The organism is Cellulophaga sp. RHA_52 (genome assembly GCF_007827205.1).
Classification (GTDB): domain Bacteria; phylum Bacteroidota; class Bacteroidia; order Flavobacteriales; family Flavobacteriaceae; genus Cellulophaga; species Cellulophaga lytica.
In genome coordinates, this window is sequence record NZ_VIRZ01000001.1 from 1247672 (window position 1) to 1305342 (window position 57671).

Annotated in this window: 60 protein-coding genes and 2 pseudogenes (2 of these 62 running past the window's edge); 17 read left to right on the forward strand and 45 right to left on the reverse strand. The window is 30.4% G+C overall.

All coding sequences use genetic code 11. The annotated features are described in order from the left end of the window. Positions 1–610, forward strand: partial view of an NAD-dependent epimerase/dehydratase family protein gene (locus JM80_RS05455; RefSeq protein WP_144709411.1) — the 3' portion only. The gene continues 398 nt to the left of window position 1, outside the view; 610 of the gene's 1008 nt are visible here — the last part of the coding sequence; the start codon falls outside the window, past its left edge; it ends in the stop codon at positions 608–610. Here JM80_RS05455 and JM80_RS05460 read toward each other — a convergent pair. Genes JM80_RS05460 through JM80_RS05470 form a run of 3 tightly spaced genes read right to left on the reverse strand, consistent with a single transcriptional unit; the run spans position 576 to position 3104 of the window. Next, a complete protein-coding gene (locus tag JM80_RS05460) occupies positions 576–1001 on the reverse strand; it encodes a DUF4296 domain-containing protein (RefSeq protein WP_013620569.1) in 426 nt (141 codons plus the stop codon). The genes JM80_RS05455 and JM80_RS05460 overlap by 35 nt on opposite strands. Before the next feature lie 38 nt (positions 1002–1039). Next, on the reverse strand, positions 1040–2374 hold the full coding sequence (locus JM80_RS05465) for a dihydroorotase (RefSeq protein WP_013620568.1): 1335 nt from the start codon (positions 2372–2374) through the stop codon (positions 1040–1042). 1 nt (position 2375) lies between these two features. Continuing rightward, positions 2376–3104 carry a polyprenol monophosphomannose synthase gene (locus JM80_RS05470; RefSeq protein WP_034645884.1) on the reverse strand — a complete coding sequence of 243 codons (729 nt, stop codon included), beginning with the start codon at positions 3102–3104 and terminating at the stop codon, positions 2376–2378. Positions 3105–3289: 185 nt separating this feature from the next. Between JM80_RS05470 and JM80_RS05475 the strand changes: the two genes are divergently transcribed. Further along, entirely contained in the window at positions 3290–3943 is a 654-nt protein-coding gene (locus JM80_RS05475; RefSeq protein WP_013620566.1) for a DUF4271 domain-containing protein, read from the forward strand. A gap of 5 nt (positions 3944–3948) precedes the next feature. Continuing rightward, entirely contained in the window at positions 3949–4695 is a 747-nt protein-coding gene (locus JM80_RS05480; RefSeq protein WP_034645978.1) for a uroporphyrinogen-III synthase, read from the forward strand. 75 nt (positions 4696–4770) lie between these two features. Here JM80_RS05480 and JM80_RS05485 read toward each other — a convergent pair whose 3' ends face one another. The 22 genes and pseudogenes from JM80_RS05485 to JM80_RS05590 all read right to left on the reverse strand — a co-directional run bounded on the left by JM80_RS05485 (position 4771) and on the right by JM80_RS05590 (position 23943). After that, the gene (locus tag JM80_RS05485; protein ID WP_144709412.1) at positions 4771–5748 is read right to left on the reverse strand and encodes an alpha/beta fold hydrolase; all 978 of its coding nucleotides are present in this window, start codon (positions 5746–5748) and stop codon (positions 4771–4773) included. Between the two features lies 1 nt (position 5749). Next, on the reverse strand, positions 5750–6157 hold the full coding sequence (locus JM80_RS05490; RefSeq protein WP_144709413.1) for a nuclear transport factor 2 family protein: 408 nt from the start codon (positions 6155–6157) through the stop codon (positions 5750–5752). 52 nt (positions 6158–6209) lie between these two features. Beyond that, positions 6210–6773: a TetR/AcrR family transcriptional regulator gene (locus tag JM80_RS05495; protein WP_034645878.1), complete on the reverse strand. Its 564-nt coding sequence runs from the start codon at positions 6771–6773 to the stop codon at positions 6210–6212. Between the two features lie 133 nt (positions 6774–6906). Continuing rightward, positions 6907–7446, reverse strand: a complete 540-nt coding sequence (locus JM80_RS05500) for a DinB family protein (RefSeq protein WP_144709414.1) — start codon at positions 7444–7446, stop codon at positions 6907–6909. A 36-nt stretch (positions 7447–7482) separates the two neighbouring features. After that, on the reverse strand, positions 7483–8094 hold the full coding sequence (locus JM80_RS05505) for a hypothetical protein (protein ID WP_144709415.1): 612 nt from the start codon (positions 8092–8094) through the stop codon (positions 7483–7485). 18 nt (positions 8095–8112) lie between these two features. After that, entirely contained in the window at positions 8113–8475 is a 363-nt protein-coding gene (locus tag JM80_RS05510) for a hypothetical protein (RefSeq protein WP_034645870.1), read from the reverse strand. Between the two features lie 22 nt (positions 8476–8497). Beyond that, positions 8498–9025: a hypothetical protein gene (locus tag JM80_RS05515; RefSeq protein WP_144709416.1), complete on the reverse strand. Its 528-nt coding sequence runs from the start codon at positions 9023–9025 to the stop codon at positions 8498–8500. A 31-nt stretch (positions 9026–9056) separates the two neighbouring features. After that, positions 9057–9761, reverse strand: coding sequence for a hypothetical protein (locus JM80_RS05520; RefSeq protein WP_144709417.1), 705 nt, complete (start codon positions 9759–9761; stop codon positions 9057–9059). Positions 9762–9823: 62 nt separating this feature from the next. Continuing rightward, the gene (locus JM80_RS05525; RefSeq protein WP_144709418.1) at positions 9824–10672 is read right to left on the reverse strand and encodes an SH3 domain-containing protein; all 849 of its coding nucleotides are present in this window, start codon (positions 10670–10672) and stop codon (positions 9824–9826) included. Positions 10673–10674: 2 nt separating this feature from the next. Continuing rightward, positions 10675–12414 (reverse strand): WG repeat-containing protein, encoded by a 1740-nt coding sequence (locus JM80_RS05530; protein ID WP_144709419.1) that lies wholly within the window; start codon positions 12412–12414, stop codon positions 10675–10677. Next, the gene (locus JM80_RS05535; RefSeq protein ID WP_144709420.1) at positions 12414–13685 is read right to left on the reverse strand and encodes a hypothetical protein; all 1272 of its coding nucleotides are present in this window, start codon (positions 13683–13685) and stop codon (positions 12414–12416) included. The genes JM80_RS05530 and JM80_RS05535 overlap by 1 nt, the downstream gene beginning before the upstream one ends. A 13-nt stretch (positions 13686–13698) precedes the next feature. Then, positions 13699–14151 carry a hypothetical protein gene (locus JM80_RS05540; protein ID WP_144709421.1) on the reverse strand — a complete coding sequence of 151 codons (453 nt, stop codon included), beginning with the start codon at positions 14149–14151 and terminating at the stop codon, positions 13699–13701. 80 nt (positions 14152–14231) lie between these two features. Beyond that, positions 14232–14942, reverse strand: coding sequence for a DUF3592 domain-containing protein (locus tag JM80_RS05545; protein ID WP_144709422.1), 711 nt, complete (start codon positions 14940–14942; stop codon positions 14232–14234). 216 nt (positions 14943–15158) lie between these two features. Beyond that, the gene (locus JM80_RS05550; RefSeq protein ID WP_013620551.1) at positions 15159–15614 is read right to left on the reverse strand and encodes a membrane protein; all 456 of its coding nucleotides are present in this window, start codon (positions 15612–15614) and stop codon (positions 15159–15161) included. A 273-nt stretch (positions 15615–15887) separates the two neighbouring features. Then, positions 15888–16008 (reverse strand): annotated as a pseudogene (locus JM80_RS16660) (DUF1275 family protein); the annotation flags it as partial. Between the two features lie 291 nt (positions 16009–16299). After that, positions 16300–16974: a DUF4253 domain-containing protein gene (locus JM80_RS05560; RefSeq protein ID WP_144709423.1), complete on the reverse strand. Its 675-nt coding sequence runs from the start codon at positions 16972–16974 to the stop codon at positions 16300–16302. 155 nt (positions 16975–17129) lie between these two features. Continuing rightward, a complete protein-coding gene (locus JM80_RS05565) occupies positions 17130–17495 on the reverse strand; it encodes a DUF2750 domain-containing protein (protein ID WP_144709424.1) in 366 nt (121 codons plus the stop codon). Positions 17496–17577: 82 nt separating this feature from the next. Then, on the reverse strand, positions 17578–18387 hold the full coding sequence (locus tag JM80_RS05570) for a leucine-rich repeat domain-containing protein (protein ID WP_144709425.1): 810 nt from the start codon (positions 18385–18387) through the stop codon (positions 17578–17580). A 149-nt stretch (positions 18388–18536) separates the two neighbouring features. Then, positions 18537–19262, reverse strand: coding sequence for a hypothetical protein (locus JM80_RS05575; RefSeq protein WP_144709426.1), 726 nt, complete (start codon positions 19260–19262; stop codon positions 18537–18539). 209 nt (positions 19263–19471) lie between these two features. Next, positions 19472–20128 (reverse strand): hypothetical protein, encoded by a 657-nt coding sequence (locus tag JM80_RS05580; protein ID WP_144709427.1) that lies wholly within the window; start codon positions 20126–20128, stop codon positions 19472–19474. A 145-nt stretch (positions 20129–20273) separates the two neighbouring features. Beyond that, positions 20274–20675, reverse strand: coding sequence for a hypothetical protein (locus JM80_RS05585; protein WP_144709428.1), 402 nt, complete (start codon positions 20673–20675; stop codon positions 20274–20276). Between the two features lie 256 nt (positions 20676–20931). Then, positions 20932–23943 (reverse strand): cellulase family glycosylhydrolase, encoded by a 3012-nt coding sequence (locus JM80_RS05590; protein WP_144709429.1) that lies wholly within the window; start codon positions 23941–23943, stop codon positions 20932–20934. A 142-nt stretch (positions 23944–24085) separates the two neighbouring features. Between JM80_RS05590 and JM80_RS16560 the strand changes: the two are divergent. Beyond that, positions 24086–24388: pseudogene (locus JM80_RS16560) on the forward strand (transposase); the annotation flags it as partial. A gap of 47 nt (positions 24389–24435) precedes the next feature. Here JM80_RS16560 and JM80_RS05600 read toward each other — a convergent pair. From JM80_RS05600 to JM80_RS05630, 7 genes are all read right to left on the reverse strand, one after another. Then, complete coding sequence (locus JM80_RS05600) at positions 24436–25248, reverse strand: metallophosphoesterase (RefSeq protein WP_013620542.1); 813 nt, start codon at positions 25246–25248, stop codon at positions 24436–24438. A gap of 74 nt (positions 25249–25322) precedes the next feature. Next, entirely contained in the window at positions 25323–26150 is an 828-nt protein-coding gene (locus JM80_RS05605) for an AbiJ-NTD4 domain-containing protein (RefSeq protein ID WP_144709430.1), read from the reverse strand. A 336-nt stretch (positions 26151–26486) separates the two neighbouring features. Next, entirely contained in the window at positions 26487–27128 is a 642-nt protein-coding gene (locus JM80_RS05610) for an alpha/beta hydrolase (RefSeq protein ID WP_089118841.1), read from the reverse strand. A gap of 164 nt (positions 27129–27292) precedes the next feature. Next, positions 27293–28024 carry an NAD(P)-dependent oxidoreductase gene (locus tag JM80_RS05615; RefSeq protein WP_144709431.1) on the reverse strand — a complete coding sequence of 244 codons (732 nt, stop codon included), beginning with the start codon at positions 28022–28024 and terminating at the stop codon, positions 27293–27295. A 195-nt stretch (positions 28025–28219) separates the two neighbouring features. Continuing rightward, a complete protein-coding gene (locus JM80_RS05620; RefSeq protein WP_144709432.1) occupies positions 28220–28447 on the reverse strand; it encodes a hypothetical protein in 228 nt (75 codons plus the stop codon). Positions 28448–28464: 17 nt separating this feature from the next. Further along, on the reverse strand, positions 28465–28827 hold the full coding sequence (locus tag JM80_RS05625) for a DUF2185 domain-containing protein (protein ID WP_255436677.1): 363 nt from the start codon (positions 28825–28827) through the stop codon (positions 28465–28467). Positions 28828–29065: 238 nt separating this feature from the next. Continuing rightward, a complete protein-coding gene (locus JM80_RS05630) occupies positions 29066–29974 on the reverse strand; it encodes a hypothetical protein (protein ID WP_089118839.1) in 909 nt (302 codons plus the stop codon). Between the two features lie 325 nt (positions 29975–30299). Between JM80_RS05630 and JM80_RS05635 the strand changes: the two genes are divergently transcribed. From JM80_RS05635 to JM80_RS05690, 13 genes are all read left to right on the forward strand, one after another. Then, a complete protein-coding gene (locus JM80_RS05635) occupies positions 30300–31517 on the forward strand; it encodes a site-specific integrase (RefSeq protein ID WP_144709433.1) in 1218 nt (405 codons plus the stop codon). Between the two features lie 3 nt (positions 31518–31520). Continuing rightward, positions 31521–32909, forward strand: coding sequence for a hypothetical protein (locus tag JM80_RS05640; RefSeq protein ID WP_144709434.1), 1389 nt, complete (start codon positions 31521–31523; stop codon positions 32907–32909). Between the two features lie 183 nt (positions 32910–33092). Beyond that, positions 33093–33386, forward strand: coding sequence for a helix-turn-helix domain-containing protein (locus JM80_RS05645; protein WP_144709435.1), 294 nt, complete (start codon positions 33093–33095; stop codon positions 33384–33386). 18 nt (positions 33387–33404) lie between these two features. Beyond that, positions 33405–35690 carry a DUF3987 domain-containing protein gene (locus JM80_RS05650; RefSeq protein ID WP_144709436.1) on the forward strand — a complete coding sequence of 762 codons (2286 nt, stop codon included), beginning with the start codon at positions 33405–33407 and terminating at the stop codon, positions 35688–35690. Positions 35691–35780: 90 nt separating this feature from the next. Beyond that, positions 35781–37382, forward strand: coding sequence for a type I restriction-modification system subunit M (locus JM80_RS05655; protein ID WP_144709437.1), 1602 nt, complete (start codon positions 35781–35783; stop codon positions 37380–37382). 2 nt (positions 37383–37384) lie between these two features. Further along, on the forward strand, positions 37385–38656 hold the full coding sequence (locus tag JM80_RS05660) for a restriction endonuclease subunit S (protein ID WP_144709438.1): 1272 nt from the start codon (positions 37385–37387) through the stop codon (positions 38654–38656). Positions 38657–38666: 10 nt separating this feature from the next. Further along, entirely contained in the window at positions 38667–39362 is a 696-nt protein-coding gene (locus tag JM80_RS05665; RefSeq protein ID WP_144709439.1) for a DUF3800 domain-containing protein, read from the forward strand. Then, positions 39362–39826 (forward strand): hypothetical protein, encoded by a 465-nt coding sequence (locus JM80_RS05670; RefSeq protein ID WP_144709440.1) that lies wholly within the window; start codon positions 39362–39364, stop codon positions 39824–39826. Before JM80_RS05665 ends, JM80_RS05670 begins: the two co-directional genes overlap by 1 nt. 186 nt (positions 39827–40012) lie before the next feature. Next, entirely contained in the window at positions 40013–42838 is a 2826-nt protein-coding gene (locus tag JM80_RS05675; protein WP_144709441.1) for a type I restriction endonuclease subunit R, read from the forward strand. Positions 42839–42859: 21 nt separating this feature from the next. Further along, positions 42860–43279 (forward strand): hypothetical protein, encoded by a 420-nt coding sequence (locus JM80_RS05680; RefSeq protein ID WP_144709442.1) that lies wholly within the window; start codon positions 42860–42862, stop codon positions 43277–43279. A gap of 790 nt (positions 43280–44069) precedes the next feature. Continuing rightward, positions 44070–44228 carry a hypothetical protein gene (locus JM80_RS16415; protein ID WP_186439753.1) on the forward strand — a complete coding sequence of 53 codons (159 nt, stop codon included), beginning with the start codon at positions 44070–44072 and terminating at the stop codon, positions 44226–44228. 281 nt (positions 44229–44509) lie between these two features. Next, positions 44510–44950 (forward strand): hypothetical protein, encoded by a 441-nt coding sequence (locus JM80_RS05685; RefSeq protein WP_144709443.1) that lies wholly within the window; start codon positions 44510–44512, stop codon positions 44948–44950. 137 nt (positions 44951–45087) lie between these two features. Continuing rightward, positions 45088–45729 (forward strand): DUF6266 family protein, encoded by a 642-nt coding sequence (locus tag JM80_RS05690; RefSeq protein WP_144709444.1) that lies wholly within the window; start codon positions 45088–45090, stop codon positions 45727–45729. 204 nt (positions 45730–45933) lie between these two features. On the opposite strand, the gene JM80_RS05695 is transcribed toward JM80_RS05690, so the two are convergent. From JM80_RS05695 to JM80_RS05755, 13 genes are all read right to left on the reverse strand, one after another. Further along, positions 45934–46728 carry a hypothetical protein gene (locus tag JM80_RS05695; RefSeq protein WP_186439754.1) on the reverse strand — a complete coding sequence of 265 codons (795 nt, stop codon included), beginning with the start codon at positions 46726–46728 and terminating at the stop codon, positions 45934–45936. 273 nt (positions 46729–47001) lie between these two features. Further along, positions 47002–47169, reverse strand: a complete 168-nt coding sequence (locus JM80_RS05700) for a hypothetical protein (RefSeq protein WP_186439755.1) — start codon at positions 47167–47169, stop codon at positions 47002–47004. Next, positions 47144–47656 carry a hypothetical protein gene (locus JM80_RS05705; protein WP_144709445.1) on the reverse strand — a complete coding sequence of 171 codons (513 nt, stop codon included), beginning with the start codon at positions 47654–47656 and terminating at the stop codon, positions 47144–47146. The genes JM80_RS05700 and JM80_RS05705 overlap by 26 nt, the downstream gene beginning before the upstream one ends. 55 nt (positions 47657–47711) lie before the next feature. Beyond that, on the reverse strand, positions 47712–48386 hold the full coding sequence (locus JM80_RS05710) for a hypothetical protein (RefSeq protein WP_051456091.1): 675 nt from the start codon (positions 48384–48386) through the stop codon (positions 47712–47714). Positions 48387–48645: 259 nt separating this feature from the next. Next, a complete protein-coding gene (locus tag JM80_RS05715) occupies positions 48646–49860 on the reverse strand; it encodes a nuclear transport factor 2 family protein (protein WP_255436679.1) in 1215 nt (404 codons plus the stop codon). Positions 49861–49878: 18 nt separating this feature from the next. Then, positions 49879–50799 carry an AraC family transcriptional regulator gene (locus tag JM80_RS05720; protein ID WP_144709446.1) on the reverse strand — a complete coding sequence of 307 codons (921 nt, stop codon included), beginning with the start codon at positions 50797–50799 and terminating at the stop codon, positions 49879–49881. A 228-nt stretch (positions 50800–51027) separates the two neighbouring features. Further along, positions 51028–51399 carry a lipocalin family protein gene (locus tag JM80_RS05725; RefSeq protein ID WP_038505142.1) on the reverse strand — a complete coding sequence of 124 codons (372 nt, stop codon included), beginning with the start codon at positions 51397–51399 and terminating at the stop codon, positions 51028–51030. Between the two features lie 189 nt (positions 51400–51588). After that, on the reverse strand, positions 51589–53286 hold the full coding sequence (locus tag JM80_RS05730) for a gamma-glutamyltransferase (RefSeq protein ID WP_144709447.1): 1698 nt from the start codon (positions 53284–53286) through the stop codon (positions 51589–51591). 17 nt (positions 53287–53303) lie between these two features. After that, positions 53304–53870 (reverse strand): TetR/AcrR family transcriptional regulator, encoded by a 567-nt coding sequence (locus tag JM80_RS05735; RefSeq protein WP_034645822.1) that lies wholly within the window; start codon positions 53868–53870, stop codon positions 53304–53306. Positions 53871–54121: 251 nt separating this feature from the next. Continuing rightward, positions 54122–55198 carry a two-component regulator propeller domain-containing protein gene (locus JM80_RS05740; RefSeq protein ID WP_144709448.1) on the reverse strand — a complete coding sequence of 359 codons (1077 nt, stop codon included), beginning with the start codon at positions 55196–55198 and terminating at the stop codon, positions 54122–54124. A gap of 225 nt (positions 55199–55423) precedes the next feature. Continuing rightward, entirely contained in the window at positions 55424–56344 is a 921-nt protein-coding gene (locus tag JM80_RS05745; RefSeq protein ID WP_255436680.1) for a GyrI-like domain-containing protein, read from the reverse strand. A gap of 191 nt (positions 56345–56535) precedes the next feature. Further along, complete coding sequence (locus JM80_RS05750; protein WP_144709449.1) at positions 56536–57006, reverse strand: hypothetical protein; 471 nt, start codon at positions 57004–57006, stop codon at positions 56536–56538. A gap of 320 nt (positions 57007–57326) precedes the next feature. Next, positions 57327–57671, reverse strand: the 3' portion of a protein-coding gene (locus JM80_RS05755) for a hypothetical protein (RefSeq protein ID WP_144709450.1). It continues 315 nt past the right edge of the window; the window shows 345 of its 660 coding nt (coding positions 316–660); its start codon lies beyond the right edge, outside the window — the gene reads right to left on this strand; it ends in the stop codon at positions 57327–57329.

The window sequence follows — 57671 nt, forward strand, 5'->3', positions numbered from 1 at the left end:
AGCAACACCAATTGTTACTGAAGAAACAGAATGGAATGATGCAGATGTAAATGTTTATGCACTTACAAAATATGCAGCAGAAATGGAAGTTTGGCGAGGTACACAAGAAGGTTTAGATGCTGTAATTGTAAACCCAGGTGTTATTTTAGGGCCTGGATATTGGGACTCTGGAAGTGGACAATTTTTTAGTAAAATAGCAAATGGTTTAAAATACTACCCACCAAGTGGTAGCGGATTTGTAGGTGTTGCAGATGTTGCAGATATGTGTATTGAGCTAATGAAATCTGACTTAAAAAACGAACGCTATATTGCTGTAGCCAAAAATGCTACGTTTAAAGAGGTTTTAGATAAAATAGCAAAAGAAATTAACAAGCCAAAACCAACTAAGGCTTTAAAAATATGGCAGTTAAATATTTTGTGTAAGTTAGACTGGTTGGTGCATTTATTTACCAGAAGAGGTCGTAAGCTGTCTAAAATGCAAGTACACGGCTTAAAAAGTCAAGATATGTACCAAAACGCAAAAATTAAAGAAGCTATAAACTTTAAGTTTACAGATTTAGATACCGTTATTAAAACTACTTCTTCCCTGCTTTTACAGGAGCAACTTTAAGTTTTTCTGGATTCTTTTTTCTGCTAGCAGCAATACTATCTGCTTTTAATTCTCTTTTGCGGTCTAATTGAGTTCTTATGGTGTCTAATTTACGCTGTATTTCTTTATAAAAACCTTCATAAACAACAGGGTTGGCAGCGTAATAAATATCGCTATCTGCAAACTGTGTACTATCTATATTGTATTTTTTATAGATATATGGCATTGTTTTTACATTGTTTTCTACCAATACATTGGAGTTGGTATTTTTTGCAGCTGTAATAAGTGCTAAATCATACAAAATATCTACCATTTCCTCTTCACTAATAAGATTATCTGGTTTTTTAATAGCACTCTCTGCACAAGAAGCAACTGTAGCAATCACTAAAAGTAACGTTAAAAACTTTTTCATCTTTTATATGTGTTAATGGTGTAACGCTAATTCTTTAATTACCTGTTAAAGGTTAATCTATGTGCATTTTTTTGTTCAGAAACCACGCCGTTTTCATATGCTAAATGTCCATTAACAAAGGTATGAGAAATTTTAGATTTAAATGTGTAGTCTTCAAACGGAGACCAACCACATTTGTATAAAATGTTAGACTTGCTTACTTGCCAAGGACTATTGGTGTCTACAATAACTAAATCTGCAAAGTACCCTTCTTTAATATATCCTCTTTTTTCAATTTGAAATAAAATAGCAGGGTTATGACACATTTTTTCTACCATACGTTCTATAGTAATTGTGCCATCTAAAACTTTCTCTAGCATAGCAGGTAAAACGTGTTGTACTAACGGTCCTCCAGATGGTGCTTTTGTGTAAACGTTATCTTTTTCTTCAAAAGTATGTGGTGCGTGGTCTGTTGCAATAACATCAATACGGTCATCTAAAAGAGCGTCCCACAGCATAGACCTGTCTTCTGCAGTTTTAACAGCAGGATTCCATTTTATAAGTGTTCCTTTTTCTTTGTAATCTTCATCAGAAAACCACAAGTGATGAACACAAACCTCTGCTGTAATTTTTTTGTCTTTTAAAGGAATATCGTTTCTAAAAAGACTTGTTTCTTTTCCTGTAGATAAATGAAAAACGTGTAGTCTGGCACCCGTTTTTTCTGCCAGAGCAATAGCCTTAGAAGAAGACAAATAACACGCCTCTGTACTTCTAATAATTGGGTGATATTCTATAGGAATGTTGTCTCCGTACTTTTCTTTATACGTAGCCATATTTTTGCGAATAGTAGTTTCGTCTTCGCAATGAGCCGATATAACCATTTCTGTATTGCTAAATATTTTTTCAATAACCTCTTCGTTATCTACCAACATATTTCCGGTAGAAGAACCTAAAAATAGTTTAACACCAGAACAAGCGTTTTTATCTAGTTTTTTTAATTCCTCTAAATTGTCATTAGTACCACCAAACAAAAACGAATAGTTAGCGTAAGAACTCTCTTTTGCTACAGCAAATTTTTCTTCTAACTTTTCTATTGTTGTTGTCTGCGGATTTGTATTTGGTTGCTCCATAAAAGTAGTAACACCACCTGCAACAGCAGCTTTACTTTCTGTAGCAATATTTCCTTTGTGCGTAAGTCCTGGTTCTCTAAAATGTACTTGGTCATCTATAATGCCAGGTAATACGTAATTGCCTTTAGCGTCTATAACCGTAGCATTAGCATCACTAATAGAACTACTTATTTTTTCTATATAATTACCGTTTAAAAGAATATCACAATTGGTAATTGTGCCTTCATTTACAACCTTAGCGTTTTTTATTAGTGTCTTTTTCATTTTAAAATTTGTTTTTTTGAAACAAGCTTATGTATTTCATTTTTATTACTCCAAAAACAGCTTCGCCAATAATTGAAGAACTCATCTTAGATTTTCCGCGTACTCTATCTGTAAAAACAATAGGTACTTCTTGTATTTTAAAGCCTTTTAAATGTGCTCTAAATTTCATTTCTATTTGAAAAGCGTACCCGATAAAACGGACCGTATCTAAACTTAGGTTTTCTAATACTTTTCTTTTATAACAAATAAAGCCAGCGGTTGGGTCATCTACACGCATACCAGTTATCATTTTTACATAAAATGATGCGCCATAAGAAAGCAATATTCTAAACAAAGGCCAATTTACAACATTAATACCTTTTACATACCTAGAGCCAATGGCTAAGTCTGCACCAGCAATACAAGCATTGTAAAGGTTCATTAAATCTTTTGGAGAATGAGAAAAATCTGCATCCATTTCAAAAATATAGTCGTATTTATGAGCAATTGCCCATTTAAAACCGTGTATGTATGCGGTTCCTAAACCTGCTTTTTCTTTACGTACTTCTAAAAACAGTTTGTGTTTAAATTGTGCCTGTAGTTCTATTACTTTTTGTGAAGTACCGTCTGGGGAGTTATCATCTACAATAAGAATATGAAATTCTTTTTTTAATGCAAAAACGGCATTAATAATAGCCTCTATATTTTCTATCTCATTAAAAGTAGGAATTATAACTAAGCTATCTGTCATTCTTTTTTTAGTATTGAATGCACAAAAGTACTATTTAAATTTTAGTGGTAAAACCCAAAGTGCGTTTTATGATTTATTTACAATAGTATTGCGTCTTTTTTAAGTTTTAACACGTATTAATTAATAAAGTTGGTCTAAGTATTAATTTGTAGTTTTGTGCCAATTATACGTATACAAAAAGAAAAATGGAATCTATAACAAGGGTTTTTAATAATGTAGATTGGGTTACCGCCATATTTGTGGTTAGTCTTTTTGTGTTGGTTTTAAGCAAAACTTTTTTTTACCATAAGTTTATAAATTTTGTAGCGCTACCATTTAATAACAAATACATTTTTTTACATAGTAAAAAACATATTTTATTTAACTGGTTTAATGTTTTATGGAGCGTTTTTTTATGGTTAAATGTAGCTTTGTTTGTTTATTATTTGCTTAGTATTTTTAAAATAGGAGGTACGCTTACTCCTATAAATTACCTTTATATTTTTGCAATTATTAGTTTATTTGTTGTAGTAAAATTAGTATTACAATTTATTAATAGTTTTATTTTTAACGCCGAAACAGCAATAGTTCATATAGTTTTTAATAAAGTTTCTTATCAAAATTACAGCGGATTAGTGTTGTTTGTCGCTAATATTTTTCTTACATATATTACACCATATTCTGAGCTAGTTGCTTATTTGGCGCTGGTTTTGTTTATCGTTGTACTGTGCATTGGTTGGGTTAATCTGCTAAGAATTCATCGAAATTTCATTACAGTTAATTTTTTCTATTTTATTTTGTACCTTTGCGCACTCGAAATTTCACCTTTTGTGATAATAGGTAGTTACCTAAAATATTGATGTCTATGAAGATAAAAACGATTTTGGTTTCTCAACCAGAACCTAAAATGGAGAACTCTCCCTATTCAAGACTTATTGAAAAGGAGAAGTTAAAAGTAGATTTTAGACCGTTTATACATGTAGAGGGAGTTGATGCTAAAACAGTGCGTCAGCAAAAAATTGATTTAAATAACTTTACAGCAATAGTGCTAACGAGTAGAAATTCTGTAGATCACTTTTTTAGAATAGCAGAAGAAATGCGTTTTAAAGTGCCAGATTCTATGAAGTACTTTTGCCAGTCTGAGGCTGTGGCTTACTATCTTCAGAAATATGTAGTTTACCGTAAACGTAAAATATATGTTGGTAAAAGAATGTTTGCAGATTTAGCCCCGTTGTTAAAAAAGTATAAAACAGAAAAATTTCTTTTACCTTCTTCAGATGTATTAAAGCCAATTGTTCCTGAAACATTGGATGGTCTTGGTTTGGATTGGAAGAGAGCTATTTTTTACAAAACAGTAATTAGTGATTTGTCTGACTTAAGAGATGTGTATTATGATATACTTGTTTTCTTTAGTCCGTCTGGAATTGAATCTTTATTAAAGAATTTTCCTGACTTTGAACAGAATGATACTAAAATAGCTGTTTACGGAAATACAACAGTTAATGCTGCTACAGATGCTGGTTTACGTATAGATATACTTGCGCCAACACCAGAAACGCCATCTATGACAATGGCTTTACAGAAGTACATTACTACTGCAAATAAAAAATAAAAACAATACGTTATACGCAAAAGCCTCATTTTTTAATGAGGCTTTTTTTATTGCAATTTATACAATACTAAAATGTTATTTTTTTAAACTATGTAAAAAAGATCTCATTTTTGGTATAATTTTATCTGCATCTTCTTCTAGAGCAAAGTGACCGGTATTGTAGATATTGTAATCTATATTTTTTACATCTTTTTTAAATGCTTCTGCTCCACTTTCAGGAAAGAATGCGTCATTTTTACCCCAAACAATTAATAATGGAGGTTGGTTGTCTCTTAAATATTGTTGCCATTTAGGGTATAGTTTTATATTATTTTGATAATCATAAAACAAATCTAAATTTACAGTATGCGCATTTTGTCTAGATAATCTAAGGTAGTCTAAATGCCAAGTATCTGGATTTATATTTTCTGAATTTCTGGTGCCGTGCGTGTATTGCCATTCTAAACCTTCTAAGGAAAATGATGGTAGTAATGCATTTTCTGTAGTTTCATTTCTGTTAGCCCAAAACTCTTTTGTAGTTTTCCAAGCTTCACCTAAACCTTCTTCATAAGCATTACCATTTTGGTTAATTATGGCGGTTATTCTATCTGGGTTTGCTGTTGCTATTCTAAATCCTATAGGTGCGCCATAATCTTGTATCATAATAGCGTAATTTGTTATAGATTTTTGCTCTAAAAATGAATTTATTGTTTTAGCAATATTGTCAAAAGTATACTCATATTCTTTTTGTGAAGGAAAATCACTATTTCCAAAACCAGGATAGTCTGGAGCTATTAAATAGTACTCATTTGATAGCTGGTTTAATACTTTTCTGTATTGATGAGAAGAAGACGGAAACCCGTGTAATAGTACTATTGTTGGGTTGTTACTGTCTCCTGCTTCTCTATAAGCAATTTTCACACCATTTACATTTTCCGTTTTGTATTTTACATTATTCATTTTTTTATTTTTTATAGTTTCTACATTTTTTTTACTGCTTGTTGTTTCTGTTTTATCCTTGCAGGCAGTTATTAACATTAATAATAACAAGGGCACTAGTTGTAATTTTCTCATTTTATATTATTCTTTCGTTTTTATTTATTTGCAAATCATTAATACTTGCATAGCGTTTTTGCATTAATCCGTTTTCGTCAAATTCCCAATTTTCATTTCCGTAAGCTCTGTACCATTGTCCATTATTACTTTGATACTCGTAAATAAACCTAACGGCAATTTTATTTTCATTAAAGCTCCAGAGCTCTTTTTTTAATTTATAGTTATGCTCTTTTATCCATTTGTTTTTTAAAAACTCTTGCACCTCTTTTCTACCATTAATAAAACTGGTTCTATTACGCCATTCTGTATTAAGGGTATATGCCATAGATACTTTAATGGGGTCTTTACTGTTCCAAGCATCTTCTGCTAATTGTACCTTTTGTATGGCTGTTTCTTGGGTAAAGGGAGGTAATGGGTTTTTTTTCATAATTATTTATTTAAATTACCGAACATTCGGTAAAATATTAATTTAAATTTTTTTATCTTTTTAAGTAACTATTTTCTATGTTTTGCATTGTGTTTTCAAAAACTGACAAATCACCTAAGCCCTTTGTTACAATTAGGCAACCTTGTATTTGTATTAGTACTTGCATAGCTTTTTTTTCAGCTTCTTCTGATGTAAAGCTTAGGGCAATACCTATTTCTTTAAAAGCAGACAACCACTGTGTCATCCCTTTATTTATTTGCGCTTCAAACAACTCTATACCAGCTTGCATAGATAGTGCTCTAAATATACAAATGGCATCTCCACCATCATACAATTCACGTATGGCCAATAATCCTTTTTTTAAACGGACTGTAGGTGTTAAGTTGGTGTCTAAAAGCGTATGAAAAACATTGGTGTTAATCCACTCTTCTAAATGTACTAAAACAGCGTCTGCCATCTCTTGTTTGCCGTTAGGAAACCTATGGTAAAGACTTGCTTTTTTTAAACCAGTAGCATCAGATAATTCTTTTAAACTAGCACCTTCATATCCTCTAGATCTAAAAATTTTAGTTAAGCCGTTTAATATTTCTTTGTCTAATACTTTTTGTGGTCTCATAGGGCAAATGTAATATATTTTTTTAATTACCGAACGATTGGTAAAATATTTAACATAATTTTAAATGTTATCATTGTATTTTTTTGTCTTTCTATTAATGTACTGTCACAAATGTTAAGAACTAAAATTAATTTTATTGGTACAATACATACCTTGGAGGCTTTAATCCGTTTAAACGCATATAAACTAGCATTTGAGCTCTATGGTGCGTAATATGATCTGTGAGTAGTAATAAAATTTGTCTTTTGGTTCTGTTGGCTCCAAAATAGTCAAGTCTTTCATCTAGCTTTTTTGTATCAAATTCAGAAATAAAAGCACTAGTAACGTCAAAAGTATTGCTAATTGTGGTAATCATTTCTTCTTTAGATTTGTTACCTATTTTAAGCTCTGTATCTGTTTCCCAATTTCTAGCATCTCTACCACCCATTAAAGATTGGCTATGCCAATCCATAGCCCAAGCAATGTGCATTAAATGCTCTGCAAAACTCATAGAATCTGGTGTTGGTTTAAAAATATATTTATCGTTAGGCATTGTTTCTGCAACAAGAATTAAATACTTTTTAGAAGTTTCTAAACGTTCTAAATATTCTTTTATAAAAGTCTTGTTGGTTTGTGCAAATAAAGGTTTTACAAAACAAGAAATTAGAAGAACAAGAGTGAGAGTTTTTCTCATATTATATAGTTTTTTGATATGCAACAAGTTACTAAATTAATCGGTGTCTGTATATGCTAATATCCAAATTGTTCTTGTTTCCATACAAACTATCAAATACGTATAATCTATAATAAAATCTATAAACCACGTATTCCACGCAGTGCTAGAGGTGTAATACCTAACATAATCATAACTGTATTTTTCATAAAACAACTGCGAGCAAAATAACCGTGCTTTTTCTTTAATTTGCTTAGGTTCTTTTTTGTATTGAGAGCCGTATGCGCCTCCATGAAATAGTAACGCAGCAAGTTCTCCATCAATTACAAAACCATCTTTAGTATCAAAATTTGGTTCTTTATCAATTTTAAAAGCCCTTTTTTCAGAATTATTTTCATTATTAAAGGTTTTAAGAACTTTATCAGAAAGTAAAAAATTATTATAAAAGTCAATTTCGTCTAATCTTCCGCGAGAGCAAAACCAATCAAATATTTCATTTTCATGAAACTTAAATCCCTTAAAATAAACATCGCCGCCAACGTTATCTTTTACTAAGTTTATAAACTCAAATTCTTCGTCAATAACATCAAAAACCAACTCTTGCCACATTTTCTGTATTTGGCTTTCATTAGGCAAATTTATTGTCCAGTTAACTGTAATTGGTTTCATTTTAAATAAGTAAGATATTTACTTAAAACAATAATAGCTATAATCTAACAAATTTATATAGCTAAACTTGGTAAAGTATAGTTTGTTGTTTTCTACAAATGGATTTATTTCTTCTATTAGAACCTCACACCTATTAAATAGGCTTTGTTTAGCTAAAGTATTTCCGTCTAAATTTTGTAGTTCTATGTAGGCTAATTTATGACCGTTTTGACTAGAAAAACCAAAGTGACTAAAGTTGTTTTGTACATAAATAACCACCTGTAAGTCTTTACCTTTTATTATTTCTGTTTTGTAATATGTATAATTTGGTTTTAGAAGAAACCAAATTACTACAACCGTAATTGAAATTGAAAGTAATATATGTATAGTTTTTGATTTCATTTTAACATTATGACTTTCTGTTTTATCCAGGCAATAAAAATCGTTTTAATTCCTTACTATGCATTCTAATAATCTCCTTTTCAATATACTTTAGAAGCTCAGGGCATTCCCTATCAAAATCTTCAGAAACTACTTTTTTTAATTGGTTGTTAAATTTAACCGTAACCGTTAAGTGGCTATTGCAAGTTGTGTTGCTAGCGTAGAAGTTTTTAAGTTTAAAAAAATCATCATTAAGAATCTTTTTCACAAAATTATTTCTGGTCTGTACGCTAATGATTTTTTTAGAAATTTGATTGTAATTACTGTTATCTACTCCTATATTTTCTTTAGATGGATAAAAAGTGATTAAAGTGTCTTTAAGTACAAACTTATCATAATGAAAAGCGCCACGTTCTACTGTAATTTCTATGCTTGATGAATCTATTTTAGATTTTTGCTCTAACGCTGCATCAATATTACCATTGCTTTGGGCAGTATTTTTTTTGCTAGATAAGTTACAAGCAAAAAAGCAAAATGGTAGTATGTAAAAAAGTAATTTAAACGATTTCATTTTTAACAGTTTATGCAATTTTTTAAGTGTGTTATTTTTTTATCCAGCCAACAGCGTAGGATCCATTCTGTTTAATAAAAACCAAAAGCCAATTTTTTTCTTGGTTTACAACTATTGCAGACTCATTTTCTACAATTCCTATTCTATTTCCAGTTTTTTCTTCAGCTGTACAAGGATCTTTTTTTGTAACATCATCTACTACTGGTGTACTTCTTAAAATTCCGGATACTGTTTTAGCATATAATTTGTTTGATGCTGTAATAGTTGTTTTGTCATGAAATGATATTGTACTTTCCTTAATAGCAGATGTATTGTTAATAGTTACTTTAATTAAGTTAGAATAATACTCACAACAGCAACTGGGATTGTAACTATTTATTTCTGTACCATTTGTAGTACTTGTTATTGATAGTATTTTACCAGGAGCATCATATACTAACTGAAATCCTTTTTTACTATTTAAAAATATTGCTGTTTGATGATATGGTTGACACGTTCCTGAAAATATAAGGTCTTTTAAGCCATCATTATTTAGGTCTTGTACGTGCCAATTGTTTTCTGTGTCATTAGTGTTGCAATAATATGTTGGTATTGGTATTTTAGAAATACCTGTAGAGTCTACCTTAAAATTAGCAGTAGTTTTTAATAAGCCAATTCTAGTTTTAATGTCACTAAAATCTTGACTAAATAAACTTAGAGACGTTAATAAAAATACAATTCTAATTACACATTTCATAAAACTAAAATTATTAAAAGTAGTTAATAGGTAGTAGTACTTTGGTTTAATTGATGATAGTTTTATAAGTCTATCTCATACAACTTTGGAAACTTAGGGTAATAAGATAGCCATTGTATTGTAATTGTTCTTCCTTCAAAGGATTTATAAATTCCTATTACAGTTAAATCTTTACCATTTATTGTTTTTTCTTCTATACTGTAGGCTAACTGTTCTTTGTCTTCTATTATTTTTATAATCAATTCATTTTTAGAATTGACTATATAATTTTCAACCTCAAGATAAAGCTTATCTAAATAATCTTGCGTGTAGTTATTTGTATAAGTGTATTTTATTTCTTTTTTATAAGCCTCTCTAAAGTCAGCAATTTTACCATTTTTAATTTTTTTAGTAGTAACAATAAAATCAGCTAGTTGTTTTCTGTCACCGTCACCAGCAATATAAACAACACCAGTTTCCCATTCAATTTCAATACTATCTCCTTTTAAATAGCTGCGACCTTCTTCGGTATTAATAAAGCCGTAGAAAGATTTTCCTTTTGAGGCTCCTATAACAGGGTAATCAAAATTGTCGTTATAATGAAGAAAATTAAACGTATCCTTTTGTTTTGGCAGGGATAAAAAACCACTAAAAACATAGCCGGTAAGCTCTTTGTTACTGTCAGACTTACCGGTTACTTTGTACCATTGTCCTTTTATTTTTTTTCCGTCGTCAGTTACTTCAAAAAATAGGTCTGTTTTATGTAATACCGCTACTTTTTCGGCATAATTAAATTTTCCTATTTTTTTAGCGTCCAAACTAGAATTTTCCCTAACGTTTAAGCCACTCTTGGCAGTAACAAACAAATTGTTTTGAGCACAAAGAGGTATAATTTGAATAAAAATTATAAAGGTTAATGCAAATTTTTTCATATTTATTCCTCTATTACTTCTCCTTTGTAGTTGTATTTTACTTTACCGTAATTAAAACTATAAATTCTTTTTTTGTTTTCGTCTTCTTTTAAAAAGTCTAAATCATCTTCTTTAGTATCTACTAATACTTTTCCATTTGTGTCAATAAATTTATATGTATTATTAAATTCTACTACAGTAATACCGTCTTCAAAGTCTTTAGCATCAGCATACTTAAAAGGAATTACTAACTTTCCCTTGTTATTTATAAACCCTATTTTAGAGTTGGTGTTACTAACCATAATTCTGTCATCAGCTAAGTTATTATATATTTTATGTATGCCAGGTAGTAGGGTGGCGTTAGCATTTTCATCTAATAGGTAGTATTTGTTGTCATAAGTAATTCCAAATAACAAATTGCCAACTTCTTTAATTTGCCAGTATAAATTAGACCCTATTGGTTTGTTATTTTGAGTAACAAGCGTATAATTATCACTTTCTTGTTCTGGTAGTATACCAATAAGGCCGTTACTAAAAGCCTCTACACTGTAAACTAAAAGTGTATCTAATTTTTCTTCAGCTTTATTTAAGTGATAAAAGTGATTGTAATCTTCATAAAAATTACCTCCTATATTTTCTAAACCTCCAACCCCTTGTATTGTTATTTTTGGTTCTCCATTACTGTCTATAAATACAATTGCATTCTCTGTTTGCATAGCAACTAGTGCATCATTTTCTTTAATTGGTTGGTAGTTGTATGCTGTAAATGTTGTTTCCTCGGTTTTTGTATCTTTTTTAAAAAATAACTTTACGCTTTTTACAGTACCATAGTAGTAATATTGCTTATGAAAAATACCATCATTATCGTTAAAAAAATCTATACTAGATAGGTTGTCTTTTAAATACTCTTGTAATTCTGCAGTATCTTTAAAATCATCATCATTTAATTTTTTTTGTAGTTTTTTAAAGTACCCTAACATTTCTGTAAGTATATCTTCTTGTTCGTCAGGAGCTACACCGTTGTTAGAGTATCCGCTGCGGTCTAAGACTTTACCTTCTTCATTATGGCCTTGTACTTTTATAGGAGAAGCAATAGTATCACTCAATGTAAAATAAATATAATTGCCTTCTGCTTTTACAAAGTTAATTTCTCCGCCTTTATATTGCACTGTTGGGTTGTCTGATGAAATTTCAACTACATCATAATCTTTAATATAATCTACTTTAAATGTAATATCTATGCTGTCTATAGCTTTGGCTTTTCCCCATTTTTCAGTAAAATGAAAATCTAACCCATAATCTTCAATACTATCTGTGCGAACCTCGCCATCATGGTAGTATATTTTTTTAGGTATGAATGTTTGTGTAACACCTTGGCCAAGCTTTATAGGGTTTTTATTATCATTATTAGTACCTACAAATTGCAAATCACTTTTATAATCGCTATACGTTTGTGAAAACGTCACATTTTTAAACTGATTAAGAGCTTTGTGTACCCCTGTAGTATCTACTTTAAAAGGTTCTTCATACTTTTCGTCTTCTTTGTCAATTGTTTTAATATCATTAGAAAAAGAGCCACTAAATAATTTAGCCATAGACTCAAATTGTTTAATATTTGAGTTTACTTCTTCTTTAATTTCATCTAAGGGTTTATTGTCTAAAGCAGATATAAACTCATTTAACTCGGTATTGTTTTTTGGTTGAGTTTTGTTACAACTAACAATAGCTAAAAGTGCCGTAATTATATATAGTATTTTTTTCATTATCGTATTATTTTTAGCTCGTTAGTACCTTTAGGTTGGTATAAAAAATGATTAAAGGCATCATCGTAATTTTTGCCGGTTAAAATGATCATATCAGATTTGTCTTTAGCGTAAGTATAAATTAATTTACCACCAGCATTAAATTCAATATCAAAATCCTTTGCTAACGTGTACTTATACGTATTTAGTAACATAGTTAAGTAGGCTTCCCACTTGGTACGTGCGGTTTCAAAATTAGTATCAAAATCTAGCTGTTGTATTTCAAAATCTTTTTGATAAAACAAGTCGTTAATAGCTTGCTCATCATTTGCTAAAATGGCATTTCCTAATTTGGTGTATAATGCAATTACTTTTTCTTTTAAATCCTTGCTGTTTCTTAAATCTGTACCATTTGTCCAAGCTTCTGGGTAGTATGGTAATGTGGAGTTAAAGTCTATTTTAAGGTTTACTGGAATATTATTTCTAATACTTGTTTTTTCTATACTTTTAACAACTTCATTTGTACTGTTATCTATAATTTGTATTGAAAAACTAGGATCTTCATAATATGTATTTGGTTCTTTTTTTATGGTTTTATCTTCTGTTTTAGCAGTTAATTTTATTGAAGAATTTGGACCAGTAATGTAGTTGTTTAAATTAAAAGTATCTGAGTCTGTATCTGTGGCAATACTAACATCATTTATACTAATATCAAAAACACTGTTGTACGACTTAATATTTAGTACGTATTTAGGCGCTGTGTTAAAAACCTTAACCTTACTGTGTATTTTTGCTAACGGTATGGTGTATACAGGGTTGTAAGTAATAGTTAACTTGCCATAATCTTTATTACCAAAAGCAGCTAAATGTTTGCCATTTACAAAATTAACTTCTAGTTTTTTAGTTTCAATTTCATCTTTCCATTCAAATTCAACATCATCACTATAGCTGTTAGTTTGGTTTGTTAACCCTTTTTCGGCTTCCAAAACTTCAAGTATTTTCTTTCCAGAAAAATTAACAGTGTCAGTAGTAAGTAAAGTGTAACTGTTTGTGATTAAGGCACTTTTTATAGGAACATCTGCGTAGTGCATCCCTTTTAAGGTAAGGTCTATAAAGCTAGATGTGCTATCTATATTTTCTTCTTTGTTTTCTAATATCATTTTAGCAATTAACGCCTTTGTTTGTGAGCTAGATTTAACTTCTGCAAAGTCATATCTAGGAGTAGCAACACTATCACAAGAAACAAGTGTTGTATAAATTGATAAAACTAGAACTGTTATTATGTTTTTCATTACGTGTAATTTTTTAATGGAATAATGTTACTACCAGTTCATCAAATTCTGTAAATAAGCCATCTTCGGTATTAACTCTTAGCATTAGGCTTTTGTTATCTGTTTTCCACTCGTAATAAGCAGAACTACTACTTTGGTTAGTATTAGGATTACCATACAATTCTGTTAGTTTAGTTTTAAGTTTATTGAAATTAGATATTTCATCAAAAAAATGCATAGTTATTCTTTTGCCTCCATAGCTCGCATTTATTTTTACTTTATCTACAAAAACTCCATAAAAACGTAAAAAACGTTCATCACTAAATTTAATTTCACCATATTCTTCAGTAAACGGTAAGCCTTTAAAATGAGCTTTTATATCAGTCTCTAAAGTAATATCCTCTATATTCTTTACAAGTCCTTTATAGTCTACTTGTGCGTGTCCAAATAGGCTAACAAGCAGCAGAAGTACGGTTAGTTTTTTCATAATTATATCTGTTAATTTTTTTCTTTTGTAAGCTAATTTTAATCAGTGTTATTTTTAAGAGAAAAAGCCTGAAGACTTTTTTACTCAGCTACTTTTGGTAAAAATGATAAGTCTACTACATACTTTTTAGGATTATCGCGGTCTATTAAAACATTTATTTTTTCTGTTTTAATAAAGTCTGTAGGGTCAAACCAAATATTATCACTAGTAAAAATATGAAGTTCAGATGTTTTAGGGTTTAACCATTGTGATACCACAACAAAAGGGTTTTTACCATTAACAGCAATAGAAGTATTTAGAGTTACATTCTGAAAGTCTGACTCTACTTTAGTACCGTGTAGTTTTAGGTGGTTGTGCATTTTCTTTTTCTTAATGCCAGATATTATAATACCAAAACCAATTAATGCAAAAACTAAACCCATACCGCCAAGTATAGTGCTTAAACCCCAAAGAGAGAAAAATCCTTTTATTTTAGCTTTGTTGGGGGCATCTGGACTGTAAATTACATCTACTTTTTCATTAACACTGTAACTAGGAGGGTTGCTGCTTACAGTAGACGTAAACTGAAACTGTTCTCCATTTTTATCTGTAAATTCTACTACAGGTTTGTATGTTATAGAATTGTCTGAAGAACTACTAGAACTAGACTCTAGCATTTGTATTACTATGCCTTGTGTTTCTGTAGCATTTTGTAAAAAACTGTTGGTACTTTGGAACGCAAAAAATGCTCCTACAAGCATACCAATACCTATTATTGTAAATACATACTTAACAATGTTTATTGCTTTCATTTTTTGTGGTTTAGTTATTTATTACTGTTTAGTTGCAGCAAGTGTTATTGCAACAACAAATTACTGCTAACTAAAGCAAACTTAGTACTTAATATGAGTGCTTTACTATGTAAATATATATTCGTGTGGGTTTAGTATATATTTGATAAAGTGGAAAGTATTGTCAGCTGGCTGTGAAGCTTTTAGTGTGCAACACAAGTCTTAGTTCTGTATTTTTTAATTGTATTTAACAGTGCTAATATATGTCCAGATGATAAATAAAAATTGTAATGGAACTCTAAACCATAAATAACTAATACCATTTCCATCAAATGTTCCTTTTTGATAGTTTACCTTGTTTAAAGAAGCGTAAATATTAGCAGGCAACATTAACAAAAGAAAAATAATTAATATCCATCCAGAAATATATTTATATCGGGGAATAAGAAGGCTTATGGCCAGTATAACTTCAAATACTCCTGTTAAATAAACAAATGTTTCTTTATAGGGAATATATTTGGGTATCATTAAAGACATTCCTTTGGTAAATGCAAAATGCCCAAGAGCAGTAAATAGTAACATTACAGACATTGCTATGTTAGCTGATAATGCAAAATCATATTTATTATATATAATTTTTATAACCAACAAAATTATTGTAAAACTAGATAAAAGTACAATTAAAGGTTTCATATTTTTTGCATTTTCTTCAAACACAAAGATCAGAAAAGAGCTAATAAAAATACTGAACTTAAGTTAAGTAATACGTTTTCTTATTCTACATTTAAAATCATCGTAAAATAAACTCATTAAGAACACAATTGCTGGAAAAAATAAAGTATTAAGTTTAAACTCCATTTTAGAGTACAAAAAGCCGCCAAATATACCACCTAAAAAGAAAAAGGAAATAATATAAATATGTAGTTTAATAGTTTCTTTTATTCTGATGCGGATATGATTTAGAAAAAAACAATTGAGACAATTCAATTCCTAAATCGGTGAATAAGCCTGTAAGGTGAGTAGTTCTTACAACAGCGTTAGAAATTTTAGTTACAAATGAGTTTTGAAGTCCCATTGCAAAAAACAAACCCTCTTGTATTTGGGTAAATTATGTGTTACAAAGTTTGCTTAAATCTATTAATTAAGTACTCTATGTTCCCTTTCCATTTAGGGGTAAAGTAGTTCATATTTCAAATAATCAAATTTAATTGTATTTTAAAAATCAAGATTTAAAAATGTTTTCGTACCTGTTATTATTTCATCGATAAAATCATATGTAGTATCGTCATCAAATACTCCATAGCCCTAAGCTGCCATATTCTGTTTTTAGTGTAGTTAAATTTTTTACAATGTATAAAAAAATATGTTCTCTATTGTTTTAATCCCACCACAAAAAAAGTTGTTTTTCATCTCTAATTATTCTTTCAAGTTCACTTAATTCCCCAACTCCTTGGTCTACAGAATCCGGACAAAAATCATAAACTTCTGCAGCAAAGGCAGCAGCATCATTAATGTTATTATTAAAAGTTAAAGCAACCCAATCATAATCGGCTCCTAATATTTCAATGCCATAATTCTTGTCCCAAACCTTAAGTTTTTCTACAACATCATTGTTATCTATGTCAAAGTTAATTCCATCTGTTTTCTGAACTCTAAGAATATCAAATTTGTCTGTAGATTTAATTACAGATACAGTTGAAGGACTTTGATATCCGCTTTCTGATAAAAACAGTTGATACCCTTTGCTTTTTAATATTGCTTTATTTTCTAGTATAATTTGGTACGCTCTATTTTCTGATATTTTAAATGAAATTCCGTTTAACTGTTCAATTCCAGTTTTGCTTTCTGTTCCATTTTTGTTTATAACATAACCAGGTTCAGATATTTCAAACCGAAAAAAATCTTCAGTAGTTGCTTTTTTCAAATCAATAAAAACCTCTTTGTTAAACCCTATATTTTTAAACAATAATAGCTCAGGTTCAGAAAAAACTGTTGAATTTTGTTTGCAACCAATCAAGGAGAATACGAGTAATGCGTATATAAATTGTTTCATAATTTTATAAATACTGCTTTGTAATGGTATAAAAGTGGTAAGGCCCTATAAATTAAAGCTATTATTGATGCTTTTGTTTTTGCAATTAGCAATTACTAAAAGTAACATAATATACGCTATTTTAATTTGTACTTGGGTTAAAATTAATACACAAATTAAATGTTTTTAGTATCTCTAATCTTATCAATCCAATTTATTATGTGTTCTGGCGGTATGTCATAACCAAGAGCTTTTTTTCCGCTCCAATTTATGCCTACTAGTTGTTTATGAGATTTTAATATTTTTAACCAGTAATTGTAAAACGTATTTAAATCTAGCTCTACGGGCTCAAAACCTTCATAAGCCTTAACTGTTTTAATAATTATTTCTGCTCTAGATTTGCTAGACCAAAATGGCATAGCTCTAATACCGTCTCTGTTTTTTGGCGCAGGAAAACCTCCGCTATCTTTTATAGTCCATACTTTTTTAGATGACTCAACATCTCTATAAAATATTGCGGCTTGTGAAGCAGATTGTGACATATTTAATTTTTTAGGGTGCTTTAAGGAGAAACGGAATGAAACTTTAACGATTAATGACTATTATGTGGCCGAAAATCAGTTCTTATTTTTCTATCCACCATTCAATTCCATTTTTAAATTCATTTTTAACAAAATCATAAGCAACAAAGAACCCAGATTGTAGTGATGGATGCTCACTTTGCAGGAGTTCCCTTTCCTGGTTTTTCATTCTCCAGTGTGCATCAAGTCTTTTTAGTTTTTTGAGTTCTAAAATTGGTTTGTAATTTTTGTCTCTTATTGATGCACAGGACATATCAAGTTCAATTAATTCATTTAAGTTTGTAAAAGGTTCAAGACTATGTAGTATTAAATTTTTTGGAGCAAATGTGTCCCCGCCAAGCTCCAAGGATTTTAACCATTTCATTTTTCCAATTAATTCATAATTAGCAACTTTAAAAGACGCGAGAATTGAAAGACTCTCTAATGATTTTAATTCAATTAATGGTGAAACATCTTCTAGTCTTGAAAAATTACTTAGATACAAGGCTTTCAGTTTCGTTAGTTTTTTAATTGATCCGATGTCTGTAACGGTAGAAGACCAAATGTTTAAAACTTCTAAATTCTTCATTTTGCATATAACATCAAAGTAGTCTTGGTCTACTTTATGTCTAAGGTTTAGTCTTTTTATATGGCTAAGTTGCGGTAGTTTTTCTTTCCATTGTTCATCAATTTCCTTTCTTCTTTTTAAAGAAGTGCCTGAAGGAAAATCCATAGCCAAAGTGGAGATAAAAATGTTGTTTGTTTCCAAGACTCTATCTCCGCACTCCTTAAAAGTTTGCTCTTCATCCAATTCCGCTATGGTGGGGTAATAGGTGTCAGCTATCTGGTCTTTTCCAACAATTAGTGCCTTCATTTAAAGTTTTCTGTAATTGAGTTCAACGTTGATGTATATGATTAGTTGCGTGTTTTAGCAACTAATTTAGTAAACAAAAACGAACGAGAGAAAATTCCGAAGGAATTTCCCAAATAAGCACTTGCCAAAGCAATTAATTATACAGGTTGTTACCCAACGTTTTTATTTCCTATTATTATTTCAACTGCTTTTACAGCTTCTTTTTGATATTTAGATTTATTATTCAAAATTTCGTTCAATTCCGTTTCAGATTTTGTTTTAAATTTTTCCACAAACTTTTCCGTTAGACTTTTTTCTTTTTGCTTTTCCAATTCTTGTTTTAAAGTTAAAGCTTCTTTAGAATCAGATTTGTTAATGTATTGAAACATTCTAAATCTATATTTTGTATTCTCCACAATTGGTTCGTCGTGCAGAAAGTCCACAATTAAGTTTGAAATATAATATCTGTCTCCATTATTAAATTCTAAATCCCAGTATGCAAGGTCAGAGTTTATCATTTTCCAACGCATTGCGTTGTCAATCCGATTTTTGTAATAAATTCCTAAATGATAAATTGAAGATTTTATTTCCGTTATTTCATATTGTTTTGATACTCCGTTTTTGACAATTTCGATGCTGTTGTTTTCTGTATCAATCTTAATTTTCGTATTCTTATTTTCTTTGTAATAGTTAAAATAAATAATGAAATTCGGTAGATTGTAGATTAAGAAAAACACAGACATTATTTTGACAAACAAAAAGTCCAAAACAAATTGCTCTCCTTTTTTCAGATAATAATAAATAGGTGCTATAATTGTCAAACCAATAACAAAATAAATATTCTCCCTCAAGAGGATTTTTAGAAGTTTGTTGTTATGTTCAAAGGTCTTTTTCAAATGTTGGGTAACGGCTCGGCTAAGGTTAGTGCGGAAGTAAGGAAACCTTTCGTTTCCGTTTGCGCACGAAGCTAAAGCTTATTGTTTAGTTTTATTTTTTCTTGTTCCAAAGCTAAATCCATAAGATTTGGCGACCTCATAAATATACACAGACCTTTCGGTTTTGCCCTAAAGTTCGCATTACGTTTAGGTATTGTTGTAGTGCGTATTTATTCCGTCCGAGTTGCAATAACTTCTCCAGTTTCATTTGGAACGCAATAAAACTTTAAGAACTGTTCACTTACTTCGATGATAGGCAATGTAACGCCTTTTCTACCACGATTGAAAATGGTTATTAAATAAGTTTCATCTAACTTTTCTAAAATCCATTTCGAACCTTCTTTAATTTCCAACTCTTGCAATCTTTTCTTATCCCAGAGTTCTTTATTAAAAGCTATTTTGGTTTTTGATTTTCCTTTTTCCTGAAATTCAAAACTTAAGGACTCTATTTCGTCTTGACTTAACTCCGTTTTAGTAGGTGAAAGTTTGACGAAGTCCTTTTCCATTTGAACACGGTCTGCGTTAAAAGTTCCATTGACATAAAGCCTCAATAAGTTTTTATTGATTAATTTTAAATCTGCATACTTTTCTCCATTTTCAAGAATTAGAGAACTGTCTTTTACAGTTAAATTCAAGTCGGATTTTTCTAATTGCAAATTGGTAAAAACTTTAGCAGTGTCATTCTTAAAATTTAGAATTTGTAGCCCGGTATTTTTTTTGAATTCCTTATATCCAACTTCTTTCAGTATCCATTTTCCGTTCAATTTTTGTCCATAATTTGGGCTAGAAATCATAATTATTAATATTAGTATAAATGTTTTTTTCATATGCACTACAACGTGATTGTGTATGGTTAGTTGCGTGGTTAAGCAACTAATTTAGCAAATAAATCACAGATAGAATATTCCGCAGGAATGTTCGTAAGTCGGCAGTGACCAAGCAATTAATTATACACGGTGTTACCATACGTTTTTATTCCTTTTTTTTATTTCTAGTTAGAATTTTATCTATTTCAGCGTATAGTGATTCAGATTCTTTTTTATTCGTAGGCCAAGTTCCTATTCTCCTCTTTTTTTCTCCACTGAATAAAACTAATGAATTTTTCGTTTTTTCCACATCACTAAATTCAGACAGATTTATTTTTCTATAACCGAATATTTTTTGAACAGATAACAAATTATTTTTCAAAATCAGATAAGGTTTTACTCGTTCTCTATAATTTCGATACAAAGTGAATATTCCAATCATTAACCAACCATATTGAAAGAATGCATTAATAGAGTCAGCTAAAAGAGCAACAATTCCTATTCCGATTTGCAATAATCCGAAAATTAAGTTTTGTTTTAAATATTTATTTGAATGGTCGAAAGTCATTTTCTCAAATGTATGGTAACTATATATAAACTCAATTAATTGCGTTTATTCCGCCAATATGGGTGAGTAAACGCACATTTGGCATTCTAGTTGTTTTATTTTCTTACAATATATTAATTTTTAGGTTCTGAGTAATGTGGTTGGTTTAAATATTTGTATGACGTAAATAATAAAAAAGCGGAATACCTAGAAATAGATATTCCGCTTTTTATTGTTATTAATTTTTAATCTAAAAATAAATAGCCTTTTGCAAGCACTATTTTTTAACAAATAAAGAACGTTTTTTAGAAGTTGTACCTGTAATTTCTATAACATATGTTCCAGGTAAAATTTCAGAAATATTTAATTTTAGCAACGCACTATTATCTTGTTTGTCAATTAATAGTTTTCCTTGTAAATCATAAATTTTAACGGATACTAGTTTTTCATCTTCAGCGCTCACAAAAATAGTTTCGTCTAAAGCAGGATTAGGGTAAAGCTTAAAATTAATACTAGAATCATCAGTAATTTTACTTATTTGGTTACTAGGCGTAACATTACAAATAGGAGCAGTAGCGTCATTACTAAAGTATATCGTAAAATTATTAGTTTTAGATACCATCACAAAATTACCGTTATCTGATGTTACCCAGTAATCACCATCAAAATTAGGAATTAAGCTATTGCTAATAGACATTTCTGGATTTGCATTTTTAAACTGAAAGGTAATTTTTGGTTTTAAATTTATATAATAATCAGGTACACCGTTTTTTGTGTTTATTGAAAATTGATATAACCCATTGTATTGCGAATTCCAATTAATAGTAAATGTTTTTAAATTACTTAAAGATGGTCCGCCAGATCCTAACACAAAAACGTTAGAAAACTTTTTAATGTCAAAATCTTCTAAACCAGTTGAAGAAGGTGTATTAAAGTCACAATTCTCAGACGGACTTTGTTCTGTTATTACAGTTAACGTAAATTGCGTTTCTGTAGAAGCCCCGTCGTTATCAGTTGCAATTGCTTTTAAGGTATAAGTTCCTTCTAATAGACCATTAAGTTCATCTGTATTTGGAGAATCAGAATGTCCCCATTTATATGAAGTAGAATTTATTTGCCTAACTAAATTGTTATCTATATAAAGTTTTACATTATCAATAGTTCCATCTGCATCAGTAGCATTAACTTCAACTTGTAAATTATAACCTTCAACTAAAGTAATATTGTTAACATGAGATAGGAAGCTTATTGTAGGTGCTTGGTTGGTTTCATCTACAGGATTACATGGTTCTATATTCCAATCAGGGCAGAAATTATTTACTAGATTTTCTGTACCATCACTTATTGGAAAATCAACAGAATTAGGGTTTCTAATATTATCCCAAACGTGAGTTTGTTCAGGAGAACCTTGTTTTTTACGAGCAGTTGAAATTTCTGAAGCTCTACTGCCAAGGTTATATGTATTTTCAAATATTGCATTTCTAAAACCTGTATTAAATCCTGTACCTCTATCTAAAAAGTCTACTCCAGTATTTATTACTTCAGAACCATCAACATTAAACGTGTTTCTGTATACAAAACCATAGGCTCCTTTTAAATCAATAAAAGCATCTGAGCTATTTTCTCCTGAAATTCCTTCTGCAGAAAACACGCAATTTCTTATAATAGTGTTCATTGTACCTTCCTTAACATCTACGCCTTCTGCTGTTACATTGGGTCCAACGGTACAGTTTTCAATAGTGTTATTGTTACAAGCTCTTTCATAAGTGTCATGTTGTCCTTTATCTGAGCCTACATATAAACCTTCACCAAAACCAGGTTTAGTTCTACCTGTATTGTATATAGTGCAACCATCTATACTATTATTGCTAGATCCATCACGCAAGTGTATAGCTTCTTCTCCAATATCATAAACAACAAGGTTTTTTAATTTACTACCATTAGAATTGTCAAGAACAATACCTTTAGACCCTGTTTTAAACTCTATATCTTTAATATTCCAATAATCTCCTTCAATACTTAATAGGTAGCCATTGTTATAATCTAATCCTGAGAAAACAGGAGGGTTTGTAGCGCTTTCGCCTCTTAATATAATAGGATTTGTACTGTTTCCGTTAGCACTACCATAAAGGTAAACACTACGGTTAAAGGCACCTTGTATCTTGTCTTGAAAATTGTAGTTTCCAGGGGCAATTATAATTTCATCTCCTGCTTGTGCTGTTTCCATTGCAGCTCTAATACATTCTATAGTACTACATTGTGTTGTTTTAGGTCCTGTAGAGGTCTCTGTATCCCAGTTTTGGATGATGTTTTTTACAATTTCACCAGAGGTTGTAAGTTTATTGCTAATTAAACCAGATACACCTTGTCCTGCTTGAACTACAGACCCTGTTTCAGGAAAAGCTTTGTCACTCAAAGACCAATTAGCGTGACTTATACCTTTTTCTTTCAAAAAGGCCATCCAAGTATTAGTGCTTTCTTGGTCTGGTTCTCCTTGTCCGGTATTTAAAATTGTACCCCATTCTGTAACAAACAAAGCAACATTATTATCTAATGCTGTCTGTGCTACATTTCTTAAGTTATCATGCGGGTTAAATGCTGCATAAAAATGTAAAGTATATGCCACATTAGTATCAGATATTGGGTCTGCTGATGCTACATCAACTTGCTGAGAATAATTGCTAGTACCTACAATTATTAAATTATCTGGGTCTTTAGAACGTATACCAGCAATTACTTGCTCTGCATAATTCTTAATAACAGGCCAACTTTGGTATATAGGCTCGTTATAAATTTCATACATAACATTGGGAGTATCTCCGTATAGGTCTGCCATTCTGGTAAAAAAGTCAACAGCCTCATCTGTGTATAACTCTGCTTCGTGAGTGTGCCAGTCTATTATTACATATATGCCGTTAGCAATAGCTGCATCAATAACTTTTCTAATTTTAGCTTCTTGCTCCTGCGGACTATCAATATAGCCATTTCCGCCATCCCAATTTTCTTTTACGCCCATAGCTATTCTAATAAGAGAGCTATTCCAGTTTTCTGCTAAAAAATCAACAGTTTCTGCATTATAAAAATCGGAGGTGTCTCCAGCATTACTCCAAAAGAGGCTGTTACCAGCTAAGCTTGTAATTTCTCCAGACGCATTAAGAATGCGGTTTCCGTCAACTTGTAAACGGCCATGTTTTTCTACAGGAGATTGAGCTACTGAACTTAGTGAGAGCAGCATTAAAAACAAAGGTAGATACGTAAGCCTTTTAAACATTAGTAGATTTTTTTTCATAATTTTTGTATTTGGGTTAAAGTATAATATTACAAATTTATAAGATTTTAATTGTTAAATTTTTGTTTTTTTTGATTTAACTAGTGTTACTAGAATGTTATAAAGTCCTAAAGCTTGATAATTTTTTTACTTAGAATGATTTTTTAAGCATTTTAGTAGTGGTAGTGAATTATGTAGTTATGCTGGGTTAACACCAGTCTTCACCAAAGTAGGAGTAGGGTAAAAAGAGACCCGCGAATTAGTAAAATAAGAAATTAAAAATTACAAAACTTATTATTTATGTGCAGCTTTAATGCCTGTAAATATAATAAGGCCTGTAAAGCTATTTATGACCGAATAGTAGCCAAAGGAAAGAGTAAAAAGTTAGCGTTAATAGCCTTTGCTATCGCAAAATCAGGGCTTATCCTATGATAATAATTATAGAAGTGCTTTATTGGAAAGTTAATGAGTTTTTACTTGTTTTTTACCACAGTACTTTGCTGCCAGTAGTTTTTATATTTCCATTTCTACCATTTCCGCTCTTGCTCCAAATCGGATTGGTAAAATACTTGTTCCAATTCCTTTTGATATATACATTTTTGGTTCCGATTCTTTATACCAACCTTTTAAATACTTTCCACTCCCTTGAGGTTTAAAAGGAACGATTCCTAAAAATGTAATCTGTCCTCCGTGAGTATGACCAGAAAGTACTAAATCAATATTTAAATTCTCTTTTTGTTTTGTGATTATATCTCTATATTCAGGACAATGTGATAAAACGATATTGGTTTCGGTTTGTTTTAGATTTTCAATTGCTTTTCCGAAATCAGCATTTCCACCAACTAAATCGTCAATTCCGATTATTGAGATTTTACGATTTTTAATTGAAATAGTTCTGTTCTCGTTTATTAATAATTCGCAATTATTTTTAGAATAAGTATTTTTAAGTTTTGTCAAATCCACTTTTCCCCAATATTCCCAATTTCCGGTAATCGCATATTTTTTTATAGAATTATCTATTAATTGCAAAAAATCATTCAGTGAATCTATTTTTTCAGTTTTGTCAACAGAATCTCCAGTTATAAATACTAAATCAGGTTTAATTAAATTTATTTTTTTCGCAATAGATTTATGAAAATATCTTAATTGGTCAAAGTGTAAATCCGAAATTTGAATGATTTTTATTTTGTCTTTTTGCGATTTTGAGATGTCAAAGTAATTCCAGTCAATTACATATTTCTCAAACCAAAGTGAGTCTAGAAGTACTAATCCAATTGAGGCTAAAATTCCTCGTTTTATAAATTTTCTTCTGTTTAAGTTCGTCATTTCTTAAATTACTTGCAACTACCTTTGGTTAAGCGCAAAATTGAGCAATTATTTTTATACATTGTTGGCAGTAGTTATTCTATTTTATTCATTAAATAATTTACAAAAGCAGAGCAAGTAACAAGCATAAATCTTGCTTCTTCTAAATCAACTTTAACATCTGATTCGAGTAAACTATGTCTTATTCCTCCTGTATCTGATGTATAACCATACAAAGAACTGAATGCACTCTTAAGGCTTTTAGGGATGTTATGTTTCTTCTCAATTTCTTTTAACGCTTGCCCTAAAGTCGTTTTGCTATTATCCGTGATTATTTTGGCTAACGATTCTACAGAAGAAATCGATTCTTTAATTGAATTTCTAAAATCTGGATTTTTACGGTCAGACAATAATTCGATAGCTGTTTTCAAATGAGTTTTTACTGATTTAAATTTATCTGAATTATTTAACGCTCTTTCTATTTCAATTACTTCCTCTTTAGAATTAATTTCAGTTATTTTTCCATCAACAAATCTGTAAGCTGACATTTCTTTTTTTAAGAATAAGTTACAGATTTTGCAGAATTCTGGATGATAATCAGATGCAAATTCGATAAAATCTAAAACTAAATCCCAGTCGGACTTAAAAAACCATTTTCGAACAGTAGGTGTTGCTTCATAGTCTGTAACTGTGCCATAACTCATAGGTAAATTATCAATTGGCCATTTATAAAAATAAATCCATAATTCTCTGAAAAACACTGTTAAATCAGAATGTTTTTCATACCTTTTTTCATTACTTCTTTCTTCAATAATTAATTCAAGTACTAGAGTCCACAATGAATTCTTTAATTCAGGACTTAAGCCTTCTTTTTCAAGTTCAGTTTTATATTCTCTTTTTCCTATTCTTTGTGAAAATCGCATTTACTATTTCTATGTTTTTCTAATTACTGCCAACTATATATAAACTCAATTAATTGCGTTTATTCTGCCAATATGGGTGAGTAAACGCACATTTGGCTCTCTATTTGTTTTATTTTCTTACAATATATATTAATTTTTTATACTGTAATAATGGAAATGTGTAATTGGTATATTTTTTAGTACAATTGGTAATTATGCATAAAAAATTCTAGAGATGTAAGTTCCCTATACTTTACTTATGTAGTGGTTTTTTATAAGAATAGTTACGGGTTTGTAACGCCTTTTGGTTAAGTACTAAGTAGCAATTATTTTATATGGTATTGGGCACAGTTTTTATTACTGGTTGTAATTTCCTTTTGCCCATTTTATTGTCGGTTCAATCCATTCCTTTAATGGTTTAAATAAAAATCCGTGTCCCATTCCAGAATTCAGTTCTATTTCTTTAAAGTGTTTTATTTCACAATTCGAGATTTTCTTTCGTTCCAATGCGGAAACTCCAAATGGGTCGGACTTTTCATAAATAGTTAAAATATTTCCGCAAAAATTAATTTCAGGTATATTTTGAATATCGCTATTCCTAAAACTTGCAATAAATACAAAATTTAAATCCTGATTATTTGCTAAAGTCGAAACATATTGAGCTATATAACCACCTTTTGAGGTTCCAACAACAGTTATTTTTCTTGGTTCTACTCCATTTTTTATTAAACTGTCAATTTGGGTTACAATTCCAATTGCGTATTCTCTTGCGTTAACATTTCCACTCCGTTTTTCGCTTATTACTTTAAGTCCCCCTTTTTTAAGTTCAGCAATAATTTCGCTGTATTCAGTTCGTCCAAATTCGGGATGCAATTCATTCAGTTCGTGTTCTTCTAAAAATCGGTTATGAAGGAAGAAAACAAATCGGTCATCATTCTTGTTTTCGCATACAAACAAAATTGAGCAAAAAAGAATTCCAATTAATGTGCTTGTTTTCATCTTTTTTTTTCGTTTCCTGAGGTTGCTTACAACGTTCTTGTAATTGGTTTGTTACGCCGTTTGTGCACCTAATTTAGCAAATATAAACCTAATAGAATATTCCGCATAAAGATTCTAATGTAGGTTAAAACTAGTAATTAATTTTATACGGGTTGTAGCCAGTTTTACTCCGCTGCGAGCTTGAACAGGGTAAATGCGTCTGCTTTGGGTCTATACCCAACTTTTTCTTTCGATTCAGTAATATCCAATCGTTTATACCTGTTATCGGAAATAGCGTTCAGAACCTCATATTTAATATTTTCTGTTTCGATACATCCAATCAATAATTGATTAAAATCATCAGGATGCAGAAATGCACTTAAATCCCTCGCATTCATTTCAGTAAAGTCTTTTGGGAATTCGTACGCACCAATTCGCAGGCAAATGGCAGAAATTCCATTGTTATATGCATGGTAAGCCGCTAAAGCTTCTCCAAAACATTTTGATACTCCATAAATATTTTTCGGCTTAACGAGCATATTCTTGTTAACTTGGATATCCGTCGGATAGCTTTCTATGGTCTGGGCACTACTCGCAAAAATCAGTTTTTTGCATTTTGCTTTTACTGCTGCTTTAAAAATATTCTGTGTGGTTTTTAAGTTAGTTTCTAAAATCTCGTCCGATTCAGAAATCGGGTCTACTATTCCGGCCAAATGAATTACGGTATCGATTCCTACGCATAGTTTTGAGCAAATTGAAAAGTCCATCAAGTCTGCTTTTTCAATTCGCACATGGTTCGAAAAAGTACTGCTGTCCGTTACAATGTCTGCAACGGTTATTTCATATTTGTTGCTGAAGTTATGAACGAAATGTTTGGCTATTTTTCCAAATCCGCCGGTTATCAAGATTTTTTTCATTGAATGTATGGTGTTTCTTTAAATGTCTAGTCCTGAAATATGGCTATAACGTTCTTGTAATTGGTTTTTTACGCCGTTTATGCACCTAATTTAGCAAATATAAACCGAATAGAAAGCCCGATAGTTCACAAGCTTCGGGATACGTAAGTAGTCTAGAACCTAGCAATAAAATATATGCATTGTTGCCAGTAGTTTTTATTTTCGCAAATCTTTATCGGTCATTTCAGAATTGTATTTCTTTCCGTCTTTATCAAAACTCCAAACATTTGAGATTTCACGAACTTTAGGTAATTCAGACTCGTTAGATTTAACTTTCTGTTTTACTATCCTGCGATATTTTCTATTAGCATCTTGCTTATTTTCTTTCTCCGATTTCGCAGTTGTGATTCCACGAATTTTAGTTTTCTTTTCCGATTTGCTCATAAAAATCTATTTTCTGATTAGAGTCTAAAAGGATTCCATTTTTCACCAATTCCATTGCGTTCCGCTCCAACTCCAATCGGCATTTCAAATAATTCATTCAGAGTATTATCTAATTCAACCGCATTTTTCAAAGAAATGATTTTTGCGTTTTCCTCCGCGTGGTCATTTTGTCCGCATAAGAATTGCCAATCTCCGTCGCTGTCGTGTGTCGCATACAAAATCGGACTTTTCTCATCAGTTACGTGATTACAAGTAAAAACAGCTTTATTTTCAGGATCACTAAATTTAAATTCAGTTTTATTTTTGTCGTTTTTCCCTTGTCCAAATACATTAAATATGCTCATAAGAGTTATTGAAGTTATTAAAATTAGTTTTGTCATTCTTTCATAGATTGCGGTTTGTCAAATGCACGCCAACGGTTAGTATAAGAAACGTAGGGAAATTGATAAGCACTTTCGTTTCGGTTTATTACTTAGCTAAATATAAATATTTTGCTTTTATCTTTTTGTTCTAAATGCCAAATTTTATATTTAGCGAAATAACAGAAAAGCCCAAACTTTTGAAGCAAACACTTAACCCGCCCTATGTTTTTTATATGGTGTTACAAAAGTTTTATTATCAACTCATCATCTTCCATTTTTTTCCATCATATAGAGCTAGATGTTTATCAGATACAGACCAGAGTCCACTGGGACCTGTAAATAGTTTGGATGTCGAAAATTCTGGCGTGCTTTCTATAAAAACTTCAAGTTCACCGTCTTTTAACCGAAGAATATTAAAGTTATTAGAGAAGTAAATAGCATCATTGTAAGTGCATACAGAATCTATATCATCTTCTGAGACTTCACTTTCCAATTCCGTCCACTGATTTCCTCGACCTTCTAAAATTATCCCCATTTGACCAGCAATATAAACTTTGTCATCAAAAACATCTCCATCTAATAAAATGTCATCAGTAGGCGTTTCTATTTCAGTCCATTTACCGTCTTTATTTGTCCAAATTACTCCTTCCCATCCAAAAGCGTATAATTCTTGAGAATTAAATCCTGTAATATTTTCGAAACTACTAGGCATAGGTTCACCTTTCATAGCTTCAATACTAATCTCCTCCCAATTTGTATTTACTTGTTTAAATATAAATCGATTTGTTCCTCCAACATATAATTCACCCGCAACTAGTTTAGAAAATCGAATTTCACTGGGAGGGTCATTTTTATCATCTTCAGTTTTATAAACACTAGAGAAAGTATTATCAGTTTTATTAAACTCCAAACAAGATCCTCCCCAGTGTATTAAAAATATTTTATCTTCACTGATATTACTTGAAATTCCTTCAGGAAGCCAACTTATACTACCAGCGTTAGACCAGTTTCCTTTGGTGTCTCTAATTAAAAAAACACTTTTAGGTTTTTTTTCAGGATCCATTCCAAAAGGATGAGAAATCATTATCACTTCTCCATTAGATAATTCAGCTCCGGAAGAAAAGGTGAATTTTGATAAGTCAATTTTATTATCTGATTCTACCATAATTTGTTTTTATTGTTACTAACGGTAGGTATAACCGAAGTTACGGGATTAAAGTTAATGTTTTTCGGCTTATCACAGACATTAGCAATTGGGAGTGGATTCAGACGTAGTCGAATCCGCCGTAATTGCGGTTATACATTGTTATATAGTATTATCACTCATTTTCATTAAATTGCTTTTAAACTCTTTATTTATAAGGGTTTTTTGTTTTTAGCAAATGCATAATAATGCATTAAAATGCTACTAAAAGTTAGGTTTGTTGTACCTAATGTTGTACCTTCGTATTGCGTTGCACTCATTTGCACCGCCTATTAATCAGGGTTTTATGTCTTCAATTAAAGTAGTTTTAAGAAAAAACAAGATAGATAAAGCTGGACTTGCACCTCTTTATTTACGAGTAATCAAAAACAGAAAAACAAAATTCATTTCATTAAGCGTAAAATTACAGCCAAATGAATGGGATGAAGATAAACAAAAAGTAAAGAAGAATCACAAAACTTCAACAAGGTTAAACGCATACATATCAAGAAAGATAGCAGATGCAGAAGGCGAGATTGCAGACCTTGAAAGAAGAAATCAATCTACATCGGCAAGAAGAATAAAAGAGGCCATTAAGGGTAAACCCTTAATTAACTTTTTTGAGTTTGCATATGATAGATGTGAGAAGCTTAAAGATACTGTTACGCTATCCACTTATAGAAGCTATAAAAACAACATCGAAAAGTTTGAAAGGTTTATAGGGCATCGTGAAATAATGTTTGATGATATTACAGCTACTACCTTAAAAGATTATGCCTCACATTGCAGTTCTAAATTAGGCAACAATAACACGACTATAAATTATGCGTTTAGAATCCTAAACCTAATGTTTAGAGAAGCGAAGAAAGAAGATTTAATATCCAATGAGCTTGTACCCTTTACCAAGTTTAAAGTAAAGAAAAACAAGACTACAAAGCGTTACTTAAACGAAGAACAATTTGAAGCCTTTATCAATTTAGAAGTACCACAAGAACACAAAGCACAGGTTATTAAAGATATGTTTATTTTTTCTGTTTTTTCTGGAGGGTTACGTTTTGGAGATGTTATCGAATTACAATGGAAACATTACGATAACAAAAATCATAGAATTACAAAGACGATAAGAAAAACGAAAAGACAGCACAGTATTAGAATAGGTCAAAAAGCGGTTGATATTATAGAGAAATACAAAACCAAAGACCAAAAGCAAAATGATATAATTTTTCCATTTGCTAAAGTTGACGAGTTATATTTTAAAGATAGAGAACACAGAAGTTTAATAACCAATAGAGCAATTTCATTGAGTAATATGTATTTGAGTAGAATGGGAGAAGAATTAGAATTACCCTTTAATTTATCCTTTCATATTAGCCGGCATACATTTGCTACAAGGGCATTAAACAATGGTATGCGTATAGAACACGTTTCTAAACTTATGGACCATTCAGATATTGGTATTACACAAGTGTATGCAAAAATTATTAGTAGTGAGTTAGATAATGCAGTAGATAAATACATCAATTAAAGTATGAAAGTTAAAGAACTGATAGATTCTATTTTAAAAAATGAAATGTCATTTTTTGAAATTGTTCAATATATAGAAACAAATTCAACAGATAGTTCTAGAGATCTACTGTTAAATGAAATTTATTCAGCATTTAAAATGAAATCTTTGGATTTTATGTTTGAAGTAAAAGACGAGGACATAAAAGATGCTATTAATCAATTTGACCACAAGTTGGAATACTTCTATTTAAGTGAAGAGGATAAACTAAAAGTACAACATTTTATAAAAGAGATAGACAATAAGCTAACTATATTCAATGTAGGCGGACTTTCTAAAGTGGCAGACCCAAAAAAGTTAAAAGTTATCTACTTAAATAATTTAATGATTGAGTATCACGATGGTTTTTTTCAGCACGAAATAAAAGGCTTTGAAAATTTAAGACATTTTAAATCAATATGTGAATCTCTAAAAGAACATTTCGAAAAAACAAAAGAGAAAATAAAGGTTCAACCTATTCAAATTGACAACGCTAACTACCAAAAAGACAACTTCAAAGATTTATTGTTAGTAGAAGAATTAGAAAAACGTTTAGCAATAGAAGCAGTAGAGTATAAAACAAAAATTGATGAACTATGGCAAACCTACACTTTTGACCCAACCTATTTTGATACATTTATCTCTGGTGACTTATATAATGTATTTTTAAACGCTATATATGAAAGAATAAAGCCTTTAAATGACTTTGAAATTAATAAATATCTAACACTATCAGTAAATCAATTTAAGACACACACGCCAACCAAAAGAGCTGAAACATTTAAAAGAATTTATCAAGCTACATATTGGTATCCAAATCAAATAGAATACAAAGAAAATAAACACGATGATGAATACGCAATGCACGTATGGAAACACTATAAATCACATTTTAACAAATACAAGGAAGCAACAGAAAACGTATTGCAGGATTTTAAAAATGGTTTAATTGGCAGTGGTAAAAAAGAAATAATTGAGAAACCGAAATCGGTATCAAAATCAAAATACAACTCATTTACCTACATAAATAATCTTACAGGGCAATCAAACTTAACAGCCTTAAAAGAATCTTTAATTAATAAAGGTTTTATAGCAAAAGATACAGACCTAAAAGACTTTAGAAAGGTATTTAGTGGTGAAGCTATTGAGAAACCTATCGTTTGGACTGGTAAGATTAGCGAACTTTCATATTTCATAAAACAATTGCATAATGAATTAAGACTTGTTGAAGATTTAAAACAACAGCAGTGGTTTGTAGCTATAAACTGTTTTGTTCAAGAAAATGGTGAGCCATATATCCGTACTCGATTAAAAAATCAAAAAGTTCCTACTACTTCAAAAAACATCGATTCAGCATTAAATACACTAAAATAACACTCTACACATAAAGCGCAGTATTAAAATATTTTATTCAAAAACGACAGTTAATCTCTTTTAGGTTAACTGTTTTCACTGATACTCTACACTCTACACCTTACTCTAAACCTTTGTTTGTAAAATGTTTTAAGGCTTCTTTTCGAGCAAAATTTGTTTCCAGAAACATAAAATTTTATTCAAATGGAAGCAATTATTTTAAGCACCCAACAGTACAAAGATTTAGTTAATCGTTTAGACGATTTAAACAAGCAATTAGAGGAAAAACAAAAGAAGCCTCAAGACACTTTTTTAGACAATCAAGAATTTCTTCAGCTAATGAATATTAGCAAACGTACCGCGCAAACTTGGCGTGACGAAGGCGTTATTTCATTTTCACAAATAGGTTCTAAAATCTATTATCGTATGAGTGATGTGCAAAAGTTATTAGACAATAACTATCGTAAAGCATTCACAACAAAAAGAAATAATTACTAATCCTTAAATCTTAAAGTTATGCAAGTAGCCGTATCAGTATTTAACGACTTCATTTATAAGGTTGAGGATAAGCCTTTAGAAAAAATCCTAAACGATATTAAAATAGGTACTTATAAAGCTAAAATAAGAGATATAAGAAACCTAATGTCTAATGATGAAGAAAAGGAAGCAGACCATTTAAAAAAGCAATTACAAGCGTTTACAGTATCAGGTACTTTTAGTAATGGCAGAAGTATAGACAAAATTGATACTTACAGTCAATATCTAATTTTGGATATTGATAAACTTTCAGAATTACAATTGAAAGAGATTAAACAAGTCACACGTTTAGCACCTTACACTTATGCATCATTTATTAGTCCTAGAGGTAAAGGCTTAAAAATTATTGTAAAAGTTAGCTCTACTAAAGAGCATCACAAAGAAGCCTACAAACAAGTTGTAGCCTATTATGAACAAGCCTTAAATAAAGACATAGATACCTCTGGAAGTGATATTTGTCGATTATGTTTTATGTCTTATGATGAAGATTGTTTTATCAATCCAAATGCAGATGTTTTTGAAGTCAATATAAAACTAGAACAAGAAAAACCAATTCCCATAAAAAACAATAATTCAATAAGTAATGACATAGAAGCCTATATATCCGAAATAGAGAAAACAGCAACAGATATTACAGGTAATTATGAAACTTGGCGAAATTTAGGTTTTGCAATTTCAGAAGAATATGGAGAAGCTGGAAGAGATTACTATCACAGAATAAGCAGATTTTATATAAACTACAACTATCAAGAGTGCGATAAACAATACACAAACTGTCTAAAAGCAAAAGGCACAGGTATAAGTATTTCTACGTTTTACTATATGGCACATCAAAATAATATAAAGCCATACAAAGAACCTATTGAAGAAGAAATATTAATACGAAAAGAAGAAACCAATTCAGAAGATTATTCAGATAGTCCAACATTCTCAAATTCCTTAATTCCTCAACTTCCGCAATTCCTTCAACAAGTAGTTAAGTATACAAAAACAGACCAGGAAAAGGATATAATGATATTAGGTGCAATAACAGCTATAAGTGCTTGTTTACCTAAAATATACGGTATCTATGATGGCGATAAAGTATATTCTAATTTGTACTTGTTTGTAACAGCGGCAGCAGCTTCGGGAAAAGGTAAGTTAAAATTTTGTAAAAGATTGGTTTATAAAATTCACAAAACAATGCGTGAAGAAGCTAAACTAATGGAAGCAGAATATGATTCAGAATTAGCGCAATACAACAAGAACAAGGCGAAAGATGAAAACTTAAAGAAACCTCAAAAACCACCTATTAGAATGTTATTTATACCTGCAAATAATAGTTCAACAGGTATGTTTCAATTATTGTATGATAGTAAAGGTAGAGGTCTAATTTTTGAAACCGAAGCAGATACATTAGCAAAAAACTTTAAAACAGATTATGGTGATTATTCCGATGGTTTTAGAAATGCCTTTCATCACGAAACAATAAAATATTTTCGTAGAACAGATAGAGAATATGTAGAGATTGAAGAGCCTTGTTTATCGTGTGCATTAACAGGAACACCAAAACAAGTTTTGGCATTAATGCCAAATGCTGAAAATGGTTTGTTTAGTCGCTTTATGTTTTATCAAATGCCAACAAGTACGACTTGGAAGAACGTTTTTGCTATTAACACTAAAAAAGGCTTAAATGAGTACTACGATCAATTGGGTAACGTATTTTATGAGTTATACAGACAACTAATCACAAATACTGAAATTCAGTTTTCATATACAGAGGAACAGCAAGAAGTATTTAATCAATTTTTTTCAAAAATTAATTTATACTATCTAAATGTAAATCCTTTAGAATACAATTCTTCGATTAAAAGAATGGGTATTATTGCGTTTAGAATTAGTATGATTTTAACTGTTTTAAGAATATTAGAAACAGGCGATGTTTCAAATCCTTTGTACTGTTCTGATGAAGATTTTCAATCTACATTAACTATCGTAAAAGCCTTAATTAAACATAGTAGCAAAGTGTATTCTAGTTTACCGGTTGATAAAACAGCTATAAACTACAAAAACAAAAAAGAACAATTTATTGATAGTTTACCATTACGCTTTACTACACAGCAATATTGTAAGAATGCAAAAAAGTTTAATATCTCTCAAAAAACAGCAGAACGATATATAACTAATCTATGTAAGGATAATATTTTATTAAGAGAATCACAAGGTAATTACTACAACCCTTCAAAAGAAGAAAGTGAGGAAAACGAGGGAACTGCGGAGGTTTAGTATTATTTCCCTCACTTTCCTCATTTCCCTTGCGGTTTATCTTTAAAAGATTTATATTTTTAACATTTTTAAAATACACCATACCAATCAATGTCAGAAGAACAAAAAAAGTTACTCGAAAAACAATTATGGGCTATTGCTAACCTCTTACGAGGTAAAATGGATGCAGACGATTATAGAAACTATATATTAGGTTTTATATTCTTTAAATACCTTTCAGAAAAGCTACACATCTACGCTAACAAAATATTAGCGCCAGACAATTTGACTTACGAGCAATTAGATGAAAATTCAGATAATGGTAAGTTATATATCGAAGCGGTTAAAAAAGCCTGTATTAAAGAATTAGGTTATTTTTTAAAGCCGAGTGAATTATTTACCTCTATTGCTCAAAAAGGAAATAACCTATCAGAAGCTCAAACTAATGAAATTGGTGAAGCTCAACAGTTTTTCATAATTGAAGATTTAGAGCGTATCTTAACGAACATTGAACAGAGTACAATGGGTACAGAATCAGAAGATGATTTTGTAAAACTTTTCGAAGATTTAGATTTAACTTCTGGAAAGTTAGGTAGAACTGTGAAAGCCCAAAATGAAACTATTGCAAAAATTATCACGCATTTAGATGTAATAGATTTTAAATTAGAAGATACAGAAAGCGATTTATTGGGTGATGCTTATGAATTTTTAATAGGTAAATTTGCTGCCAGTGCAGGTAAAAAAGCAGGAGAATTTTATACCCCTCAAGAAGTTTCTACCATATTAGCAAAAATTGTTACAACTCGTAAAAAACGTTTAAAATCAGTTTATGATCCTACTTGTGGTTCTGGTTCATTACTATTGCGTGTAGCCAAAGAAGTAGATGATGTAGGTATGTTTTATGGTCAAGAATTAAACCGAACAACTTACAACTTGGCACGTATGAATATGATTCTACACGGTGTAAATTATCGTCAGTTTGATATTAAACAAGAAGATACTTTAGAAGAGCCACAACATATGGCAATCGACCTAAAAGCAGAAGCTATTGTAGCAAATCCACCGTTTTCTGCTAAATGGAGTGCAAAAGGTATTTTTAGTACAGATGATAGGTTTAGTCAGTATGGTAAGTTAGCACCTAAAACAAAAGCAGATTTTGCTTTTGTACAGCATATGATTCATCATTTAGATGAAAACGGTATAATGGCAACCGTTTTACCTCACGGTGTATTATTTAGAGGTAGTTCAGAAGCACATATTAGACGTTATTTAATAGAAGATAGAAACTACATTGATGCAGTTATTGGCTTACCTGCAAACATCTTTTTCGGTACAGGGATTCCAACCTGTATTTTAGTGATTAAAAAATGTAGAGAAGTTAATGAAGATGTATTATTTATTGATGCTTCACAAGGGTTTGAAAAACAGGGTAAAGACAATAAATTATTACCAAACCATATTGACGATATTGTAGATACATATACCAATAGAGAGGTTATAGATAAATACAGTTATAGAGCAACATTACAGGAAATAAAAGATAACGATTACAACCTAAACATACCACGTTATGTAGATACTTTTGAAGAAGAAGAGCCTATTGATATTAATGCAGTAGCAGAAGAGATACAGGCTTTAGATAGAGAAATTGCAGAAACCGATAAACGTATTGCTTCTTATTGTAAAGAGTTAAATATAAAAACGCCTTTTTAATTATGGAAAAGCAATTAGTACCACAGTTGAGGTTTTCAGAGTTTGAGGGTAATTGGTTTGTAAAAAAGTATAATAAGATTTTTTCATTTTATTCCACAAATTCACTTTCAAGAGAATACCTTAACTATGAAAATGGGGTAGTAAAGAATATTCATTATGGTGACATTCATACAAAATTTTCAACTCTTTTTGATATTGAAAAAGAAAAAGTACCTTTTGTAAATACAGATGTTGACTTGTCTAAAATTAAAGATGAAAACTTTTGTCAAGAAGGTGATTTACTTATTGCTGATGCTTCTGAAGATTACAATGACATAGGAAAAACTACTGAAATTATTAACTTAAACAATGAAAAGCTAATTTCGGGTTTGCATACTTTTCACGCAAGACCAAACAAATTTAAAATGGCGATTGGTTTTTCTGGATATTTATTACAAAGTTGGAAAGTTAGAAAACAAGTAATGACTATTGCACAAGGAACAAAAGTTCTTGGTTTAGCAACCAGTAGATTAGGTGAAATTAATCTATTTATAACTTCCATTCCAGAACAACAAAAAATAGCATCATTTTTATCAGATGTAGATGCTAAAATTACCCAACTAACCAAAAAGAAAGACCTTTTAGAGCAATACAAAAAAGGTATTATGCAAAAAATCTTTAATCAAGAACTACGGTTTAAAGATGATAATGGTAATGAGTTTCCTAAATGGCAAGAGAAGAAGTTGGGCGAAGTTTGTAAATTACAGGGAGGTTATGCTTTTAAAAGTAATCAATTTAAAAAACAAGGCATTCCAATAATCCGAATATCAAATATTTCAAACAATAACAATTTTATTGACAGTAATAATCTTGTGTATTATGACGATTTTGATATTAATGAAAATTTTATTCTAAAAAAAGATGATTTAATTGTAGCAATGTCAGGTGCTACAACTGGTAAATCAAGCATATATAATCTTGAAGTAAAAGGCTTTGTTAATCAGCGTGTGGGTGTTTTTAGACCTCAAAATAATTTGCTCAATAAATTTTTAATACAATTCGTTTTTTCAAATGAGTTTATAAAACAATTAGACAAGGTATTAGTAGCAGGTGCTCAACCAAACATCAGTTCTAAAGATATTGAAACTTTTATCATACCTATACCTTGCTTAAAAGAGCAAACCAAAATAGCCAATTTCTTATCAGATATAGATATAAAAATAGAAGCTTTAAAAACCAAAATAGAAAATAGTAAGACCTTTAAAAAAGGATTATTACAACAAATGTTTGTTTAAAATTAAAGATATGGATTTCGAGGTATATTGCGATGAAAGTGGTTTAGAAGCCTTAACTCATAAAGATGCTCATTTATATACAGCTATTGGTGGTATATGGATGCCAGCAAATTATAGACCTATATTTAAAGAAAAGTTTAATGAGATACGAAAAAAATATAATGTATCTCGTGAATTGAAATGGAATAAAATTTCCCCTAAATTTTTTGATTTACACAAGGAGATCATTGACTACTTTTTTCAAACTGAACAATTAAGATTTAGAGTTATTCTTATTGAAGCTAATAAGGTTGATAATTACACTTTTAATGATAAAGACGGCGAGTTGGGTTTTTATAAATTTTACTACCAATTACTTCATCATTGGATTTATGATTATAACAGTTATAATATCTTTCTTGATTTAAAAGAAAATAGAGATAAAGGCAGATTAAAAGTTCTCGATAGATGTTTAGATTATGCTAACTTAACATCTGATATTAAACAAGTTCAAGGGTTGCCATCAGATGAATCTTTAGGTATACAATTGGCAGACATTTTAACAGGTTTAACTAATGCGAAATTTAACAATAGGATTACAAGTTCTGCAAAATTGGGTTTAATTGAATATGTTGAAAACACTTATTTAGGTAAAGCAATTAAGCCAACACCTAAATGGGAAGAGAAATTTAATGTTTTTAAGATTAATCTTCAAGGTGGTTGGTAATGGCTTATAAAAAAATAAAACCTCATTTAATTCCAGAAGAGGAAAGAGAAGAAAAAATGAGAGCTTTATGGTATGAGGAATATTGTAAAGCAGATATAGAGACTTTTGATGGTGTAAAAGTTAGATTTTATGAAGATATGTTTGAACATTGTTTTTTTGAAAGTTATAATAGAAAGGAAAAGGACAAGTCTATCTTATCTCTCAACAGACTTGAAAAAATGCTTTGGATAAAAGAAACGTTAATGGATAACGATGCTATATTAAAGAAAGGATGGAATAATACCGATAAAGTTTATTATACTGATAGACGTGTAGCAATAGTAAAAGAAAACTACGTTGTGGTAATAAGATTTACAGGTTATTTAAAGGCTAAATTAGTAACAGCTTATGAGAAAAACGATATAGAGAATATTTTAGAAGGTCCAGATTTTGAAAAGACAGTTGAGTTTTTCGGTGAAAATTAAGCATAAAAAAAACGTTGATTCGGGTTCAACGTTCAAGACCTTTGTAGATTCCCTACCATCGGTAAAGAACAGCGCAAAAATACAAAATTTGTTTCACTTATGCAACAATTATTATTGAATATGTATTGTATAAATTAAGAATAGCAACTAATATGCCATTTTAATTATAAATAAAAAATTAAGAGTTTGACAACACAACCAGAACAAGTATTAGAAAATAATTTAATAAGCCAACTCGTTAGTTTAGGCCATAAATCAGTTGTTATAAAAACAGAAGATGATTTAATAAGCAATCTAAAAACGCAATTAGAAAAGCATAATAAAACAACCTTTACAGCATCAGAGTTTGAAAGAATAGTTATCCACTTATCTAAAGGTAACATTTTCGATAAAGCCAAAACCTTACGAGATAAATATGTGCTTCAAAAAGATAATGGAGATAAAGCATATATCGAGTTTATTAATCAAGATTTCTGGTGTCAAAATCAATTCCAAGTAACCAATCAGATTACAATTAACGGTAAACGTGAAAATCGTTACGATGTTACTATTCTTATTAATGGCTTACCATTGGTACAAATAGAATTAAAACGCAGAGGTATAGAGCTTAAAGAAGCCTTTAATCAAATTCAACGCTATCAAAAAGAATCGTTTGCTTTTAATAATGCACTATTCAATTATGTCCAGATTTTTGTTATTAGTAATGGTGTAGATACCAAGTATTATGCAAATAGCCAAAAACAGAGTTTTAAATTTACTTCCTTCTGGAGTGATGAAAAGAATAAAAAAATAACCCAATTAGAGCCTTTTGCTAATATCTTTTTAGAGCCTTGTCATATTGCTAAAATGATTACCAAATATATAGTGTTGCACGAAAGTGATAAGACACTTATGGTATTAAGACCTTATCAGTTTTTTGCAGTAGAATCAATAATCGATAGAATAAAGAATAGTGACAAAAATGGCTATATATGGCATACTACAGGTTCAGGTAAAACACTAACATCATTTAAAGCAAGTCAAATAATAACACAAAATCCTAAAATTAAAAAAGTAGTATTTGTAGTTGATAGGCAAGATTTAGACGACCAAACAGTTAGAGAATTTAGAGCATTTGATAAAGATAGTATTGATGGTACAGAAAATACCAAAATGCTAATCAGTCAATTTTTAGATAATAACAGACCTCTATTAGTTACTACTATTCAAAAGCTAAATAGTGCTATATCAAAGGCTAAATTTAGAAAGCAAATAGAAGTTTTAAAAGATGAAAAAATAGTATTCATTTTCGATGAATGTCACCGTTCACAATTTGGAGATACACATAAGCGTATTGTAAATTTCTTTACCAATCATCAATTATTTGGTTTTACAGGTACACCAATATTTGTTAAAAATGCTATTAGTAAAAAGAGTATAAAACAAACAACTGCAAATCTTTTTCACGAGTGTTTACATCAGTACGTAATTACAGATGCTATTAGAGATGAAAATGTATTAAAGTTTTCTATTGAATATTATAATGTGTTTAAGTCAAAAGAGGGGATTGATGATACAAAAGTAGAAGATATAAACAAGCAAGAAGTATATGCAAGTGATGATTATCTAAATATTATTGCCAACTACATAATAGCAAATCACAATCGTAAAACACATCACAGAACGTTTACAGCAATGTTTTGTGTAAGTAGTGTAGATATTCTAATAAAATATTATGAGCTTTTTAAAGCCAAAAAAGAAGCAGGAGAACATAACTTAAATATAGCAACTATATTTTCATATAATGTAAATGAAGAAGATAAAGATGCTAACGGTCAAATTCAAGAAGAAGATGTAAATGATGATAAACCTGTAAACAAGCATTCCAGAGATAAGTTAGACGAGTTTATTGCAGATTATAACAAACAATTTGGCTCTAAACATTCTACTAAAGATGGTAATGCATTTCTCAACTACAAAAAGGATATTTCAAAACGAGTTAAGAACAAACAGATTGATTTATTATTAGTAGTAAATATGTTCCTTACAGGTTTTGATAGTAAGTCTTTAAATACGCTTTATGTAGATAAAAATTTAAACTATCACGGTTTAATACAAGCTTATTCACGTACCAACAGAATATTAAACGAAAAAAAATCACAAGGTAATATTTTAGCGTTCCGTAATCTAAAGCAAAACACAGATGATGCTATTGCTTTATTTTCAGATAAAAATGCACAAGAGACCATTATAATAGCACCTTATGAAGAACAAGTAAAGAAATTTAATGAAGCTTATAAGGTATTAATGGGTATTGCACCAACGGTAGATAGTGTAAATGATTTGGTTACTGAAGAAGACGAATTAGAATTCGCAAAAGCCTTTAGAGAAATAATGCGACTTAAAAATATACTATCATCATTTATTGAATTTAGTTTTGATGATACCTATATGAAAGAGCAGGAGTTTGCAGATTACACAAGTAAATATTTAGACTTACACGATAAGATTAAAACGAATAATCAAAAAGAATCAGTATCTATTTTAGATGAAATTGATTTTGAATTAGAGTTAATACATCGTGATGAAATTAATGTAGCTTACATAATGCGATTATTAGCACAATTAAAAGAGGCTAAACCAAAAGACCAGGCAAAACAGAAAAAACAGATTATAGATTTAATTGCTGGAGAATCTGTATTAAGAAGCAAAAGAGTTTTAATAGAAAAGTTCATTCAAAATAATCTTCCAAAAATAAACGATAGTGAAACTATTGAAGATGAATTTAAAAACTATTGGCAAGAGGAAACTAAAAAAGCTTTACAAGAATTAAGTACAGCAGAAGACTTAAAACAAGATAAAGTAGAAGACATCATAAACGATTATTTGTTTACAGGCAGAATGGCAACCGAAGATGAGGTTATTGAAGCATTAGAAAAACAACCAAGTGTCTTACAACGTGAATCTATAAGCAACAGAATAACAGAAAAAATAAAAGACTTTGTAAAGACTTTTATTAACGGTGTAGAGTAAAATAAATTAAAACTATAAGTTATGAAAAAGTTTAAGGCAAATAAAGAATTAGCTTCTATTCTATTTAAACAAGGCTTCGTAGATACTACCTCTCAAAGAGATAAAATAAAAGGAAAGCAATCTTTTAAAATGTCAGTCAGAGCAAGAAAAAGTATTTATTTCGATTATGACACTATAAAAATAATTAAAGGATATCATATTACTGAAAGTACTATGTCATTAACCGAAGAGCAATTAAAAATTATTCTTCTTTATTTTAAATTACCAACTTCTGATTCAAATATTTTTGAATCTACTGATGGCTTTAAAATAAATTATGCTATTGATAAATTAAAATCACTTCAAAAAGAGTTGTTGCTATTATCTGATATTGAGAGTAAATCAAAGAAATTTAAAAAAAAATATCGTATTGCAGACCTATATAATTCCATTGTTTTCTAAATAATGTCCCCACAACACAAAACCCAGTTTTTTGCGGAAAAGCAAAAACCCTCTGTCTTTTGTGTTGTTCCGCTCGCCAACGCGCTTGTAGTTTTTGGTTGCCAACCCTCACACAGCACATTACTTGTTTTATTTAAACGTTTATATTTTAATAAATAGGTACAATAAAAAAGTAAAAAGCTGTTGCCAACGCTAACACCAAAAACTACCCAAAGCTATGTTTACATAATACAAGTTATAGTAGCAAACGGCACTTTTCAAAGGTTTGCTATCGCAGTGTTTATGCATTTTGTAGCTATAACTGGTATTATGTAAAATATCCGCTCTTCCAACGCTCAATTCCGAACATTAAACCACATTTTGAACAAATATTAAACATCTGCACATTTTAAGGATTACGTTAATTGTTAATAATATTCGTTATCTCATTCAAGCTGCACAAAACCATCGTTAAGTCCAAGTTTTCCTTACCTCAAGTCTTTGTTTGTTTCATTTCGTTAACAAATATCATAGTCCACTTTTCCCCACCACCCAAGTTAGCGGTTATAAAAAAATAGGTTTATAAAGTGTAGTAATACGCCATAGCACATTACTTTTTATCGTACCTCAAAAAAGCAATAAGCTATTGTCTAAAAGTCCTGTATAAGTAGCTTGTTTAAATGCTGTTTTATCAAACAACTATTTAAAACGCTACCCATACAAACGCTTCATCCAACGCTCAATACGGTACTAAAACCTATTTTTTTAAGTGTTAATTCCCCAGAAAAGTTATATTTAGAGTATGAAACAAATGATTGAAGATTTATTTGATTTATTCTTTCCTCACGATTTAGATGAAAACGGTAATAAAATCGAAAATCCTGAAGGTGATGATTCTTTCGGTACTAAACTTTTCGTTATTATTATGCTTGTTATAATTGTAGTATTGGCAGGTATAACATTAAATTAATAAAAGATAGCAAATATATGTGGCTTCCTACAGCCCACGCTTTAAGGCTATAAAGCTCAAGCCTACGGTTTTTTAAAAAACTTTTTATTACTACTTCAAAGCAACTTTTCGTTTTACTTATAGCTTTTTCCATTTAATTAAAATTCCTAAAAAACTTTTTTAAAAAAAGCTTGACAGCCTTACCCACGCCACAAAGCGGAAGGCTTTCTTTTTTTAATTTTTTTCTTTTTCATTTTCAAAAAAAATATGTGTGAGCGTAGCGAACTTTTAATTGGATAGCTATGTCTTATTTTGAAATGAAAACCCATCAAATCGGAAGAACCTACTCGGAACCTCATTTTTTTATCTTAAACAAAGGGCTTAACAGCGGAAAACCGCTCTCAAATCCTTGTCCTAACTGTTTTGTAGTAATCACAAAAACCGAAGCAGATAAAAACACGCTTTTTCATTTGTCTATGATGTTGCAAATTGGCGGTTTTTACGCTTATTATTTAAAAGGTAGTGTTATTCCGTTTATTTCTGTAGATGATTGCAGAAATACGCTTAAAAATGGCTTCAAATCCTCTCATAATGTCAGCGACCAGATACAAAGACACATAAAAGCGGTTGAGGTTATCAGTAAAAAGGAAAAAGAGCTACAAAATGTCATTGATAAAATAGCAGTTTTAAAGGTCGCATACATCCGTAATTGTTTCAAACTAATGCAAAGTAAAGAAGCCTAATGCAAAGGCGTCTAACAAGGCTAAAACAGTAACAAAATGGCATTATTTTCGTTATATTAATAGTGAAATAAAGGTTTTAAAGCTATATAAAGTCCGTACCAAATCCGAACGTGTATTAATTTAAAATTGTTTATAAAATGGGTAAAATAGCTCAAGGAATTTTAGGCGGATTATCTGGAAAAGTAGGTAACGTAATTGGTGGTAGTTGGAAAGGTATTGACTACATCAGAATTAAGCCATCAAGTGTGGCGAATCCTCGAACAGAGGGGCAAGTAAACCAACGTAATAAATTTACGGTTACATTGGAATATTTACAACCAAACAAAGAGTTTTTAAAAGTTGGTTACAAGTCTTTTGCGACAAAGAAAACCGAATTTAATGCTGCAATGTCTTATGTATTAAATAATGCAGTAGGAGGGATTGCACCTAACTTCACAATCGATTATTCTTTAGCTTTATTGAGTAGAGGTTCTTTATCTGGAGTGTTAAACGGAACTACTGACTTAACAACACCAGGACAAGTTGATTTTGGTTGGGGAGATAACTCGGCAGACGGTAACGCAAATGTAACGGATAAAGCGATGTTGTTAGTTTACAATCCAAGTAAAAAAGAATCTGTTTATATTTTAGATGGTGCAGACAGAACAGCAGGTTCTCAATCGGTAACAATTCCAAACACCTATGCAGGAGACACAGTAGAGCTATTTATGGCGTTTGTTTCTGCTGATGGTAGTCAAGTATCAAATAGTGTGTATTTAGGCTCTGGTACGGCTGCTTAATAACTTTAAGTTTAAATACATATTGAAAACCGTTTCTATTAATTTAGAAGCGGTTTTTTTATACTTTTAGATCACTTCTACTTATAGGTTAAAATGTTGTACCTATGTTGTACCTTTTTTTAATTTATCTTTTAAAACTCTTTATTTATAAGGGTTGTTTGAGTTAATTAATATAATACATTGTTACCCATAGGCATTTTTTAATTATTTCAGTTGGAAATGTATGTGGTCATCGTGTCTAACTGCTTGACATCCGTGAAATCGTACTTTTCCATTGTTCAAATTCAATCGAGTTTTTAAATGTGGCTCGATGAACAATTTACCAATATTTTTTTGTTTTAAAATCAATTCTGCTAATTGTCGAGTTCCTTTTTCGGATAACTCAATGTCTTTGTTTATTGTGCCTAAAGTCAGATATTTTGGAAAATCATATTGCCAATTTCCATTTTTCTTACAAACAGCGTTTTGGTCATATTCTTTTTCGGTCGGCATTTCATAAACACCATATCCGCTAACTGATGGTTTTTTATTAGTCAATTGTCCGTTGTCATTCTCGTAAATCAGAGAAACGTCAATTTTCTTTCCGTCGTTATGGCTCAAATGTGGCAGAAGTGGAAATTTGTCGATAAATGGGAAGTTAGCATCAAGGTAAACCATTTTTATTCCACTATTTCGTTTTTCAAATTCGGTTGCTATTTTTCCGATTGTTTGGTTCAATTCAGTTCTTACATAGTTTCTATTTGCAAGCTTGTAAAAAATAGAATGTGCTTTTAACAAATCCGTTTCCTTTATTTTTTCACGTCCGAAAATTGGTGCTACATTTGGAACGATTAAAAATGTTGCGAGTAAATATAGAACTGCGAAAATTCCAATCCGTTTCAATCGTTTCTTTTCCGCACTTTTCTTAATCAACAAAATTGCAATCAAATATATTATTCCACCTATTTGAGTTACAACAGTCAAAAAAGTGATAATTATTATGTGAAGCAGTATTTTCAATGGTTGGTTCAGCTTATGGGTAACTATATATAAACTCAATTAATTGCGTTTATTCCGCCAATAGCGGTAAATAAATGCACATTTAGCTTACTAGTTGGTTTTTATTGGTTGTTTAATTTTCCTACAATGTATAACTATTTTTTATACTACAATTAAAGAAATGTGTAATTGGTATATTTTTTTAGTATAAATGGTAATTATAAGCACAAAAAAAATCTAGAGAAACAAGCTCCCCTAGATTCTTAACTACTATAAAAATGTTTTAAATGTGTGTTACATATTGTATACGCCGCCATTTATGTCTAGTGTAGCGCCTGTGTTTATAAAATGTTTGGTTATAGCTTCTCCTATACCTTGTGCACCTGCAGTTGTAAGTATGTTTCTACTTGTATTTTTGGTTGTACGTATATTTAAATTAATATACTTTACCGCTTTCTTCAATAATTGTATGTAAAGAAGGACTGTTAAGCTTATGAAGATCTATATGGTTATTATCTAAAAAATTTGTTAAATGAGTTAGTACATCTGCTTGTAAAACACCTATTGCAGCGGTTTTGTTTTCCTCAATGGCTTTTTCTTTAGCACCTCCAAAAAACTGACTAAATTTTGAAGTTGGTACTATTTTACACGCCCTAAATTCTACAACTAGTTTAATTTCTTCTGGTTGTACACGTGTGCTTGGGTAAAGGTGCGGGTGAATATGAAGAATATCTTCTTTTTTATCATTTTTAAATGTAACCGAAAAATTCCAAGAATTGTCATCAACTATATCAGAATCGTTTTGGTTTTCTGGTGTAGCTTTGGTTAGTAAATTAAACCAGTTTATACTTTTGTATTGTTCTATTACCTCTTTGGTAGAAGAAACTGTAGTGTCTATTCTCTTTTCGTTAGACATATAATTTTCTAAAGAAATTATGTATTTTTCCATAGTAACTTACTTCATTTTTTATTAGTTAATGTACTAAATGATTATAGCTTTTATATTATTTCCCTATTACTAGTTTTCCTTGGTTAAACCAACAGTAATAGCCCATTTCCCATATTTTAAAGTATGGCTCAAAAACATCAAAATTTATTTTTTCTTTGTAAGACGGATATTGAAAATAATACGATAAGTTATAATCACAATTTATAGCGTAGTATGCCTCGCTTAACACTTCAATAGTTGCTTCGTAATCTGTATTGTCTATAAACCAATCAGAAATTGACTCATAAACTATAGCGTTGGTATCGTTTTTATTTGTTCTAACATCTAGATCTGAAATTTCTACAGTTTTAATTTGAGTCATAGTGTCTATAAACTCCTGGTCGGCTGTAATTTTAGAGAACAATGTTAAGTTTTCAATGTATTTTTCTCCATACAACAGTAATAACTCTTTGTTTTTTGTAGGAGCCGGACAAAAATACGCGGGAGTTTTTCCTTCTGCAGCTAATTCATTAAAGATGCCTTTAGTAGCGTTAAAAATTTGTAGCAATCGTTTGTGATAAAGGTTTCCTTCTTTAATAGGTTTAAACACCTTTTCAATATTAGTTCCGTTGGGCATAAATGCTTGGAAATACTCATAAAATTGATGTCTTAAATCATCAGACTCAACATCTAAATCTATAACTTCATCTATAATATCTCCTAAATACTTAGCGTATTCTCTTTTTGTCATTTTAAGGTAGTTTGTGTTGCATAAATTTTATATCTAATAAATTTACATCTACGCTATAATTTTTTATAAAATTAAATGAATTGCTGTGATTTTGTGCCAGTAAATGTTTTTTTGCCTAAAAACAGTTTATATCTGTAAGGTTTAATCTTACTTATTATAAAAAAAAGGTTTTGCTTGCTATACTCTCCGTTAGGAAAAATACAAACAAGCAAACCCCAGTTACTTTTATTATGCGCTAAGTAATACTACTTGCTTAGTTTTAGTTGGTTTTAGATTTTAAACGCTCAATTATTTGTAAGGCAACATCTTTAGATGATAAATAATTTTGTCCAGTTATTAAGTTTCCTTGTACTTCTACTTGAGACGTATTTCTTTTTGAAAACTGAAAAATACCGCCTCTTTCTTCTATGGTTTTTTGAATTAAAAAAGGCCAATGTTTAAAATATTCCGCATCTTTTTTCTCAAAAGAATCTGGATACCCATTAACAATTTTACCTTCATAAACATAGCGGCCATCTTTAGTTTTAAGGTTTACAATACCAGCTGTACCGTGGCAAACGGAAGATATAATTCCGTTATGCTCCTCGTAAATTTCCATAGCAATTTTTTGGATATCCTTGTTTTCTGGCACGCCATACATAGCACTACCACCACCAATATAGTGTACAGCTTTGTAATTTTTAGCAATAATTTCTATTGGTTTTTTAGTGTGTTTTAGTGCGTACATAAAGTCTTTGTTGTACACAAGGTTTTTTTGTAACGGGTCTGATGTGTCTATATACGTTAACGGAATGCTTCCGCCGTTAGGACTAACAAAATCTACAGTATAACCAGCATTTTTAAAAGTAGTATAGGCATTGGTTATTTCAGAAAAACTATTGCCTGTAGCAATATCAGAACCTCCATAAAATGATGCGTTAGATACTATAAATAAAATTTTATCTCCTTGTTGGTTGCTGTTTTCACTAGCTGCAGATTTGCTAATAATTTCCCATTGGTTTTTAATTTTTTTAAGGAGAAACATATCTATGTACCTAGAGTTGATCTCAGGAAAAAGAATTTCTGCCTTAGCGGTAGCTATACCTTCAAAATTATCTATAGATATTATGTTGCCAATTCTCCCATTAAATTCTCCTTGTTTTTTGTTTTTATACCAGCCAATATATTCTTTTGCAGGAACTACCCATAACGTTTTTTCTTTGTTTTCTAAATATAAATTGGCATTAGCATAAAATGCTTTTTCTATTAATTTTGGTTGGTTGTAAGATGTGCCGTTTATGTAATTTAAAATGGTGGTTTCTATTTTAGACCTGTCTGTTTGTGCAATAGTTATATTGCTTACTATTAAAAAACCAATGGTTAAAAAAAAATGTTTCATAAGTGCATTATTGTTTATAATTAATGCAGCAATAATAATAGCTATCTTCTTTTTGGTTGTTACAGATTTATACCATAAAACTCCTAAAGTATACATTAGGAATTTTGTAACACATTAATTTTTAGTGTATTTGGTTGGTGTTGTGTTGGTTACTTTTTTAAAGGCGGTGTAGAACGTGCTTTTAGAATTAAAGCCACTTTGCTCTGCAATTACCTCAATTTTTAAGTTTGTTTTAGATTTTAAAAGCTGTTTAGCTTCTTCAATTCTATACTCATTAATAAATTGTGTAAAGCTTTTGTTTAAATCGTTATTTAAAACTTGCGAAAGTAATTGTGGTCTAATATTTATTTTTTTGGCCAATATTGGTAACGTTAAATTTGGGTTTTTGTATAATTCTTCTTCTTTAAAAGCAAATTTTATTTTGTTTACAATTTGTTGCACTTCATCTTTTTGCAATTGTATAGCGCTGTATTTTTCTTTCTTTTCTGATGTAATAAAATCTTTTTTTCTTTTATAAAATAAAAGTAATCCAGACAAGTAAAAGGCAAACGTAAATGAAAAAGCACCCAAAATGTACGATGTGTAATTAGCGGTATAGTAAGCAATCCAAATAATAAAAACGCCAAAAAATACGCTTAGCATCCAAACATCATCATAGTTTAGTTTTTCTTTTTTGTTTGTTATTTTTTTAAAGGCACTTTTTAATAAAAAAGCAGAAACTACTATATATGCCAACCATTGATAGTTAATTACGGTATAAAAATAAGTAGTCCAAACCTTTACGTTAGTAGTATAAGGGTATAGCAAGCCCACACCAAAAATAAGTAGTATTAAAAGCGATATTTGAAAAACTAATGATGTACTATACTGCTTGTAGGCAGTTGTTTTAGATTTAATATAAAAATATAAAAAGGGCCCTATAAGAAAACAGGCCGATAGGCCAATTTGCAAGTAATTTTTAGATAAATCTGGATTGTAATAAAAGAATAAAGATTTCCAAACTCTAATACTTAAAGCAGCTAATAACAAGCCCAAAAAGTAATTAGAATTATTTATTGGTTTACAAAAAAATAAAAAATATAGACTTAAAACTAAGCTATTAAAAGCCCCCAGTGCACTAAAGAAAAATATTAAATTATTATCTAAGTTCAATTTATTGTTCTGGTTTTACAACAAGTAAATATAACATTCTGTTTTAACTTTTTTAGCTGTTGGCACTAAATTTTATACTTGGCGCGTAGCAAATGTCTTTATAACTAAATATTAATTTTCTAAATAAAATTTAAATCTTCCGGATGCTAAAACTAGTTCGTTATCAGTTAATTTTAAAATATTTAATTCTTTTTTCTCTTTTTTAGTATAGATGCTTATGGTACTATCATTAATATGCCATGTACCTTGCATACTAGATCCCATTTGTGTTATTAATTTAACCTTATTTTGGGGCAGAAAGTTGTAACACATTTTAGAGTTTATATCAATCTTTATAGGAACGTACTTATTTAAAGTTAAGGGTGTCATTTTTTCCATTTTTTGTACTCTCCAATTTTTGGTAATTTTTTCTTCCAATTTGTTGGTACAAGAATAAAATAGAGTAATACTAGTTACAGTAAGTATTTTTAATATATTTCTCATTTAGTTTATTTACTAATGGCTCTTGTTAGATTATATTAATTGCAAGGTTCTTGTAATTGGTTTGTTACGCCGTTTATGCACCTAATTTAGCAAATATAAACCGAATAGAAATTTGCTAGTCCACAAGCTTCGGGATTTGTAAGTATACAGGAATAAGCAATTGCCCATAGCCATTATAACCAGTTATTTTTAATAGCCAACAGCCCTTCCTCCTTTGTTTAATTTACGAACTGTTGAGCCGTGTAAATTGCCAGCATCATCTCTCTTAATTCCTATCCAATACCCTGGCATAGTGGTATTATGTTCAAAACCACCATCACTAAGTTCATTTGCTTTATCAATGACGTTTAGTTTAAACTCTGTTGAATCAATAGTACGTGGAAATCCATTTTGTGGTTTTGCGAAATTAACAAATCCTAAATTGGGTATTTCTATTGCTTCTTGCGGTGTCATTTGATAATCCATTACTGCTAATAAACTGGTAATGGTTTTGGCATGAAGTCCAGCTCCTATTGAGGCAAATCCTAATATTGGTTTGCCATCTTTGAATATAATTCCTGGATTAGTTGGGTCAGGTAATCTTTTACCAGCCCCAGCTTTTGCTACTTCTTGTTGTTGAAAAGAAGCAGGGTCGGGTATAGAAACACCGTCAATAAAAATTCCTGTTCCTCCCCAACTAACTGCATTAATACTATGTGTCATAGCACAGATGTTTCCTTTTTCGTCTATAACAACAACAGCGTCAGAGTGTTTAGGTGTGTTTTTTGTTTCTGGTGATGCTCCAAATAATTGTCCTTGTTTAATAATTTCGTAAATAACTGTAGCATTTTCTTTTTTCAATCTACCTTCTGATGAAATATCAAGATTGGGGATAGCATTAAGTGCGTTTTTTACATACGGAAAAAGTTCACCGAATTTGATAATATCAGATAACTCTTTGAGCACTTTAGGGTCTTCGTAATATCTTGGTTTTTTAGAAAATTGAGCTTTTTCTATTAAGTTTAGCGCTTCAATAGTATTTACTCCTCCAACAGCTGGAAGACCGTGAACAAATAATTCATGATTGTTGTAGTTCTGATTAAGTGGTTCGTTCCATTCTACTTGATAATTTTTCATATCATCTAGTGTTAGTTTTCCTCCTTCAGATTGTACCACACTTACCATTTTTTTTGCCCAATGGCCATTATACATATAATTGCTACCTAATTTTACAACCTTTTTTAGAGTTTTAGCCAACTCTGGCTGGGTAAAAGTATCGCCTATTTTGTAAAATGTTCCGTCACTTTTAGTAAACACAGCTTTTGTTTCTGGTAATCTTGATAGAATTTCCTTACGGTAATTAAACTGTTTTTGTAGACCTGAATTCCATTCGATTCCATTTTCTGCAAGACCAATAGCGTTTTCAAAAATATAAGCAAAAGGTAGGTTGCCAAATTTTTGGTGTGCGGATTCAACTCCAGCCATAAATCCGGGAACTAATACCGAGCGTCCATCTGAACTGGGCGCCTTTTTGGTTAAATCAAGACTAACACTACCAGGAATACTTAATGGGTCTTTTTCGTTTTTAACGGTGTTAAAAGAGGCATTCATATTATAAACTTTTCCTGTTTCACTGTCGTAATAGACGATATTCATAAGTCCTGCATAACTTACCCAAGAACCAGCAGCAAGCGTTATTTGTGATAGCGCTGTGCTCAAGGCTGCATCCATAGCACTACCGCCTTTTTTTAATATTGTAACACCTCCGTTTAATGCTTCTGCACCTGTAGTGCCACAAACCATTGCTTTATTAGACGGAATTGCTTTTTTTTCTGTTTTCACCACTTTGTTTTTTGAAGAACAACAGCACATTAAAAAAAATGTTGATAAAATGATAACGTATTTCATATTTTTAAATATTAATTTTAATTAGTGGTATCTAATTCATACCTTTTTAGGAACATTTCTTTGGTAGTTTTATAGAAATAATCTCCTACCTCTTGCGTGTGTATGCAGTAAGACATTTCAGCACCCATAAGTGTGGTATTAAATAAAATTAATTCACTCTCTGCATTTTCTACATTTCTACTTTCATAAATTGAATGCAAACACGCAAGCATTTTTTTGTAAACCTCATTATTTTCTAAATTCAGTTTAGATATAAAATTTGGTTCGTTTAGCATAATACTGAAATACAGTTTATATTGTGACTTTTGCTTGTCTAGTCCAGTTTTTGAGAGTTCAAAAATCTTTTCAATACACTTCTTTAATGGCAAATTCTTCAGGTCAAGTGCAATCATTAATTCCCACTTAGGAATTAACCAATCAAGCATTATTTCACTTATTAGGCCTTCCATATTTTTATAATGGAAAAATAGCAAGCCCTTAGAAACCTTTGCTTCATTTACAATCATATCTGCAGTAACTGATTTATAACCGTATTGTTGAAATAGGGCTATGGCACACTTTTTTATATTCTCTTTTTTAGACATTTAGTACTATTTAAACAAAATGACTGACTAGTTAGTCAGTTTGCAAAACTATATATTTTATACATCATTACCAAATAGAAATTTGCTAGTCCAGATATTTTAGAGTTCTTAAGCAGAGATATACAAAACTCTTCTATGGTAAAATCAGGACTAATATATGATGATTCTTACAGAAGCACTCTAGCTAAAAATTAATGAGTTTTTACTTGGTTTTTACCATAGTTCTTTGTTGTGCGTTCGTATTTTATTTTTCAGAACATTTTCTCAAATGATTTTCCGTTTAATCTATAAACTCTTCCATTCGCCATTCCAAAAAGTAAATTATTACTATTGTCATTATAGATAGTCCAAATCATTGATTTAGATAATGCGCTATCAATGGTAAAGTTTGTCAAAGTCTTGCCGTCATATTTCCAAGCTCCTGAATCCCTATCTCCAAACCAAATGTTTCCTTCTGAATCTTCTTCAATAGCAAAAACTGATTGTAATCCTGTATTTTTATCTAATTGTTGTGATTTAATGTTCGCTTCAAACTCATTCAATGGTATTAATTTTCCTTGTTCTTTTGAGAAATGGGTTATTCTTTCTCCATTTATTAGAATTAAGCCAATTCCATTGTTTCCTATCCAAATTCTTCCTTTTGAATCTGCTAAGACACTTCTTATGTGTATTAACTCATCATTTTTTAGGTTTAACTTTTTTCCTTCATAAATATCTACCTTTTTACCGTCATAGCTAAATAGTGCAGAGTAGGTTGCAATCCATAACTTTTCGTTTTTGTCTTTTGATATGCCTGTTACGCCAAAAGAGTTGTTAGGATTAATGTTTTTTGGTTTCGGAAATATCAGGTAATACATTTCCTTTCCGTCAAAACGATTGATACCATCTTCTTCACCTGCATAAAACCATAAGTTTCCTTTTGTTAAATTCCAATCTAGTTCTGGATTGCCAATTTCAGTTGGGTAATTTGTAATTTTTAGCCCATCATAACTACACACTCCATTAGCAGTTACAATCCAAATTATTCCATTTTCATCTTCTTGAATAGAACGGATTTGATTGTTTGGTAGCCCGTCATTTGTTGTTATATATTTAAACAATTTCCCATCATAAACACTTACACCTTCGTTATGACTACCAAGCCAATAATTGCCTTTACTGTCTTGTAAAATAGCACGGATTCCAGAGGTTAATTTTAAGGTGTCATTTTCTGAAATCCTTACAAATTCAGAATTATCAGTTTCCTTATCTGATTTCTTATTTTCAGCACAAGAAAGGTTCAGAGTCAATATAAATAGTAAATAAATTAATTCTATTTTTATGTTCATTCGGGTTTTTCTTACAAGACGAACAACGTTAAGTATAAGAAACGTAGGGCAGTTAAAAAGCACTTTAGTTTCGATTTATTACTTAGCTAAATATAAATATTTTGCTTTTATATTTTGTTCTATAAACGCTAAATTTTATATATAGCGGACTTTATTAATATGCACAGACCTTTCGGTTAAGCACAAACGCCCTATGTTTTTTATACCGTGTTGTACAGCGTTTTTTTATTCGATTGGTATATTCAAATCAACTATAAATTTATTCTCGGGATGTTCCCTGTAATCATTGTGATAAATTTCAAATGGATTTTCAGGACTCTTTTTATATCCATTCTCATTCATCCAAATAAAAAGACTAGTCCAAGATTTTTCAAATTCATTTGGTGTGATTTCAAAACGCCCCACAATACATTTTCCTTTATCAATCGTCAATTTATTAATCTCGCCTTCTGTTTCAAAAGGTTCATTAGTTGTCAAAAAGATACTCATACGAACCTTATCAGACGCAGTAACCTTGAAACTGTCATAGAAAATTCTACCCATTTTAGTTTCTGAATTTTTTAATAAACCTTTTGGTATTGCCCACTTTGTAAGTTTTTCAAAAGCGTTTTCAATTCCGTTTATTCCAACGTGAGTTACTCCCGCAAGAGTCAATTCAGGTGTTTCTTTAATTTCAATTTTTGCATTCATTTCTGTCCATTTTTTTAGATTATCAATGATGCAAATGTATTTTTCATATTCAGGATATTCTTGTCCGTTCTTGCTTTTTAGTTGACGAATCTTGCTATGTCTATTTGGGTTTTCTTTTATAAATCCGGTTGGACTTATTCCAAAATATTTTTTAAAAGTTCTTGAATATGATGAATTATCACTAAAACCGTATTTGTGCGCTATTTCTGTTGTCGTGATGTTTTTATGCAGTAAATCCAAAGCTGATTTTTCAATTCTTCGTCTTGTCACATATTCATTTAGCGTTTCTTCAGTAACAAATTTGAAAACTCTATGGAAATGAAATGGTGAGAAAAAAGCAACTTCAGAAACAGTGTTCAAAGATAGATCCGATTCCAAGTTTTGGTCAATAAATTCAAAAACTCGGTTAATTCTATTTTTGTAATCGGTTTCTATTTCTTTATCGAAAATTTTCATCTGTGTTCAAATGCTGTACGTCTAGGCTAAGCGTAGTGCGGTAGTAAGGAAACTTTTCGTTTCCGTCTGCGCACGAAGCTAAAGCTTATTGTTTGGTTTTATTTTTTTATTCTAAAGCTAAATCCATAAGATTTAGCGACTTTATAAATATAAACAGACCTTTCGATTTAGCCCTAAAGTCCGCATTACGTTTAGATATTGTTAGCATTAGTTTTATTTACGAGTTGCCGAAATCTTTCATCATTTTTCAGTACTTTATTTAAACGAGTTTCAAGTACTTCACTTCTCCTTTCACTTAAGATATCTCTTAATAAAAAATGCACCGAAATAGAGCCACTATATTTTGTAAAAATACAAGGGAGGTTATAATAAATATTCGATTTATCACGAGCATAAATCCCCCATTTCGATTCAGGAATTATGCCAATAAAACTTTCTCCGATATACGATGCGATTGCATCAAGGGCAAGATTGTTTTTTTGATTTTTTAAATCCACTTCACTATATTTTGAAAGGATATATTTTTCTAATTCAGAAAGTGACTTTATTGAATAGTCTAGTTTGATTTTCATATCACTCACATCGACAGTTTTTTTCCAATTATCAATTCTTGTGAATGTATTTTTCTTCCAGATTTCGAAAGTCTCTTCCTTCTGATTCATTCTAGTAGAGTTTATTTAAATTAATGCTAACTATATATAAACTCAATTAATTGCGTTTATTCCGCCAATATGGGTGAGTAAACGCACATTTAGCTTACTAGTTTATTTTTTGTTGTTTAATTTTCCTACAATGTAAAACTATTTTTTTGCTTTACAAACAGTAGTATTACCGTACAACTAGTTTTCCTAGGTTAAACCAACAGTAATATCTCATTTCCCATATTTTAAAGTATGGTTCAAAAACATAAAACTATTACTAATCCAGAAATATTAAAACCCGTATATTTTATTTATTTAAGTATGTTGTATACTTTTTTAAACTAATTAATATGTACACCTTTTAATTCAGTTGGTGGTGGTGGGGCAGGTATATCTAAGTGGCTAAAATCTTCAAACAATATATTGTAATTAAAAAGAGTTGTATCTTTTTTAAATCTGGTAACAATTTGTTTTAGCACTTCTTTAGTTTTGGCTATTGGGTAGTTATCCTGTATGTGTAAATGTATTAGGGCTGGTTTAAGAGTGTCTGTATTGTAGTAATAATTGTGATCTTTAGCCTTTATTTTTAAAATTTCTGAATCTAGGTTTTTAATATGTACCAGTTTACTTAAATCTCCCGATATATTTTTTAAGGAATCGTTTTTTACAATAAGTACATTTCTTCT

What these genes read in the sequence shown, in the direction of transcription:
- JM80_RS05460 (WP_013620569.1), bottom strand. Translation starts at nt 1,001, where the DNA reads ATGAAAAAGTTTTTAACGTTACTTTTAGTGATTGCTACAGTTGCTTCT.
- JM80_RS05465 (WP_013620568.1), bottom strand. Translation starts at nt 2,374, where the DNA reads ATGAAAAAGACACTAATAAAAAACGCTAAGGTTGTAAATGAAGGCACA.
- JM80_RS05470 (WP_034645884.1), bottom strand. Translation starts at nt 3,104, where the DNA reads ATGACAGATAGCTTAGTTATAATTCCTACTTTTAATGAGATAGAAAAT.
- JM80_RS05475 (WP_013620566.1), top strand. Translation starts at nt 3,290, where the DNA reads ATGGAATCTATAACAAGGGTTTTTAATAATGTAGATTGGGTTACCGCC.
- JM80_RS05480 (WP_034645978.1), top strand. Translation starts at nt 3,949, where the DNA reads ATGAAGATAAAAACGATTTTGGTTTCTCAACCAGAACCTAAAATGGAG.
- JM80_RS05485 (WP_144709412.1), bottom strand. Translation starts at nt 5,748, where the DNA reads ATGAGAAAATTACAACTAGTGCCCTTGTTATTATTAATGTTAATAACT.
- JM80_RS05490 (WP_144709413.1), bottom strand. Translation starts at nt 6,157, where the DNA reads ATGAAAAAAAACCCATTACCTCCCTTTACCCAAGAAACAGCCATACAA.
- JM80_RS05495 (WP_034645878.1), bottom strand. Translation starts at nt 6,773, where the DNA reads ATGAGACCACAAAAAGTATTAGACAAAGAAATATTAAACGGCTTAACT.
- JM80_RS05500 (WP_144709414.1), bottom strand. Translation starts at nt 7,446, where the DNA reads ATGAGAAAAACTCTCACTCTTGTTCTTCTAATTTCTTGTTTTGTAAAA.
- JM80_RS05505 (WP_144709415.1), bottom strand. Translation starts at nt 8,094, where the DNA reads ATGAAACCAATTACAGTTAACTGGACAATAAATTTGCCTAATGAAAGC.
- JM80_RS05510 (WP_034645870.1), bottom strand. Translation starts at nt 8,475, where the DNA reads ATGAAATCAAAAACTATACATATATTACTTTCAATTTCAATTACGGTT.
- JM80_RS05515 (WP_144709416.1), bottom strand. Translation starts at nt 9,025, where the DNA reads ATGAAATCGTTTAAATTACTTTTTTACATACTACCATTTTGCTTTTTT.
- JM80_RS05520 (WP_144709417.1), bottom strand. Translation starts at nt 9,761, where the DNA reads ATGAAATGTGTAATTAGAATTGTATTTTTATTAACGTCTCTAAGTTTA.
- JM80_RS05525 (WP_144709418.1), bottom strand. Translation starts at nt 10,672, where the DNA reads ATGAAAAAATTTGCATTAACCTTTATAATTTTTATTCAAATTATACCT.
- JM80_RS05530 (WP_144709419.1), bottom strand. Translation starts at nt 12,414, where the DNA reads ATGAAAAAAATACTATATATAATTACGGCACTTTTAGCTATTGTTAGT.
- JM80_RS05535 (WP_144709420.1), bottom strand. Translation starts at nt 13,685, where the DNA reads ATGAAAAACATAATAACAGTTCTAGTTTTATCAATTTATACAACACTT.
- JM80_RS05540 (WP_144709421.1), bottom strand. Translation starts at nt 14,151, where the DNA reads ATGAAAAAACTAACCGTACTTCTGCTGCTTGTTAGCCTATTTGGACAC.
- JM80_RS05545 (WP_144709422.1), bottom strand. Translation starts at nt 14,942, where the DNA reads ATGAAAGCAATAAACATTGTTAAGTATGTATTTACAATAATAGGTATT.
- JM80_RS05550 (WP_013620551.1), bottom strand. Translation starts at nt 15,614, where the DNA reads ATGAAACCTTTAATTGTACTTTTATCTAGTTTTACAATAATTTTGTTG.
- JM80_RS05560 (WP_144709423.1), bottom strand. Translation starts at nt 16,974, where the DNA reads ATGAAACAATTTATATACGCATTACTCGTATTCTCCTTGATTGGTTGC.
- JM80_RS05565 (WP_144709424.1), bottom strand. Translation starts at nt 17,495, where the DNA reads ATGTCACAATCTGCTTCACAAGCCGCAATATTTTATAGAGATGTTGAG.
- JM80_RS05570 (WP_144709425.1), bottom strand. Translation starts at nt 18,387, where the DNA reads ATGAAGGCACTAATTGTTGGAAAAGACCAGATAGCTGACACCTATTAC.
- JM80_RS05580 (WP_144709427.1), bottom strand. Translation starts at nt 20,128, where the DNA reads ATGAAAAAAACATTTATACTAATATTAATAATTATGATTTCTAGCCCA.
- JM80_RS05585 (WP_144709428.1), bottom strand. Translation starts at nt 20,675, where the DNA reads ATGACTTTCGACCATTCAAATAAATATTTAAAACAAAACTTAATTTTC.
- JM80_RS05590 (WP_144709429.1), bottom strand. Translation starts at nt 23,943, where the DNA reads ATGAAAAAAAATCTACTAATGTTTAAAAGGCTTACGTATCTACCTTTG.
- JM80_RS05600 (WP_013620542.1), bottom strand. Translation starts at nt 25,248, where the DNA reads ATGACGAACTTAAACAGAAGAAAATTTATAAAACGAGGAATTTTAGCC.
- JM80_RS05605 (WP_144709430.1), bottom strand. Translation starts at nt 26,150, where the DNA reads ATGCGATTTTCACAAAGAATAGGAAAAAGAGAATATAAAACTGAACTT.
- JM80_RS05610 (WP_089118841.1), bottom strand. Translation starts at nt 27,128, where the DNA reads ATGAAAACAAGCACATTAATTGGAATTCTTTTTTGCTCAATTTTGTTT.
- JM80_RS05615 (WP_144709431.1), bottom strand. Translation starts at nt 28,024, where the DNA reads ATGAAAAAAATCTTGATAACCGGCGGATTTGGAAAAATAGCCAAACAT.
- JM80_RS05620 (WP_144709432.1), bottom strand. Translation starts at nt 28,447, where the DNA reads ATGAGCAAATCGGAAAAGAAAACTAAAATTCGTGGAATCACAACTGCG.
- JM80_RS05625 (WP_255436677.1), bottom strand. Translation starts at nt 28,827, where the DNA reads ATGACAAAACTAATTTTAATAACTTCAATAACTCTTATGAGCATATTT.
- JM80_RS05630 (WP_089118839.1), bottom strand. Translation starts at nt 29,974, where the DNA reads ATGGTAGAATCAGATAATAAAATTGACTTATCAAAATTCACCTTTTCT.
- JM80_RS05635 (WP_144709433.1), top strand. Translation starts at nt 30,300, where the DNA reads ATGTCTTCAATTAAAGTAGTTTTAAGAAAAAACAAGATAGATAAAGCT.
- JM80_RS05640 (WP_144709434.1), top strand. Translation starts at nt 31,521, where the DNA reads ATGAAAGTTAAAGAACTGATAGATTCTATTTTAAAAAATGAAATGTCA.
- JM80_RS05645 (WP_144709435.1), top strand. Translation starts at nt 33,093, where the DNA reads ATGGAAGCAATTATTTTAAGCACCCAACAGTACAAAGATTTAGTTAAT.
- JM80_RS05650 (WP_144709436.1), top strand. Translation starts at nt 33,405, where the DNA reads ATGCAAGTAGCCGTATCAGTATTTAACGACTTCATTTATAAGGTTGAG.
- JM80_RS05655 (WP_144709437.1), top strand. Translation starts at nt 35,781, where the DNA reads ATGTCAGAAGAACAAAAAAAGTTACTCGAAAAACAATTATGGGCTATT.
- JM80_RS05660 (WP_144709438.1), top strand. Translation starts at nt 37,385, where the DNA reads ATGGAAAAGCAATTAGTACCACAGTTGAGGTTTTCAGAGTTTGAGGGT.
- JM80_RS05665 (WP_144709439.1), top strand. Translation starts at nt 38,667, where the DNA reads ATGGATTTCGAGGTATATTGCGATGAAAGTGGTTTAGAAGCCTTAACT.
- JM80_RS05670 (WP_144709440.1), top strand. Translation starts at nt 39,362, where the DNA reads ATGGCTTATAAAAAAATAAAACCTCATTTAATTCCAGAAGAGGAAAGA.
- JM80_RS05680 (WP_144709442.1), top strand. Translation starts at nt 42,860, where the DNA reads ATGAAAAAGTTTAAGGCAAATAAAGAATTAGCTTCTATTCTATTTAAA.
- JM80_RS16415 (WP_186439753.1), top strand. Translation starts at nt 44,070, where the DNA reads ATGATTGAAGATTTATTTGATTTATTCTTTCCTCACGATTTAGATGAA.
- JM80_RS05685 (WP_144709443.1), top strand. Translation starts at nt 44,510, where the DNA reads ATGTCTTATTTTGAAATGAAAACCCATCAAATCGGAAGAACCTACTCG.
- JM80_RS05690 (WP_144709444.1), top strand. Translation starts at nt 45,088, where the DNA reads ATGGGTAAAATAGCTCAAGGAATTTTAGGCGGATTATCTGGAAAAGTA.
- JM80_RS05705 (WP_144709445.1), bottom strand. Translation starts at nt 47,656, where the DNA reads ATGGAAAAATACATAATTTCTTTAGAAAATTATATGTCTAACGAAAAG.
- JM80_RS05710 (WP_051456091.1), bottom strand. Translation starts at nt 48,386, where the DNA reads ATGACAAAAAGAGAATACGCTAAGTATTTAGGAGATATTATAGATGAA.
- JM80_RS05715 (WP_255436679.1), bottom strand. Translation starts at nt 49,860, where the DNA reads ATGTATACTTTAGGAGTTTTATGGTATAAATCTGTAACAACCAAAAAG.
- JM80_RS05725 (WP_038505142.1), bottom strand. Translation starts at nt 51,399, where the DNA reads ATGAGAAATATATTAAAAATACTTACTGTAACTAGTATTACTCTATTT.
- JM80_RS05730 (WP_144709447.1), bottom strand. Translation starts at nt 53,286, where the DNA reads ATGAAATACGTTATCATTTTATCAACATTTTTTTTAATGTGCTGTTGT.
- JM80_RS05735 (WP_034645822.1), bottom strand. Translation starts at nt 53,870, where the DNA reads ATGTCTAAAAAAGAGAATATAAAAAAGTGTGCCATAGCCCTATTTCAA.
- JM80_RS05740 (WP_144709448.1), bottom strand. Translation starts at nt 55,198, where the DNA reads ATGAACATAAAAATAGAATTAATTTATTTACTATTTATATTGACTCTG.
- JM80_RS05745 (WP_255436680.1), bottom strand. Translation starts at nt 56,344, where the DNA reads ATGAAAATTTTCGATAAAGAAATAGAAACCGATTACAAAAATAGAATT.
- JM80_RS05750 (WP_144709449.1), bottom strand. Translation starts at nt 57,006, where the DNA reads ATGAATCAGAAGGAAGAGACTTTCGAAATCTGGAAGAAAAATACATTC.